The organism is Agrobacterium sp. (assembly GCF_059499945.1).
In genome coordinates this window covers 899,865-956,247 of record NZ_JCABZP010000014.1, presented here as the reverse complement: position 1 = coordinate 956,247, position 56,383 = coordinate 899,865, and the positions used below count along the sequence as shown (strand labels likewise).

The window sequence follows — 56,383 nt, the reverse complement described above, 5'->3', positions numbered from 1 at the left end:
GCTCTTTGCCACCGAACTCAAGACCAGCGATGGGCTCTATCGTCTCGCGCCCAACTCCACCCTCTGGAACGTGCCGATCACCAATTACAGCCGTTTTCCCTCGCGCCGTCACGAACTGAGCCTGACGGTCAAGACTGACGAGGATCTCACGGCCGCGCAGAATATGCTGATGAAAGTCGTGCGCTCGGAGAGCCGGGTTTTGCTGGACCCCGCCCCCGTCACCTTCGTCGATTCGGTCAGCGCCGACAGCGCCACCGTCAAATTGCGCTACTGGGTGCGCAGCGACAGTTATTTCGCGACAACCCGCGACGTGACGAAGGCCATGAAGCTCGCCTTCGACGAACGAAAGGCGGAAGTGAACGCGCAGCCTGCCTGAGACCTCACCTCTCCCCCCTCTTTTCAAGCGCGGTGGCTGCAAGAGCCATCGCGCTTTTTCGTTGCGTTGCGTTGGAGCACACACTTGCATCCCGCTGACGTGGCCTCTATAGGTCGTTACGTAATGTTATTACGTAACTTACTTTTATGGATATGAGAGGGCCGAAACAATGCAGAAGATACTCACCCGCGTCACCGGCGCTGTCGCACTTGGTTCCATGCTGCTGGCGGCGACCACGGCAATGGCTGCCGGTGGCGACAAACCCGCAGCCCATAGCCACGACCATGGACACGATCACGGCCACCAGATGACCGAGGCGGAAAAGCAGATCTACAAGGGTTATTTCGAGGATGCGCAGGTGAAACCACGTGCGCTTTCCGACTGGGAAGGCGACTGGCAGTCGGTCTATCCCTACTTGCTGAACGGCTCGCTGGACCCCGTCATGGCCGAAAAAGCGGCCCATGGCGACAAGACCGCCGCCGAATACCGCGCCTATTACGACATCGGTTACAAGACCGATGTAAACCGCATCGTCATCAAGAGTGACAGCGTGGCGTTTTATAAGGACGGCAAGCCCGCTGAAGGCACCTATGTCAGCGACGGCCATGAAATCCTGACCTACAAGAAGGGCAATCGCGGTGTCCGCTACATCTTCAAGAAAACCGGCGGCGATGAGGCCGCACCGCAATTCATCCAGTTCAGCGATCACTCCATAGCCCCGGTCAAGGCGGGCCATTACCATCTCTACTGGGGAGCTGACCGCAAGGCGCTGCTGGACGAAGTGACCAATTGGCCGACCTATTATCCCTTCCTGATGGACGGCGGCGATATCGTGAAAGAAATGGCGGCGCATTGAGACCGTAACTTAGCGGTCTTCCGCAGCATGCGTGAATGACGCGAGCGGTTGCCGCTTGTCACCTTCTCCCCGAGGGGGAGAAAGTCGCGGCAGCGGGATGAAGGGGCAAGCTCTCGGCTTATCGCTGGCGGTGCCCCTCATCTACTCCTCCGGGGCATCTTCTCCCCGGCGGGGAGAAGAAAGGCTCACTGCCCCATGGTCGAACGATGCGCCCAGCCGGTCATGCGCTTTTCAAGCCAGGCCATAATCGCATACATGACGATGCCTTCCACCGCGAGCATCAGCAGGCCGGCAAAGACGAGCGGCACATTGAACTGGCTCTGGGCCGAACTCATCATGTTGCCGAGGCCATAATTGGAAGCGACGGTCTCCGATACGACCGAGCCGACGAAGGCGAGCGTGATGGCGATTTTCAGCGAGCCGAAGAAATAGGGCATGGAACGCGGAATGCCGACCTTCAGCATGATATCCATCTTCTTTGCGCCGAGCGCCCGCAGCACATCTTCCGTTTCCGGCTCTATGGTGGCAAGCCCGGTCGCGACATTCACGACGATGGGAAAGAAGGAAATCAGGAAGGCGGTCAACACGGCGGGGACCGTGCCGATGCCGAACCAGATGACGAGGATCGGCACAAGCGCCACTTTCGGGATGGCGTTGAAGCCGATCATCAGCGGATAAAGCCCGGCATAGATGGTTTTCGACCAGCCGATGAACAGACCGATGGCAAGACCGGCGGCCACAGCAATGGCAAAACCCAGTGTCGTCGTATAAAGCGTCTGCAGCGAATTCTTCCAGATCGGCGACCAATATTGCATGATGGCCTGTCCAACCCTTACCGGTGACGGCAGAATGGTGGGCGGCATTTTCAGCGCATGGACGAGCAGTTCCCACAACACGAAAAGCGCCAGCGTATAAAGCCATGGAGCGGCTTTCACCCAGTTGACGCGGGCGATCAGCGGCTTGCGCGACTCGGCCGCAACGGTGCTTTCCAGGATCGCGCTCATGCCGCCACCCTCGCCTGGGCGATCTCGCCATGCAGTTCCTGCACCATGTCGTTGAAACCCCTGTCGTACATGATATCGAGCTGGCGCGGGCGGGCAAACGGAACGCGGTGTTCCGCGAGCACGCGGCCCGGCCTTGCGCTCATCACGAAAATCTTGTCGGCCAGAAATGTCGCCTCGCGCAGATCATGGGTCACAAGGATGATGGTGACACGCTGTGCGGCGTGCAGGTCGCGGATGACGCACCACAATTCCTCGCGGGTGAAGGCATCGAGCGCGCCGAAAGGCTCGTCCAGCATCAGTAGTTCCGGTTCGTGGATCAAGGCCCGGCAAAGATTGGCGCGCTGCTGCATGCCGCCGGAAAGCTGCCACGGGTATTTTGAACCGAAACCCTTCAGGCCGACGATTTCCAGCAACCGCTCGGCTTTCGCGACATATTCCGCCTTATGGGCGCGCAGGCGTCGGCGATGTTTCTCGACGATTTCCAGCGGCAGCAGGATATTTTCGAGCGTTGTGCGCCAGGGCAGCATCGTCGGGTTCTGAAACGCCATGCCGACAATGGAAACCGGCTCCGTGACCTGCCGCCCGGCAACGATGACATTGCCCTTCTGCGGAATATGCAGCCCGGTCACCAGCTTCATCAGGGTCGACTTGCCGCAGCCGGAGGGACCGACCACTGCGGCAAATTCACCCTTGTCGACCGTCAGGTTCAAGCCGGATACGGCCAGCGTGCCGGCGGAGCCGCCGTAACGCATGTCGACACTGTCTATTTCCACGAGATGTGACATTGCTGTCCCCGTTTTAAGTTGCTGATCGGGCGGTTGAACCCTGCAGCGTTGCAGCTTGTTTCTTCTCCCCGCCGGGGAGAAGGTGGCCCGAAGGGTCGGATGAGGGGGCAGCGCCAGCGATAGACCGAGAGCTTGCCCCCTCATCCCGCTGCCGCGACCTTCTCCCCGGCGGGGAGAAGAAGCATGCCGCACCCGCTCACTCCGCCCATTACGGAAGCATGCGCTCTTCCTTGGCCGGCAGGTAGGTCGCGTCGAACACCTGCTCCGCCTTGACGTTGCCCTTCAGGCCGAGGGAGACTTTCAACGTTTCGACGGAGGCCGCAAGCCGGGCAGGATCGACGCCGCCCATGCCGTTTTCCACCACATAGGGCGTCTTGATATTCATGCTGTTGGCCATGTTGAGGCGTTCAAGCTCGATGGCGCTGTCGAGCGTCTCGTTGCGCTTGAGCACAGCCGCCACGCCCTCTTCGGGGTTCTTGACTGAATCGGCGAAGCCCTTGGCCAGTGCTTTCAGAAAGCCCTTTACTGCTTCCGGGTTTTTCTCTGCGAAATCAGTGTTTACCAGCACCGCATTGCCATAAAGATTCAAGCCGTGCTCGGCCATCAGGATGGTCGAGATATCGTCATCGGCGATGCCCTGTTTCTTGAGGTTGAGGATCACCGAAAAGGCAAAGCCGAAAACGGCGTCGACATCGCCCTTGGCGAGCATCGGTTCACGCACCGGAAAACCGATCGATTCGATCTTGATCTTGCTGTCGTCGAGACCCGCCACCTGTTTGAAGGCCGGCCATTGCGCGAAAGCGCCATCCGGCGGCGGCGCGCCGAGCTTCTTGCCTTCCAGCGACTTCGGATCACCGGTGACACCCAGCGACTTGCGGCCGACCACGGCGAAAGTCGGGCGCTCATAGACCATATATACGGCCTTGATCTTCTGGCTCGGATCTTCGTCGAGGAACTTCATCACCGAATTGATATCGCCGAAACCCATCTGATAGGCGCCGGTCGCCACGCGCGGAATAGCTTCAACCGAACCGTTACCGCTGTCGATGGTGACATCGAGACCCTCAGCCTTGAAGTAACCCTTGTCGAGCGCCAGCAGGAAACCGGCGGCGGGGCCTTCGAACTTCCAGTCGAGCGTGAATTTCACCGGTGTTTCGGCCCGCGCCTCGATGATCGGCAGCGAAAAGCCGGCGGTTACACCGATGGCGGTAATGGCCAGAGCTCTGGTCAACAACCTGCGCGTTAAAATCATCTGTTCCCCCTGATGGTTTTGTTGGATTGGTTGCATAAGACCCAATTCCAACCCTCAAGGCAAGATAAAATTGCATACAAAATAGCCGTTATTTTGTGTGCTTATTTTATATGCACAAACAATCACAAGACAGGCAAAAAGCCGGCAATCTGCCCATCGCGAATGCAACGAAGCGAAAGCAGTATCGTTCACCCAGAGAACACAGCGTTCTCATTTGCCGGGGTTGCGGATCAGGGGCAGCGTGCGACAAATAGGGCCATGAACAGCAGGCGAAACGGCGGGACGGCAAGATGAATTCTGCACTGGGCATACACCACATCACCATGATCACCCGGAAGGTGCAGGCGAATGTGGATTTTTACGCCGGCTTTCTGGGCTTGAGGCTGGCCAAGCGCACGGCCGGCTTCGAAGACGCCATGCAGCTTCACCTGCTTTATGGCGATGACATCGCCTCGCCCGGCTCGCTTCTGACATTTCTCGTCTGGGAAGATGGCGGCCAGGGCCGTGTCGGGTACGGCCAGACGCTGGAAATTTCCGTGGCGATCGATCCCGCTGCGATCGGCTTCTGGCTGACGCGGGCGCTGAGATTCGGCATCCGCGCGGAAGGCCCGACTGACGAATTCGGCGCTCCGGTTATCCGGCTGAAAGATCCTGACGGCCTGATCGTCAAGCTGGTCGGCACCCGCGCCTTTGCCGATGCCACGCCACATGTGACCGACGATATTTCCGCAGAAGACGCCATTCGCCGAATCTATGGTGCGACGGTGCTGAGTGAAGTGCCGGAAGAAACCGTAGCGTTTCTGGAGAAACATTTCGGCTACCGGCAGGAAAGCCAGGCGGGTGCGATCCGCCGGCTCGTTTCCGACAGCGGCGACATTATCGACGTGCGTGACGCCACCGGCTTCTGGTCCAGCGCGCCGGGCACCGGCACCGTCGATCACATCGCCTTCCGGGCGAAGGACATGGATGAGCTGAACACGGTTCTAACCGGGCTGAAATCGCTGAATTCCAGCACCACCAACGCCCATGACCGGAAATATTTCCACTCGCTCTACGTCCGCGAACCGGGCGGCGTGCTGATCGAAATGGCGACCGATGGGCCGGGCATGACGGTCGACGAACCGCTGGAATCGCTCGGCGAAAAACTGTTCATCCCGCCGCTCTTCATGAAGGACGAGGCGGATGTGCGTGTCGCCCTGCCGCAATTCTCGATGCCGGGCGAAGAACGCATCATCTATCGCGACCTGCCCTTCGTGCACCGTTTCTACACGCCCGAGGAAGCTGATGGCAGCACCATCATCCTGCTGCACGGTTCCGGCGGCAGTGAAACGAGCCTGATGCCGCTGGCGCACCGGGCAGCACCGGGCGCCACCCTTCTGGGCGTGCGCGGCCGCAGCACGGAAGAAGAAATCGCCCGCTGGTTCCGCCGTTTTCCCGATTTCAGCTTCGACCAGCAGGATATTGTCACGGAAACAGAAGCCTTTGCCGCCTTCGTGGAGGGGGCAATCCGCGCCTATGGTCTTGATCGCTCGAAACTGCGGTTTATCGGCCATTCCAATGGCGCGAACTTCTACGCCGCCTTTGCCGCGCTCTATCCCGAACTTGCAGGCGACGCCCTGCTCTATCGCCCGATGCCGGTTCTCGAAACATGGCCGCAAACCGATCTTTCCGGCCACAATTTCCTGCTCGTGGCGGGACAACGCGACAAATATCTCGACAAGGCGAGCGAACTGCAGGGAAAGCTCACGGCGAGCGGTGCAAAGGCCGAGATGGAAACCGTTGAGGACGGGCACGAGCTCGGGCTTACCGATATCGAAGCGGCGCGGCGGTGGCTGGCGGGTGCTTCCTGATTCGAGCGGTACATCGGATCGAGCGGAGGCCACCCATTTCTTCTCCCCGTCGGGGAGAAGAAACAAATGGCATATGCTTACCCCCGCGCCACCCACACCATTCATCAACCGGGCCTTGCATAAATTCACCAAAAGGGCTTTAAAAACAGCTTCGTAATTGGAGAGTCCGTTTGGAAATCCCGCTGTTTATCCTCGCCCTCGTCGCGGCCTTCATCTACACGCTGGTCGCGAGCATCCGCAATTCAAGCCGAATCAAGTCGCTCGAACGGGAGGTGCACAGCCTCAAGCGGCTGATGGCTGCGGGCGTGACGTCGGCTGCGGCAGTGCAAACGGAGAGCACGGAATCCACGGTAAAACCGGATTTCGAGGCGGAAGAGCCAAGCACGCCCCCTGCGGAAGACACAGCCTTCCAGGCTGAATACGCATCCGAGCCCGAAGACGCCGCCGCCATGGCAGCATCGGAAGAGCTGGCGCGCGAGGAGGCCCAACCTGCGCCTGCCGCCGAGGCCGTATCCACCCCGGCAACGAAGGAGAGCTTCGAAAGTCTGCTCGGCGCGCGCTGGGCGGTCTGGGCCGGTGGACTGGCGCTGGCGCTCGGCGGCATTTTCCTCGTTAAATATTCGATCGAATCGGGCCTGCTCAGCCCGGCCGTGCGGCTTTCGCTCGCCGCCATTTTCGGTCTTGTTCTCGGGCTTGCCGGCGAAGCGATCCGCCGCAAGGCGGTGCCGGGCATCGCCACCACCTATTCCAACGCCATGATACCGGGCGTGCTGACGGCGGCGGGCGCATTGACGCTGTTCGGCGTGGTTTATGCAGCCTATGGCATTTACGACTATATCGGTCCCGGCGCGGCTTTTGGCCTGCTTGGCCTCGTCGCTTTCGCCACCATCGGGCTTTCGCTGCTGCACGGGCAGGCGCTGGCCGGTCTCGGCCTTCTCGGTTCGATGCTGACACCCGCGCTGATTTCCACCGAAACGCCGAATATCTGGGCGCTCTTCGTCTTCCTCACCGTCTCCTGGCTGGCAACGGCGGCAGCGGCGCGCAGGCAGGGCTGGACCGTGGTTCCCTCTCTCGCCAATGCCGGGCTTGGCCTCTGGGCGCTCGGCTATATCGGCTTTTCCGAAACGATCAGCGCCGAACCGCCAACACTTGCCCTGCTCGTCATGCTGGCGGGAACAATATTCCTCTGGCCCGGCAAGGCATTCGACACGCCGCCCGCCCAAACTGCCGAAACCGCAGCGCCCGAGCGACGCGCCGTCCGCGCCATGCGGCTTCTGCTACGCCCGTCACTCGCCCTCAATCTCACCGTCTCGATGGCCGTGATCCTGCCGGCAATCGGCTTCCTTTTTGCCGATGGCGGAGTCGATACTCATCCGGCCCTGATCGTTTCAGCGCTCATAGCCGCCCTTGCGGCCCTTGGCGCCGCCCGCCACTATGCGGTATGGCCCGCTATTATCGCAGCACTTGGCGCGCAGGCTGCGGTATCGCTGATGTCACGTCAGGGTCTCGACTTCATCGGCGTCATCAACGATACGGCCGTATCGCTTCCGCCCGTGTCGGTTGGCTACACGGCGGAAATCGCCATGGCGCTCGGCCTCGGGGGCGTCTTCGTGCTGTCCGCCTTCTCCTTCCTGAAGCGCAAGGGTGCTGACGACGCGGATTTCGCCCAGCTCTGGGCTGGTATCGCCGCGCTATTCCCGGTCTGGCTCGCCACCGCAAGCTTTGTCGAATACGGCAATCTTGGCCGCGACTGGCTGCACGCCGCCTATGGCCTCGGCCTCGGCTTCGTGTTGATTGCAGGTGCCGAATGGCTGCATCGGCAGAACAATGAGACCTATCGCAAACCGCTCAACATCCTCGTGCTCGGCTCCTTCGCCGCCTTCGCGCTCAGCCTGCACACGCTGACGGAGGGGCTGGTGACAACCGTTCTCCTTTCGGTCATCGGCTTCATCTATGTGCTGGCCAGCCGTTACCGCAACTGGGAGGTTCTGCCCTGGGTGATGGCCGTGGCAAGCGTTGCCGTTCTCGGCCGCATCGCCTGGGAACCCACCATTGTCGGGCCGCAAAATCTTGGGCTCACGCCGGTCTTCAACGCGCTTCTTCCGGGTTACGGCATTCCCGCACTGCTGGCCGTCGCCTCGGCATGGCTGCTGCGCGACTGGCCGGGGGTCAGGGCGAAGAACTTCCTGCAGGCGATTGCCAGCGTCATGGGTCTTCTCGCCGTCGCCATCCTCGTCCGCCACGCAATGAATGGCGGCACGCTGGATGACAGTGTGCCGACGCTTGGCGAACAGTCGATCTATACGCTGCTGACCATTGGCTTCTCGGGCGTGTTGATGACGCTCGATCTGAAAAGCCCCAGCCCCATCTTCCGCTACGGCTCGATGATTGCCGGCGTGATTGCCGTCATCAACGTGCTGACGATGCATTTCTTCACGCTCAACCCCTATTTCACCGGCGAAAATACCGGCCGCATCCCGTTCCTCAACCTGCTGCTGATCGGTTACCTCCTGCCGGCGCTCGCCTATGGCGGCCTTGCCTATTACGCGCGGGGAAAACGTCCACCGCCCTATGTCAGCATGCTGGCGGTGGCGGGCGCAGCGCTCGGTTTTGCCTGGGCCACGCTTTCAGTGCGCCGCTTCTGGCAGGGCGAAAATATTGCCGACTGGAAGGGTTTCCTGCAGGGCGAGACCTACAGCTATTCGGTGGTCTGGCTGCTGATCGGCGTGTTGCTGCTCGTGCTTGGCTCGCGCTTTAATGCCCGCAGCCTGCGTCTGGCATCGGCCGCCTTCGTGCTGATCTCGGTTGCCAAGGCGTTCCTGATCGACATGAGCAATCTCGAAGGCGTGCTGAGGGCGCTGTCCTTCATCGGGCTCGGCGCGGTGCTCATCGGCATCGGCCTGTTCTACCAGAAGATCCTCACCCGGAAGCCGCAGGCATGATCGCGGCCGAGGCTTTCGCGCCCTATGCGGCGCTTGCGCAGGACCTGATACCGCACGCCGCAGACAGCGGCGACGGTTCGCATGATCTTGCCCATATTCACCGCGTCTTCCGCAACGCCATGCGCATCCATGCGGGCGAAGGCGGCGATGGTAACGTGCTGGCCGCCAGCGTGCTGTTGCATGATTGTGTGGCGGTGGAGAAGAACTCACCGCTGCGCGCGCAGGCCTCGCGGCTTGCGGCGGAAAAGGCATCCGGCATTCTGATGGGGCTCGGCTGGAAACAGGCGGATATTGACGCCGCCGCCCATGCCATCACCACACACAGCTTTTCCGCCAATATCGAACCGCAGACGCTGGAGGCGAAAATCCTTCAGGATGCCGACCGGCTGGACGCCATCGGCATGGTGGGGGCGGCGCGCTGCTTTTATATTGCCGGGCGCATGGGCTCAGCACTTTATGATCCGGTCGACCCGCTGGCGAAGGACCGGCCGCTTGACGACCGCGCCTTTGCCATCGACCATTTCGAAACCAAGCTGTTCAAGCTGGCCGACGGTTTTCGCACCGAGACAGGCCGGCAGATGGCCAGGGCCCGCCATGAGCGGCTGAAACAGGTGCTGGACCTGTTTCTCGACGAGATCTAAGGAGACCCTAGATGCGTGTGACCGAACTCAACATCTATCCGCTGAAAAGCGCGCGCGGTATCCCTCTCTCCGAAAGCGCCGTTTCGGCCGAAGGCCTGCCGGGTGACCGCCGCGCCATGCTCACTGATCCCTCCGGCCATTTCATCACCCAGCGCGAATTGCCCGCCATCGCCACGGTTCTGGCCCGGCATGAGGATGGCGGCATGGTGCTGGCGCGCGACAAGGACGGCGAGATTTTCGCAAGGCCATCCGGGCAGCGCATGGATGTGGCGGTGTGGAAATCGATCGTCAGCGCCAATATCGCCGATGACGAGACCAATGGCACGCTCTCGGCATGGCTGGGGCGCGAGGTGAAGCTCGCCTTTTTTGATGATACCTCGAAACGTATTGCGAGCCTCGAATGGACGGGCAACGAAACGCCCGTCACCTTTGCGGACGGCTACCAGATCCTCGTCACCACCACGGCCTCGCTTGCCGCGCTGAACGACAATATGCGCGCCAATGGCGAAGACGCTGTTGGCATGGAGCGTTTCCGGCCGAATATCGTGCTTGACACGGACGAGGCATGGGCTGAGGACCGCTGGGCGGCCATCGAGATTGGCGGCATTCGCTTCGATCTCGTCAAACCCTGCGCCCGCTGCATCATGACCACGCAGGATCAGACCACCGGCTCGCGTGATGTGCCCTCCCCCATGAAAGCCATGGGCCGCATCCGCATGTCCGGCGACCGGCGCGTGCCCGGCCCGCTCTTCGGCTGGAACGTGACGCCGCGCAGCCAGGGCAAGCTGTCCGTCGGCGATGTGGCAAAGGTGGTCGAGGAACGGCCGGAAGGCTGGACGATCAAACGGCGGTAAGTTGCTGGTTCGGGTCAAACCCAACCCACAGCCCACAGCGCAAAGTTTTCATAGGCTGGCGCGCCCTCTCTCCATCATTCCTGCGCCTGTCACAGGATGAGGAAAGGACGGAGCATCACCGCATCACGGCTTGTGCGCCCCGACGATCAGGAAAATCGGGCGGCGATCTTCGTGCTTCAGTTCAGGCCGCTCGGCCATCAAGGCCGGATCAGGCCTCGGCTCCGCCAGCCGCGTCAAAACAAATCCGGCAGCCAGGAGACCATTGAGAAGGCCTGACACCGTGCGGTGATATTTGACCACATCGTCCGCCATCCAGTTGGAATGGCGCACGCCCTGACTTTGATAATTATCGAGCGGCCAGTGCAGGATTTCGCCATCCTCGCCATAAAACCAGTCCTGTTTTTCCAGCGCCGTGAAAACGGGATGTTCGATGGAAAAGATGAAATCGCCGCCGGATTTCAGCACGGCAAAGACCTTCGCGAATGCCACGTCGAGATCGCGGACGTAATGCAGGGCGAGAGAACTCAGCACCACATCGAAACTTTCCTGCGGAAAATCGATGTCTTCGATGGCGGCGCGGCGGTATTCGATGCCGGGCCCGCCATTTATTTCGGCGGCGCGGTGCAGCATGTTTTCCGAGAGATCAACGCCAACGACATGGCGCGCGCCCTGCTCTGCGGCAAAACGGCAATGCCAGCCGAAACCACAACCGAGATCAAGAAGGCTCCTGTCTTTCAGGGGCGGAAGCATGGCACGCAATTCATGCCACTCGCCGGCCTGACGCAGGCCCTCCACGGAGCGCGGCATGGCGCTGTAACGCTCAAAAAACCCTGGATCGTCGTAGATATTCTGTTTCATCGTCTTCTCTCCGGCCGTATTCCATCAATCGCATGAATAGTGGCCGTCAAGAAAAGTCGCTAGTGGGACTGGCTGACAAAAGATAATATTCATCCCATCATAGCGGAATCTGCGGCAAGCCATGTCCCTCTTTTTTGGGACGAGGCGCCGCGATGGGGGAATATTCATGTTGCAAGCCACACGCCAGACAATGCCCTGGCTGATTATCGCCGCCGGGTCACTGATTGCCGTCATGACCTTCGGGCCGCGTTCGGCCATGGGCTTCTTCCAGCTGCCGATGCTTGCCGATACCGGCTGGGACCGTTCCACCTTCGGTCTCGCCATGGCCCTGCAGAACCTCTTCTGGGGTCTCGGCCAGCCCTTCTTCGGCGCCATCGCCGATAAATACGGCACGGGCCGCGTGCTTGTTCTCTCCGGCCTGCTTTATGCTGCCGGCCTCATCTGCATGTCCTTTGGCACCTCGCCCTTCTGGCTGCATTTCGGCGGCGGCGTGCTCGTCGGGCTCGGCATTGCCGCCGGTTCCTTCAGCGTCATCCTTTCGGCCTTTGCACGCCATGTCACGCCGCAGCAGCGTTCGCTCGCCTTCGGCATCGGCACGGCGGCGGGCTCAGCCGGCATGTTTCTGTTCGCACCGATCAGTCAGGGGCTGATCTCCACCTATGGCTGGTCGGACAGCCTCGTCTGGCTTGCCGCGATGATGATGCTCGTGCCGCTGCTCGCCTTCTTCATGCGCGGCAATTCCTCTTCCGGCAGCCAGTCGCAGGCGCAGTTCCAGCAGACGGCAGGCGAAGCGCTGAAGGAGGCGCTCGGCCATAAAAGCTACCTGCTTTTGACCACCGGCTTTTTTGTCTGCGGTTTTCAGGTGGCCTTTATCACCGCGCATTTCCCGGCCTATCTCGGCGATATCGGCATCGAACCGCGCTACGCCGTCATCGCCATGGCGCTGATCGGCTTCTTCAACATCATCGGGTCGCTTGCCGCCGGTGTCATTGCCCAGCGTTATTCGAAACCCTATCTGCTCGCCTATATCTATATCGCCCGCTCTGTCGCCGTCACAGCCTTCCTGCTTCTGCCGCAATCGCCGCTTTCGGTCATCATCTTCGCCGCCGTCATGGGCATCCTCTGGCTTTCCACCGTGCCGCCCACCAATGCGCTGGTGGCGATCATGTTCGGCACACGCCATCTCGGCATGCTCGGCGGCGTCGTGTTCCTGTCGCACCAGATCGGCTCGTTCCTCGGCGTCTGGCTCGGCGGCTTCCTTTACGACAGGCTGGGTTCCTATGATCTCGTCTGGTGGCTGGGCGTCGGCATGGGGATTTTTGCGGCCATCGTGCATTGGCCCATTCAGGAGCAACCGGCCCCGAGGCCTGCAATGGCCTAGTCAGACAGCCTTATCGAGCGCGGGCGGCATCACCTTCCCCTCAGTCGCCCGGCCTTCCAGCGCCTTCAGCGCCGCCTGCACGAAACCGTCGCGGGCGGCGTTTTCGTTGAGCCCACGCGGATCGTAGACATGTCGGTTGAGGAAATGGGCGGTGAGGCGGAAAGCCGCCGCAAGGCTGTCAGGATCGGCGGCCTTCGACTGGCCTTCGCTCAAGAAAGCCGGAAGCGACAGCATGCGCTCCGCATAGGGCGCGCCTGCCGTGCGGCAAACCGCCCGGCCCGTCTTTGGCGATACATAGATGAGGTCGGTGCGCAGCCCCGTCGCCGCGCATTCGGTCAGATCAAGCCCGAAACCGAGATCGTTCAGCACTGCCAGTTCAAAGCGCACGAACAATTCCCCGGCATCGACGGGGTCGTGGAGATTGTCGAGAATGATATCGAGCGCCTGATAGAGATGCGGGTGCGGATCACGCTCCGGCAGAAGCCTGAGAAGAGCACCCATGGCCTGTACGCCATAAACCGCGGTCGCCGTCTCCATCAGTTGTGCGGCGCGCAATTGCAGCGGCTCGATGCGGAACTCGCCGAGATGATCGTGAAGGCGCGCGCGCCAGATGACATCCACCCGGTTTCCGGCCTGTAGCACCGGCTGCATGCTGCGGGAACGGCCGGAACGGACCAGCCCCAGATGGCGGCCACGCGAAGGGGTCATCACCTCGGCGATGACACTCGTCTCGCCATGGCGTTTTACGCCGAGAATGATTGCCTCTTCCTGCCACTGCATGAAACGCGTCCGAATTTCGATTCAAGGCCGATCATACCCGATCTGGCGGCGAAACGTTATTCTTTTACGGCATTGTCGACCGTGCCGACGAGGTTGAGGACGAAATCGATAATTTCGTTTTCCCCGAAGGGCTTGCCCAGCAATGGCGCATGCATGAGATCATCCGGAAAGCCCGTCGTGTCGCCATAGCCGCTGACGAAACCGAAGGGAATTCCCCCATCGCGCAGCCCGCGCGCAAAATCATAGCTCTTGCCGTCGGTAAGGCTGACATCGAGAAGCACACAATCGGCGCCGTCCTCTTCAACGGCCTGTCTCGCCTGCGCCAGCGTCGTGGCGATGACGACGGTTTCCACCCCCATGGACTGGAGAACCGCTTCGACATCAAGCGCCACCAGATATTCATCCTCAACGATGATAACCCGTTGTGGCACCATATGTTTTCTTCTTCCTAAAAAGATGGCCGCAAGGCTCGAAGCTGCGGTTTCCGACATGATTCTCCAGTGAGATATCACGACAGGAGTCGCAAATTACGGCTCCACCGTCATTTAAAAAAGACATGTCGAAAGAAGATCAGATGAAGGGTCTTTGCCGCTTCTCTTCGCTTTCCCAGCTGGCCACATGGCTCAACCCGGCATCATCAAGCACCAGACAACCCTTGTCGGTCCAGCGAATGAGACCGCGATCGACCAGCTTTCTCAAGGTCTTGTTGGTGTGGACAATGGACAGGCCAAGTGTATCCGCCACATGCTGCTGGGTGACCGGGATCGGCGTTTCCCCCTGTATGAGATGGACCGCCTTTGCCTTGCTGTAGAGGAAAACAATCAGATAGGCGGCGCGCTCCAGCGCCGTGCGCCGGCCGATGCTGAGGAGATGGCTGTCGAGCATGCGTTCCTCACTCGCAGCGATCCAGGTCAGGTCATAGGCAAGCGTCGGATGGTCGGTGAAGAGATTATTGAGGCGCGAGCGCTCGAAGACGCATAGGGTGACTGGCGACAGCGCCTCCACCGAATGCTGCATTTCCCCCATCACCGTGCCCTGCAGGCCGACGAGATCGCCGGGCATGACATAGTTCAGTATCTGCCGCCTGCCGTCTTCCAGCGTCTTGTAACGGAAAGCCCAGCCCTGCAAAACGGTGTAAAGATGGGCGCTATGCGAGCCTTCCATCAGGATGACGGAGCCGCCTTCCACCGCAAGTTCCCCCGTCTTGAAACGCGAGACGAAATCTAGCTCGGAGGAGGAAAAGTCGCGGAAATGCGGCAGGTCGCGCAGGGGACATTGCTGGCACGGGGTGGTGGAAATTCCGTTCGGTTTTTTTGGCGACATGAATATCCGTCATCGAAAAAAGGTTGCGCCCAATTGTTTTGGAACAACCCGCCCGAACGTATTCGGTTCCCGATGGTGGGTGAAGATATTCAGTTCGCTATTTGTACGTCGTTCCATCCCCCAGCGCCCTCATTCCTGTGCTTGCCACAGGAATGAGGGGGTGAAGCGGATGTGCTTCAGTTTCGGGGGAATTCCAGTCCCATTTCGCGGAAACGCTCGGGGTCATCACCCCAGTTCTCGCGCACCTTGACGAACAGGAAGAGATGCACCGGCTGTTCGAGGATTTCCGACAGTTCCTTGCGCGAGGCGGTGGAAATGGCCTTGATCGCGTCGCCGTTCTTGCCGAGCGCAATCTTCTTCTGGCTGTCGCGCTCGACATAGATCACCTGCTCGATGCGTACCGAGCCGTCCTTGCGTTCTTCCCACTTTTCCGTCTCGACATGCGAGGCATAGGGAAGCTCCTGATGCAGGCGCAGGAACAGCTTCTCGCGGGTGATTTCGGCAGCGAGCTGGCGCATCGGCAGATCGGAAATCTGGTCTTCCGGATAATACCACGGACCTTCCGGCAGAGCCTCCACCAGATAATCCATCAGATCTTCGCAACCCGAACCGTTGGTGGCCGAAATCATGAAGGTGCGGTCGAAGGCCACCGTCTCATTGGCGGCGGCGGCAAGCTTAAGCAGGTCTTCGCGCTTCACCTGGTCGATCTTGTTGAGGCAGAGGATCTTCTTCTGCGGAACATCCTTCAGGCCTTCGAGAATGGCCTCGGCGTCGCCTTTAAGACCACGTTCGCTGTCGATCAGCAGCAGGATGAGATCGGCATCCTTCGCGCCGCCCCAGGCGGAGGTGACCATCGCGCGGTCGAGCCGACGGCGCGGCTTGAAGATGCCGGGCGTGTCCATGAAAACGATCTGCGCATTCTTGTGAATGGCGATGCCGCGCATCACGGCGCGCGTCGTCTGAACCTTGTGGCTGACGATCGAGACCTTGGCGCCCACCAGCCTGTTGACCAGCGTCGACTTGCCGGCATTGGTCGGGCCGATAAGGGCCACGAAACCGGAACGGGTCGGAAGGTTGTTGTCTTCGCCTTCAATGGCGGGGTTTTCGTGATCGGTCATGATATCCATCAAGGTCAGAGGTATTCAACATGCGGCCTTATCGGTCCGCCATGCGCTCGATTTAGCACCCTATGGCGGGCGCTCAGTTCTGGGTGGAGCCCTTCTGCCAGACGCCTTCGCGTTCCAGCAATCTGGTTGCCGCCACCTGCTCGGCCGCGCGCTTGGAGCGCTCGACACCGGTTTCCGGCTTTACGCCGGGAATTTCGACAGTCACTGTAAAGCGAGGATCGTGATCCGGTCCGGAGCGATCGTCAATCCTGTAAGAGGGCGTGGTCGCAAATCTGGCATGCGCCCATTCCTGCAATTCGGTCTTGGCGTCTCGCCGTCCGGCATCCACGCTCGTTGCGCGGCCCTGCCAATATTTCAGAATGAACTTGCGCGATGCTTCCAGCCCGCCATCCAGATAGATGGTGGCGATCAGGCTTTCGACCACATCGGCGCGCACATTCAGCATCGCCTTGCCGGTCAGCTTTTTCACGTCGGATCCGGTACGGATGAAATTGTGCAGCCCCATCTCGTCGCCGATCGCGGCGCAGGATTCGGCGCTTACGAGCTGGTTGAGACGGACGGAGAGTTCACCTTCGGTGGCGTTACGGAAAATGGAGAACAACAATTCCGCCACGCAGAGGCCGAGAACGCGGTCCCCTAGAAATTCCAGCCGCTCGTAATTGCCGGCCGCGGCGGAGCGGGCGCTGGCATGGGTCAAGGCCCGGTCGAGCCGGGCCTTTTCCTTGAACTCATATCCGATCAACGCTTCCAGACGGGAAATTTCGTCCGCGGAAAGCGGCTTGGTCTTACTCATCCCACAACCTTGAACAGGCGGTCCCAACGCATGTTGGCCGGCCATTCCCAAATGCGGCTGAACGGCGTGTCGTTGCCCAGCGAGAAGAAGATGACGCTGGCGCGGCCGATCAGGTTTTCTTCAGGCACGAAACCGACATCGAAGCGGCTGTCGAGCGAATTATCTCTGTTGTCGCCCATCATGAAATAATGGCCTTCCGGCACCACGAATTCACGCGTGTTGTCGCCGCGCGAATCGGGCGACTGGTCCAGCGTGTCGTAGGTGACGCCATTATCAAGCGTTTCGCGGAAAACAGGCACATTGGCGCCCGGATCGGCGCGATAATCTGACGTGAAGGTGCCGTCGGGCTGCTTCGGAACCGGCTGACCGTTGATGAACAGCACGCCGTTCGTCACCTGGATGCGATCACCCGGCAGGCCGACGAGACGCTTGATATAATCGACTTCAGGATTGGGCGGCAGGCGGAAGACCACGACGTCGCCGCGCTTCGGCTTGCTGAATTCGAGAATACGGCCCGAAAACAGGTTCGGCGAAAAAGGCAGCGAATATTTCGAATAGCCGTAGGAGAATTTGTTGACGAAAAGATAGTCGCCAACCAGAAGCGTCGGCATCATCGAGCCCGATGGAATCGTGAAGGGCTGAAAAAGCACGGTGCGGATGACCATGGCCAGCAGCAGCGCCTGAATGATGACCTTGACGTTCTCCCAGAGGGCGTTCTGCTTCTTTTCAGCTTTTTCCGACACTTAAAGACCTGCCTGATTGTTTCCCGGCTTCTTCGGCTTCGCGAAGGCTTCCGGGCCGTTGTTTGTAGAGCCTGCGGCGGTGGAGCGGTTTCACACTGCCGGCAAGGCTTTCATATTTCTGCGACTTCTCTAGAACCTTTCCAGCCCGAAGGGAAGCGCTTCTGTCACACGCCCGCAAATAGAGCGCCAATGCGGCAAGGCCGGGGCCTCAATCGATCACGGGAAGCGCTTCTATGATCACAAATGCCTGAGCATAGGGAAAATCGTCCGTGATCGTCAGGTGAATATTGGCGCGGTGGCCGGCGGGCAGCAAGGCCGCCAGCCTCTCCCCCGCCCCATTGGTCAGCCTCATGGTCGGCTTGCCGCCCGGCAGATTGACGACACCCATGTCCTTCCAGAAGACGCCATTCGCAAGGCCGGTTCCCAGCGCCTTGGAACAGGCTTCCTTGGCGGCAAAACGTTTGGCGTAGGAAGCGGCGCGGTTCTTGCGGCCATCGGATTTCGCGCGCTCGATATCGGTGAAACAGCGATGGGTGAAGCGCTCGCCGAAACGTTCGATCGACTTTTCAATGCGGCGGATGTCGATCAGGTCGCTACCCAATCCAATGATCATTTCAGCATCTCCAGAGAAGCATTCTTGTTGGCGGCGCGATGCGCGAGATTTTCCATCTTGCGGCGCTGGAAACCGCTGATGAGGCCATAAACGGCGATATAGGCGATGATTGCGCTGATGCCGGCCGGAAGAAGCGCGCCGATGGTCATGGGCTCCAGCACCGGCGTCCATATCTGCCGGAATTCAAGATGGCTGAACAGCGCCACGAAATCCACATGCGCGGCACTTTCCGTCTTCTGCCGGCCGAGAATGAAGTGTCCCAGCTCCCAGGTGGATGCCCAAATGAACGGAAATGTCAGCGGATTGGCGAAGGTGGTGCCGAGCGCCGCCGCCACGAGATTGACGCGCAAGAGGAAACCGAGCGCCATGGCGATGATGATGTGAACGCCGAGAAACGGCGTCCATGCCACGCCCACACCGATGGCGACACCGGCGGCAACAGAATGCGGAGAGGCGGAAAGCCTGAGCAGCCGCAGCTTCATATAGCGCAGCGAACGGGAAAAACCCGTTCGCGGCCAGAACAGGTCGCGAATCTTCTCTGAAAAACCAACGGGTTCACGGCGGCGAAACGGCATGGGGGCAGTCTATTTCATCGCCCCGGCCGAGCCAAGAGCATGGTAGACAACAAAGGACTTTTGCTGACTTATCCCCACGTCCGTCATTCTGGCCCTTGAGCCGGAAACCAGCCTACGCGTGCTCGTGCAGCGTCGACAGATCAATAACAAGCCTTGCCGGACACTCTGACGTCATCCTCGGGCTTGTCCCGAGGATCAGCAAGCGATTGATTCAATTCGACGTGATTAGATCCTTGGGGCATCCTCGAACTTGTTCCCGGGACCAAGGAGACGTTGAGGAAATACGCTCCCTCTCGCCGTCAACTTCATTGCAAACGCAGCATGTCATATCAGTCAAACCGGACAGCTGTGTGTGGGACACCCGCTAGAAGCGCGTATTCACCTTGGTCTACGAGACGCAGGAATGCACAGGCCGATAGGGCTGCATCTGCTAGCCCCATACGCATGGCGATGGGCTGCCATGCGTTGAGTGCATTACCGGCGGAACAGGCCGCGGTCGATTTCGCGCTGGCGGAATTCGAGATCGACGTTCGATACCGAACCGCTGAGATATTCGAATTCGCGTTCCTGGGTGGTCTTGCCACGGACGGCACGGGCGATCTTGCGAAGCGGAGTAAACATGATTTTCGGTCCTTTCGGTTTGGAACTGGCGTTTCTCATCGGTGTTTATCCACCGGCACGCCGCGTTTCCTTCTCTTCAATTTCTGAGGAGAAAATAGTCGCAAACCACTTCCACGACCAGAGACAGGAAAAGGCCGCTGCCATGCGTTTAGCGCATAACAACGGCCTTTCAGTATCTTCAAAGGATCAAAAATGCCTCAATCGAAGGCACGCGTCACCGTCGAGACGCAGTCGAGATCCTTGAGCTGCGACAGAAGCTGGTTCAGCTGCCTGAGATCCCAGACTTCGACATCCAGCGCCAGCTCGGAGAAATCCGTGCCGATGCGGACCATGTTCAAGCCCCGAATATTGACATCGAGCGTGGCGATGGACTGCGCCACGGAGGCGAGCGTGCCCGGCTCGTTCAGCGCATTGATCATCACCCGCGCCATGAAGCGCGACTTGTTCGCTTCATCGAGGTCCCAGCGGACATCGATCCAGCGCTCCGGCTCATCGTCGAAACGCTGCAGCGCCGGCGCCTGAATGGGATATATGGTAATGCCCTTGCCTTTTTCCATGATGCCGACGATGCGGTCACCCGGAACCGCGCCGGCGGCACCGAAATGCACGTCGACATTGCCGGAAAGGCCGCGGATGGGCAGCGGGTCCGGCCCATCCAGCATTTCGGCCGCGCCATCGTCCTCCAGAGCGGAGCGCGACTTGCCGGGGATCTTGAAGACCATGCCGGAAGCGCTGCGCATGTTGAACCAACCATCGTCACCGGTCATCTTCACCGTGACGCGCTCGTCCTGATAATCCGGATAGACCGCACGCAGCACATCGAGCGAGGAGACCTCACCGCGCCCGACGGCGGCGATCGCGTCTTCCACATCCTTCTGCGCCAGACGATGAAGAACGGGCTTCAGTGCTTCACGCGAGAAGGCCTTGCCGGCGCGCTCGAAGGTGCGCTCCAGAATGCGATAGCCGAGGCCGGAATATTGCTTGCGGATGGCCATGCGCGTGGCGCGACGGATGGCCGAGCGGGCCTTGCCCGTCACCACCACCTCTTCCCATGCGGCAGGCGGCACCTGCACGCCCGAGCGGATGATCTCCACCTCGTCGCCATTGTTAAGCCGGGTCACGAGCGGCATGATCCGCCCGTTGATCTTGGCGCCAACCGTCGTGTCACCGATATTGGTGTGCACCGCATAGGCGAAATCGATGGGGGTCGCGCCGCGCGGCAGCGCAATCAGCTTGCCCTTGGGCGTGAAGCAGAACACCTGGTCCTGGAACAGTTCCAGCTTGGTATGTTCGAGGAATTCTTCCGGGCTGTCGCCTTCGGCGAGCGATTCGATGGTGTGGCGCAGCCAGGAATAGGCGTTGCTTTCCCGAGAGAGCAGATCGCCCTCCCCGTTTTCGCCATCCTTATAGAGCGCATGGGCGGCAATGCCGAATTCGGCGATCTCGTGCATGCGCTTGGTGCGGATCTGCAGCTCGATGCGCTGGCGCGAGGGTCCGACGATGGTGGTGTGGATGGAGCGATAGTCGTTCTGCTTCGGCGTGGAGATGTAATCCTTGAAGCGACCCGGCACCACGCGCCAACGGGTGTGCACGATGCCCAGCGCCCGGTAGCAGGCGGGAATATCGTCCACCAGAATACGGAAACCGTAAACATCCGAAAGCTGCTCGAAGGAAAGCGACTTCGCCTGCATCTTGCGGAAAACCGAATGGGGCTTTTTCTGCCGCCCTTTTACGTTGGCCCCGATCAGGCCGTTCGCCACGAGAAGCTCACGCAACTCGTCCTCGATCTTCTTGATCAGGCCCTCATTGCGCGTTTCCAGTTCCTGCAGGCGGTTCGTCACCGTCTCATAGGCTTCCGGGTTGAGATAACGGAAGGACAGGTCCTCCAGCTCGTCGCGCATGTCCTGCATGCCCATGCGGCCGGCGAGCGGCGCATAGATTTCCATGGTCTCTTCGGAAATGCGGCTGCGCTTGTCGGCCGGCATGTATTCCATGGTGCGCATATTGTGCAGGCGGTCGGCGAGCTTGACCAAGAGAACGCGCACGTCGTCGGAAATGGCGAGCAGCAGCTTGCGAAGGTTTTCGGCCTGTTTCGCCTTGCGGGTAACGAGGTCGAGCTTCTTGAGCTTGGTGAGGCCTTCCACCAGCCGGCCGATATCTTCGCCGAATAGCTCGTCGATTTCCGCGCGGGTGGCGGTGGTGTCCTCGATCGTATCGTGCAGCAGCGCCACCGCGATGGTCGATTCGTCGAGATGCATTTCTGTGAGGATCGCGGCAACTTCCAGCGGATGCGAGATATAGGGGTCGCCATTGGCCCGCTTCTGCTGGCCGTGTTTCTGCATGGCGTAAACATAGGCCTTGTTCAGCAGGGCCTCATTCGCATCCGGTTTGTATTTTTGAACTCGCTCGACGAGTTCGTATTGCCGCATCATGCGATATTCCACAAAAAGAAAGCGCGCCAACCTTGGGGTCGGCGCACAATGCTGCATCAATAGGGATCAGATTATGACGGCAACTATTGACAGACGGTAACCACCGCCTGCCAATGGCGTCATAAAGTCAGATCAATAATCGTCATTTTTTTCCGGCGGCACAAGGCCTTCGATACCGGCCAGCAGTTCTTCTTCCGACATCTGGTCGAAAGTGACGGTTTCCGGCTGGTCGTCGTCTTCGCCATCAGCAATAGCGGAGGCGGCGAGCGTGACCGGATCGGGCTCGGGCTCGTCCACTTCCACATGCTTCTGCAGCGAATGGATGAGGTCTTCCTTGAGATCGTCGGGAGACAGCGTCTCATCAGCGATTTCGCGCAGCGCAACGACAGGGTTCTTGTCGTTATCGCGGTCAACCGTGATGGAAGAGCCCTGCGAAATCTGGCGCGCACGGTGGCTAGCGAGAAGCACCAGCTCGAAACGGTTGTCTACTTTATCAATGCAATCTTCTACTGTGACGCGGGCCATTGCCTGTCCTTTGTGGGTCGTAATGTCGTGGATCAGAGCGCCGTGCGATATTAGCGATGCACCGGCTGTGCCCTAACCTATTGAATCTGCGCCTCGCGCCTTGCGAAAAACACTCAAGATTTCTCGTGACGAAGCTTTCCAGCTTCCGATACAGCCATTGGCCGCGGAATTCAAGTTTTTCCTGTATTTGGCGTCTTTTGGCAACTTATCCGCCATGTTTGGCGTCTGATGAACAAAATGTCTAGAAGAATTGTCTTGGAATACGGGGGAAGGTAGCTTACTTAAAACGCAACGGCGATGCGCAAAATTCGTTGATACGACATGATTTTTTGCGTTAGCGACCGGAAATAAAAGCCAGATAATGGCCTTTCCAAAAAAAAGGAATGGGATGGAATGTTCGATCCACGGGAGAAAATTGCGCTCTTCATAGACGGAGCCAATCTTTATGCAGCATCGAAAAGCCTGGGGTTCGATATTGACTATCGCAAGCTTCTGAAGGCGTTTCAGAAGCGTGGCTATCTGCTGCGCGCCTATTATTACACCGCTCTTATCGAAGATCAGGAATATTCCTCGATCCGCCCGCTGATCGACTGGCTGGATTATAACGGCTACAAGGTCGTCACCAAGCCCGCCAAGGAATTCACCGACGCACTCGGCCGCCGCAAGATCAAGGGCAATATGGACATCGAACTGGCAGTCGACGCCATGGAGCAGTCCGAGACCGTCGATCACCTGGTGCTGTTTTCCGGCGACGGCGATTTCACCACGCTGGTGGATGCGCTGCAGCGCAAGGGCCGCAAGGTTTCCGTGGTTTCCACCATGGCCACCCAGCCCGCCATGATCGCCGACGATCTGCGCCGCCAGGCCGATCACTTCATCGATCTGATGACGCTGAAGGCCGAAATCGGGCGCGACCCGAACGAGCGCCCCGTTCGTCACGCCGAAGGTCCAGAGACCGTCTGATTCGGTTTTTGTACCGCTGATATTGCAAAAACGCGTCCGTCCAAAAGACGGGCGCGTTTTTGTTTCAAGCGTCTCCAGCAGGACAAAATTCCTTTTAGAATTAACAAACATCAAATTCAGCCAGTCGAAATTATATCTTGGTTAATTTTAGACGTGTCTAAATCACGCAACGGCGCCAGAGACGTGAATTGGGCGCCAGATCAGGATGACTAGACATGCATGGCCAAGAAAAAACCGACCGACAACTCGATGAAAGACTGAATTTTCTGGGGCTTGGCCACGGTGAGCGGCAAAATCTTTCAAACATGAAGGGCGTCATCACCGGCTCTCTCGACGCCTCTCTCGATCGTTTTTATGCGAAGGTCCGCTCGGTGCCGGAGACCGCGAAGTTCTTCGCGAACGACGCGCATGTACAGCACGCCAAGGCCATGCAGCTCAAACACTGGGCAAGGATCGCCTCCGGCACATTCAACGCGGATTATACCGATGCCGTGACGGCTATCGGCCGCACCCATGCAAGGCTCGGGCTGGAGCCGCGATGGTACATCGGCGGCTATGCGCTGATGCTCGATGGCATCGTAAAGGCCCTGATCGAGTCCGAGTTGAAGGGCCTCTTCATGGAAAAGAAGGCCCGGAAGGTGAAGGACGCCCTGTCCGCCACCATCAAGGCCGCGCTTCTCGACATGGATTATTCGATCTCCGTCTATCTCGACGTGCTTGCCGCCGAGCGGCACAAGGTGGAGGCCGAACAGGCGCAGATGAAGAAGGAGCAGGAGCATGTTCTCGCACTGCTCAACAGCGCCCTCGACAGGCTGGCCAATGGCGACCTCACCTCCAGCATCGGTGAAAAGACCGCACCGCAATTCCAGGGACTGATCGCCAATTTCAACGCCGCCGTCGGCAATCTCTCCGGCGCATTTGCGCAGATCGTCGAGGAAGCGAACAAGATTTCCGGCAATACGCGCGAACTGACGTCAGCGACCGACGACATGGCCCGCCGGACGGAGCAGCAGGCGGCCGCCCTTGAGGAAACCGCCGCCGCCGTCGAGGAAATCACCACCATTTCCAAATTGTCGGCGCAGCGTTCCGAAGAGGCCAAGGCCATCGTCGAAAGCTCGGCCGTCGAAGCGGCACGCTCGCGCGATGTGGTGACGGAAGCGGTGAAGGCGATGGGGGCCATCGAGGACTCATCGCAGAAGATCACCCAGATCATCTCCGTCATTGACGAGATTTCGTTCCAGACCAATCTTCTGGCGCTGAATGCCGGCGTGGAAGCCGCGCGCGCCGGCGAGGCTGGCAAGGGTTTCGCCGTCGTTGCTCAGGAAGTGCGCGAACTGGCGCAGCGTTCAGCCAACGCCGCAAAGGAAATCAAGACCCTGATCTCCAAATCCTCCGCGGATGTGATGCAGGGCGTCTCGCTGGTCAACAAGACAGGCGAATCCTTGAATACGATCGGCAACAAGGTGGATCATATTCAGGAACACATTGCCTCGCTGACCAAGGCTGCGCAGGAGCAATCCGTCGGCATTCAGGAAATCAGCGCCGCCATCAACAGCATGGATAATCTGACCCAGAAGAATGCGGCGATGGTGGAAGAAACCAATGCGGCCACGCACAATCTGAGCGATGTCAGCGCCAATCTGGCGGCGCTCGTCAGCCGGTTCAGCGTCTCGGCAACGAAAGCTCATGTGGAGCGGACTTACAAGGCGGCGTAACGGGGCCCGGCGCGCAACACACTCCCGTCATCCCGGCCTTGAGCCGGGATCCAGCCAGTCCAAGTCCTTGGGCTGAAAGAACTCTTTCCACGGCGCAGACGCGCCGTGACTGGATGCCGGATCAAGTCCGGCATGACGGAGGAACAAGCGGTGAAAGGCAGCAAGCCCCCTGCCCGGCAAAATTTATTGCCGCTCAGGCGTTACCACCCTTCAGCAAGCGCGACTTCTGCCGGTTCCAGTCGCGTTCCTTCTCGGTCTCGCGCTTGTCGTGCAGCTTCTTGCCCTTGGCGAGCGCCAGTTCCAGCTTCGCGCGGCCCTTTTCGTTGAAATAGACCTTCAAGGGTACCAGCGTCATGCCTTCGCGGTTGATACCGGCGCGCAGGCGGTTGATCTCACGCTTGCTCAAAAGCAGCTTGCGGCGGCGGCGCGGCTCATGGTTGAAGCGGTTGGCCTGCAGATATTCCGGCAGGTGGGAATTGATGAGCCAGATTTCATCGCCCTCGTCCGACGCGTAGGATTCGGCGATATTCGCCTTGCCTTCGCGCAGCGACTTGACCTCGGTGCCGGTCAGCACGAGCCCTGCTTCATAGGTATCGATGATTTCGTAGTTGAAACGGGCCTTGCGGTTTTCCGCAACGATCTTGTTCACCACGCGCTGGCTGCCTTTGGGGGCCATGATATTTCAATCCCTTGTTTTTCTTATTGCGCCTTCGGCTTACCGCCGAGAGCGGTTTTCGAACCTCTATTTAATGTTGTCGTCGCAAAAAGAAAAGGCGCGCCGAACGGCTTCTGTTTCGAAGCGGTCCATGGCGCGCCTTTTAGGTTTTCAGGCGTGTCTCAGTTCATCAGGCCGGCATGCTTCAGCGCCGCATCGATGGCCGCTTCCGTGGCCGGTTCCAGCGTGCTCATCAAGGGCGAACGGACCCGGCGATTGCCGCCGCGGGTCTTCGACAGCGCATATTTGGTGCCGCAGACGCCGGGCTCCATGAAGATGGCCTTGTGCAGCGGCATCAGGCGATCCTGATATTCCAGCGCCTTGGCGTAATCACCCGCGAGCATCGCCGCCTGGAATTCCGAACAGAGGCGCGGCGCGACATTGGCGGAGACAGAAATGCAGCCGACGCCGCCATGGGCGTTGAAACCGAGCGCCGTACCATCCTCACCCGAAAGCTGGATAAAATCCTTGCCGCAGGAAATACGCTGTTCGGAAACGCGATCGATCTTGCCCGTCGCATCCTTCACACCGACGATGTTCTTATGCGCCTTGACCAAGGCGCCCATGGTTTCCGGCGACATATCCACCACCGAGCGCGGCGGGATATTGTAGATGACGATCGGCAGCTTCACCGCTTCTGCCACGGCGGAAAAATGGGCGAACAGGCCCTTCTGGGTCGGTTTGTTGTAATAAGGCGTCACCACCAGCAGCGCATCCGCACCGGCTTCCTGCGCGTGCAGCGCAAGCTCGATCGCCTCATCGGTATTGTTGGAGCCAGCGCCCGCAATGACCGGAACCCGTTTCGCCGCTACCTCGATGCACAGCTCGACGACACGTTTGTGCTCGTCGTGGGAGAGGGTTGGAGATTCCCCCGTCGTGCCCACGGGCACAAGTCCGTTGCTGCCTTCGGCGATCTGCCATTCCACATGGGCGGCAAATGCCTGTTCGTCCACGGCGCCATTGTCCGTGAACGGGGTAATGAGGGCGGGAATTGATCCCTTGAACATGCAAAGCTCCTGGCGCCGAGCCGGTTCATGCTTCGGCCGCATTCGATGGTTAAAACCGGCACACATTAGAGCCAGCCCTTGGCGCCGACAAGCGCAAAGGCAGCGTATTTTGTCCGAAATTGTCGGAAGTGTGACAGTCTCCCGACCGTGATCGGCAAGCGCAAAAGACCGGCGCCGAAAAGAGACGTCGCTCGCGGGCAGGTGAATAAAAGTTGATTGAATTGCGGGGCGGGAATTAAGATTTCATTAAGGCTGAAATCCCAAGATTCCGGTGCGGGACATCAGACCGTTTTCGGCAATCCCGCTGCAATGAAGCGATATTACAAGAAAGTCGACAAATCCGTTACACGATGAAGAGCGGCATGAAAAAGACAGTCTGGGGATTGATGGCGGCGGGCCTTGCCGCAACCGTTTGGAACGCACTGGCCGGGCCGCTGCCGGAAGGTGCGGCGCCGCTTCCCTATGTCAAGCCGAATGCACCTGCTGTTCCGGCCTTCATGCCGGCCTCGCCCGAGATCACCGGCGCCATACCGCGCCTCAACCGCGCCGATGATACAAGCCAGTTGAAGGCGGGTCTCGACGCGCTTTCGAGCCGTGATGCGGCCCGCGCGATTGCGCTGCGCAACACCATGCCGACCGGCAGCCTTGACCGCCATATCCTCACCTGGGCTATTGCCGTTTCCGGCCAGAAGGACGTCGCTTCCGCCGAAATTGCCGCTGCCCAGCGCGAGCTCTCCGGCTGGCCGGGTGCGGCGACGCTGCGCGCCAATTCCGAAAAAGCGCTTTACCGCGAAGATCCGCCCGCACCCCAGGTGCTTGCCGCCTTCGGCAATAGCCGCCCGGAAACCGCCGAAGGCACCGTGGTGTTCGCCAAGGCGCTCGCCTCCTCCGGCAAGGGTGCGGAATCGCAGAGTCTCATTCGCCAGCTCTGGGTCAGCGAAGGCATGGACAAGGACATGGAAGACCGTGTGCTTGCCGAGTTTCCCGCCTATCTGACGCCCGCCGACCATAAAGCGCGCATGGACTATCTGATGTATCGCAGCCGCATCAGCCAGGCGAAGCGTTTTGGTGATCTCGGCAAGGCGCAGTCGCTTTACAACGCCTGGGCGGCCGTGCTGCAGCGATCCGCAACCGCAACCGCGCTCCTCGGCAAGGTCGACGCCTCCTGGCGCAGCGACCCTGCTTATCTCTTCGCGCGGGTGGAAAACCTGCGCAACCAGCAGAAATACCCCGAAGCAGCAGCCCTTCTGCGGCAGGCGCCGAAGGAAGCCGCCAAGCTCGTCAATGCCGGCGAATGGTGGAACGAGCGGCGCATCATCGCCCGAGGCATCGCCGATCTCGGTGATTTCGCCGAGGCCTATCGCATTGTCGCCAATCATTCTGCCACCTCGGCGGTCGATACCGCCGATGCGGAGTTCCATGCCGGCTGGTACGCGCTGAGGGCGCTGCGCGACCCGGCGACGGCTTCGCGTCACTTCAACACGCTGCTTCAGACCTCGAACCGGCCGCTTTCGGCGTCGCGCGCCTATTATTGGCTAGGTCGGGCGGCGGAAGCCGGTGGACCGGGCGACGCCCGCGACTTCTTCACCAAGGCAGCCGCTCACCCCGGCACGTTTTACGGCCAGCTCGCCGCCGCGCGAATCGGCGCAAAAACATTAAACGTCACCTATCCGAGCCCCAGCAGCAGCGACCGCGAACGTTTCGCCGGCCGCGAAGCCGTACGCGCCATCGACCGGCTGGAGGCGGCCGGTTACGGCTGGCGTGCCGACAGCCTTTATCGGTCGCTTGCGGAACAGCTCGACAGTCCCGGCGAGCTTGCCATTCTGGCGGCAAGGGCTGAGGGCAACGGCAATCACCAGGTCTCGCTGCAGATCGGCAAGACGGCCTTCAGCCGCGGCATCGATGCGGCAGCGCTCGCCTATCCGCTCGGCGTCATTCCCGCCAGCGCCAATATTGCCGGCTCCGGCAAGGCGCTCGCCTATGCGATTGCCCGGCAGGAAAGCGCTTTCAATCCCGCCGCCGTCTCCGCCGCCAATGCCCGCGGCCTGCTGCAGCTGCTGCCCGGAACCGCCAAGGGCGTGGCCGGCCGCCACGGCCTGCCCTACACGCAGGCGATGCTGACCAGCGATGCGGGCTACAACGCCACGCTCGGCGCGCATTATCTCGGTGAACAGATCGACAGCTTCGGTGGATCCTACATCCTCACCTTCATCGCCTATAATGCCGGACCGAAACGCGTGCCGGAATGGATCTCGCGATATGGCGACCCGCGCGGCAAGCCGATCGACGAGGTGGTCGACTGGATCGAACGCATCCCCTTCCCCGAAACGCGCAATTACGTGCAGCGGGTGATGGAGAATTATCAGGTCTACAAGACGCGGCTGGGGCAACAGGCCGATATTGTCGATGATCTGCGCCATGGGCGTGCGGGATAAGGCAGCATTCTTCCGCCAATCGCTGATCGTTCTAAAACATTCAAGCATCGGTTCGCCCGGTGCTTTTTTGTTTTCCGTGTTTGAATAACGCCTCTCAGCGCCGGAAGCCATCAAACGAAAAACCCCGGCGTTTCTGCCGGGGTTTCCATCACTGACAATGTCAGATCAGATTAGAACGTGCGCTGAAGGCGAACGAAGCCGGTGACTTCGTCGTCACGACCATCTTCGTCGTAGTAGTTAGCGGTGATCTTGGTGGCCAGACCTTCGGTGATCTTGTAGTCAACCGTCAGACCAGCAGTCCAAGCGTCACGGTCGCCAACGAAGTCGCCGTCAGCAGGGTTGACGTCCAGCGTACCGAGGTATTCGAAGCCGGGGGTAAGCGTCAGGCGATCGGTTGCCTTGATCGCGTACTCAACGGCAACAGCCCATTCAGACTTTGCGTAGTAAGCGTTGTCGCCAGAAGCCCATACACCAGCAAGACCGAAGGTGCCCGGACCAATATCTGCGAACAGCATGCCGCGGATAGCAACGTTTTCTGCGTCGAAGTCGTAGCTGGCGATCAGGTTAGCCGTAACAGCGCCGAACTTGCCGCCGATCATGCCGCCGATACCGACGTTGTTGTCAGCGCCGTACTGGAACTGGCCGTACTGGCCTTCCAGTTCGTCAACCGAGAGCGCAGCCTGGAAAGAACCAGCGTCATAGGTGTACTTGATCGAGTTGAACAGGGTGTTGGTCGACAGAATGTCGGTTTCACCGTTCAGATCGTCATCCCACCAGCTGTAGAACTTACCGACCTTCAGGCCGCCGAGTTCGATGAAGGCCTGGTCAACGAAAACGCTCGAAGAAGAAGCAGAACCGTTGTCAGCATTGCCGCGGAAGCCGATGAAGCCACGCAGAGCGCCGAGCTCGGTGTCGGTGCGGGTGTCAACTTCGAACTGAGCGCGCGTGAACGAATCCCAGTCAGAGGTGCCGGACTTGTCACGACCGAAGTCGGTCTGGAAACGAACGTAGCCCTGGAACTTCAGGCAGGTTTCGGTGCCGGGGATGTAGAAGAAGCCGGTGCCGAAAGCGTCGCAGACGCGAACGTATTCCAGGGGCTCGGGCTCGGCAGCGACGATAGCGTCAGCGGCCTGTGCGCCGGATACTGCTGCGAGAGCTGCAGCGGAGCCGATGAGAAGGCTCTTGATGTTCATGGTTGACCTCCAGTCAAACGCTTAATCTTCTAAGCAGCGGGTGGGAAAGCACTCAGAAATGCGTGCCGCTTATGAAGCTGATTAGAGCCAAAACCGGACGGATCGGCAATCGTAATCATGACGAAAGGAAGACAGTAAGGTGTCCTTAGTTTTTCATTGTTGCGAAATAGCTACAATTCTAACCTGCCTCACCAGATTCATTACCGAATAGTTAATTTCCAATCTATTTCAGATGCTTAGCTGATGAATCCAACATTCATCCAAAAGCAAGTGAAATGCCTTTAGAGAGCCTGGCCATAATCAGGACGCAGGAAATTGTCCAAAAGTTGATCTGCCACGTCGCAGAATCGTTCATCTTGCAATCTGGCCGCCCGCAATTCCGATTGATCTGGCGTTGCTATCTGTGACGAGCACAAGGTGATTCGGCGAATCTGGATCACGATGAACCCTATTCGGCAACGCGCATAAGTGTGGTCGAAACGATATCATCAATTGATCATCCACACTCTAAGATCGCCATAACGCAAAAAAGCCCGGCTCGAGAGCCGGGCTTCCATCACTGACAATGTCAGATCAGATTAGAACGAACGCTGAAGGCGAACGAAACCGGTAACCTGGTCGTCACGGTTGTCGATGTCGACGTAGTTAACAGCGATCTTCGTGGAGAGGCCCTGAGTGATCTTGTAGTCGAGCGTCAGACCAGCCTTCCAGCCGTCGTCGTTCGAGAAGTCGTCCCAGGAAACCAGGCCGTAGTTGCCGTAGTACTGAACGCCGGGGGTGATCGTCAGCTTGTCGGTTGCCTTGATTGCGTATTCAGCAGCAACTGCCCACTCGGAGACGTTGTAGTAAGCGTTTGCGCCAGAAGCCCAAACACCAGCCAGGCCGAGCGTACCCGGACCAACGTCAGCCGTTGCGATCAGACGTACAGAGCCGTTTTCACGGTCAACGTCGTAGCCGCCGATGAGCTGGAGCGAAGCTGCACCGAGCTTGGCGCCAACGCCGAGAGCGATACCAACGTTGTTGTCAGATTCATTGAAGCCCTGAACGTTGATGCCTTCGAGTTCGTCAACCGAAGCGCCTGCCCAGAAGGAGCCAGCGTCGTAGGTGTAACGAATGGAGTTGAACAGAGCGTTGGAAGACAGCTCGTCCGTTTCGCCAGAAAGGCCATCGTCCCACCAGCTGTAGAACTTACCGACCTTCAGGCCGCCGAGTTCGATGAAGGCCTGGTCAACGAAAACGCTCGAAGAAGAAGCAGAACCGTTGTCAGCATTGCCGCGGAAGCCGATGAAGCCACGCAGAGCGCCGAGCTCGGTGTCGGTGCGGGTGTCAACTTCGAACTGAGCGCGCGTGAACGAATCCCAGTCAGAGGTGCCGGACTTGTCACGACCGAAGTCGGTCTGGAAACGAACGTAGCCCTGGAACTTCAGGCAGGTTTCGGTGCCGGGGATGTAGAAGAAGCCGGTGCCGAAAGCGTCGCAAACGCGAACGTATTCCAGGGGCTCAGGCTCAGCAGCGACGATAGCGTCGGCAGCGTGAGCGCCGGATACTGCTGCGAGAGCCGCAGCGGAGCCGATGAGAAGGCTCTTGATGTTCATGGTTGACCTCCAGTCAAAGTTTTTAAGTGGGTCTGGGTACTTTCGCTGAAGGACAGCATTCCCTGCCCCATTCCCGTGTTCTTAGAAGCCAAACGATCCACCGCCTCGCTTCTGGTGGTGAAAATACAAAAGGTTTCGCCGCTTGCAATCGCCAACATCCGATAAATAGCATTTACGTATATGCTTCATTTCGGTTTGTTGCGGAAACAACACACAGTGCGCACCCGGCCGGCAGACAGCTTTACCATGCGTTAAGAAATTGCTTGAAAATCCGTTAGTTAGCGAGGTTAACAAGGTCTTTCTAAACTACCGGCCTTTTCGGCGAAGCCTTGCCTTGCTGGGCAAGGATGATGGAAATTTTTGCTTCCTCATACCCCTTAACCTGACATGCCGCCACGGCGCTCATGGAGAAAGGATAGAAAACCATGCCGTTTGCCACCGATTCCTCGCGCAACGATTCGACGCGCTTGCTCAGCGCTGGTTACGATACTGCCGGTACGATATTGAAGTCGACACCGCCAAGTCTCTTGATTCGCTCGTTTCTTCCATAATCGAAACCTGAAGAGCGCGGACGTCTGCGGCTTCATGGTGCGAGGTCGACATGGCTGTCGCGCACCGAAGCACGAAGCGCGGGTCGGCTATGATTTGGAGCTGAGGGATATGTAGGGCTGAAGTTTCCGGTCTGTGCCAAAGTGGCGGAGAGGATGGGATTCGAACCCACGATACGCTTTTGACGTATACTCCCTTAGCAGGGGAGCGCCTTCGACCACTCGGCCACCTCTCCGGTGCGGCCTGATTATTGCTTAAAAAAAATGATTGCAAGGCTTTTTCGCCAAGAAGCACAAAAACCTGTTGGCTGAACATCGCCCCCGCGAAACTTTGCGGGCAATTCGGGAACTTCTTGACCGACCGTACGTTCTGCCTTCGGTAACAAAAGAGGTGTTCTAATGGCTCAGACCAAACTGAATGTTGTCGAAGACACGATCGAAAACCAGATTGCGGAGTTGCGTTCGCAGATCGCATCCCTCTCCAAATCCGTATCCGCCCGCGCGGAAGGGGTGAGCGAGGATGCATCCGAATTTCTGGATGAGGCGCGCGGACGCGTCCGCAAGGCCGCGCATAATGTACGCGCTCAGGGCCAGAATGTCGTGGAAGCCGTAAAGGAAAATCCCGGTACGGCAACCTCCCTGCTGACGATCGTTGGCGCACTCGGTTTTGCCATCGGTTATGCCGTCGGCACAAGCACACAGCAGAACTCGTCGAACAGCAGCCTTTATCGCTGGCGCTGATCGCTGCATGGAATTAAAATTCAGGCAAGGCGGGTCAACCCTGCCTTGCCTTTTCGTATGGGTTTGAAATGTAATGAATGGGGGCGGATATGCGGTTCAGCGACGATCTTGAAACGGCTTTGTCGGATTTTGCGAGGGATCACGGCATAGACAGGGATGAGGCCATCCAGCGCATCATTCGCGCCGCCCTTATCAATAGCGGTTATCTCGCCTCCGGCGAAGAAGGTATTCCGCCGGAAAAGCTGAACGCCAGCAACGACGACTGAATTAATATCCCGACCGCGATGGCGCAGGCGCTGCTCCGCCCTTGTAACGGGCCGACAGCGCACGCAGGGTGTTGGCGAATTCCGTGACATCCGCCCCGACGGCGACGAAGGACGCGCCGAGTTCGAGATAACGGCGATTATAGGTTTCGTTAAAGGTGAGAATGCCGGCAGCCTTGCCCGCCTTGACGATCTTGACGATGGCCGCCTCAATCACCGCCTGCACTTCCGGCTCGTCTATGCGGCCGAGATAACCCATATCCGCGGCCAGATCCGCCGGGCCGATGAAGACGCCGTCCACGCCCTCCACCGCGAGAATATTATCGAGATCGTTGATCGCCGCGCGCGTTTCGGCCTGCACCAGCAGGCAGACGCTATCGGAGGCGCTGTCGGCATAGTCGGTTATTGTGTTGAAGGCGGAAGCGCGGGCAACGGCCGCGCCCATGCCGCGAATACCGCGCGGCGGATAATGCATGGCGCTGACCAGATCCGTGGCCTGGGTGGCCGAATCAACCATCGGCACCAGAAGCGTGCGCGCACCCGCATCCAGAAGCTGCTTGATCATCCAGCTTTCGCCGACCGGCACGCGCACCACGGGTTCCGCGGACGACGTGGCAAGGGCACGCAGCTGGTCGATGATGCTGCGCAGATCGTTCGGCCCATGCTCGCCGTCGATCACCAGCCAGTCGAACCCCGCCGTACCGGCGATTTCCGCCGTGATGGCCTCGCCCATATCGAGCCAGAGGCCGATCTGCGGCTTGCCGGCATGGATGGCGGTTTTGAAACGGTTTTCGGGAGCAGGCATGATATCCTCAGGAAAGCAGTAATTTCAGATCGGCGGAGAAGTCCGCCAGGATGGCGCGATCCGGCTCCGCGCCGGTATCGAGCAGTTTCTTGCCGGCAACATAGGCCTTGGCGTCATTGACGGCATCGACGGCGACGAATCGTCCATCGCGGAAATACCAGACGGACCAGCTGCCTTCGCGCGCACCGGGCCGGAGCACCGTCTCGTCGTAACCCAGGTTGAAGCCGGCAATCTGCAGCTTGGCGTCATATTGATCCGACCAGAACCACGGTTTCGGATCATAGGCGGTTTCAGCCCCGGTGAGCACGGCAGCGGTCGCCTCCGCCTGATCGACCGCATTCTGTACCGATTCGAGACGCACGTGCTGGCCTCGCCACGGCAGCAGCGCGCAATCGCCCACCGCATGAATGGCGCTGTCGGATGTGCGGGTATGGTCGTCCACCACGATGCCATTGCCGACATCGAGGCCCGATTCGCGGGCAAGGCGGTCATTCGGCGTCACGCCGATGCCGACGATGACGAAATCGACATCAAGCATAGAGCCGTCGGAGAGTTCGGCAGCGGCCACCCGGCCTTCCATGCCGACAAGGCGCACAAGGCCGGTCTTTTCGCGGATGGAAACGCCATGGGCCTGATGGATGCCGCGCATGATATCGGCGGTTTCTTTCGCCGCCACGCGCTGCAGAATGCGGTCGGCCATCTCGATCAAGGTCACCTCGAGGCCGAGCTTGCGGGCGACGGCGGCCGCTTCAAGGCCGATATAACCGCCGCCGATCACCAGCAGCCTGCGGCCGGGCTTCATCTCCTCCATCAGCCGGTTGGCGTCGCGCTTGTCGCGAACCGTCAGGACGCCTTCGAGATCACCGCCGATGCTGGCGGGCAGCAGGCGAGGTGCGGCCCCGGTTGCCAGGACCAGCCTGTCATAAGAAAGCGTGCTGCCATCCTGCATGCGCACGGTTTTTTCAGCGCGGTCTATCTCCTCCACCCAGGTGGAAAGCCGAATATCGACATTGTTTTCGGCGTACCATTCCTCCGGGCGGAACATCAGCCGGTCGAAACTCATCTCACCGAGAAGGTATTTTTTGGATAGCGGCGGACGCTGGTAAGGATAGGCATCCTCGGAACCGATGATGGTGATGGGGCGCTCGTCCTTCAGCGCCCGAAGCTTCGACGCCAGCGCGAAAGCGGCCTGCCCCGCCCCGACGATTACCAGCCTTCCCGTCACAGTTCACTCCCAGAACAACCACGAAGCGCCGATCCTGCCGACCCTCGCGAAGCCATATTACCGGATCAGGCGTAACGCCAAGTACGGCCCCAGTCAACCGCGCAGCAACGCCAGCCCGGTGCAAGCATGACGCATTATCAGCACAGGCTGCGGCACGACTGCAACCTGATGGGACCGAACGCATTTCCATAGTGGAAACATCGGCTTCCCCGACGGAAGATTGGTCGAGATCGACACACACTAGAGATAATTGCGCGCATTTCCTTCATGCCCTGGCAAGGAAGCGGCGTTAAAATCGGCACGAAAGAGGCAATCCGGGAGGTTGTCATGGCTTTACATATGGATATCAGTCAGAACGTCCCACAGGACGAGATGTACGAGAAATTTCAGATCGACCGGCCCGGCAAGATCACCTTCATCGGGCATCATCTCAGCGCCAAGGACACCATGCGCTGCCTGGTGCGGACCATTTCCCTCTACGGCGCCGAGCTGGATGTCAGCCCCGATCTGGAAATGCCGGCCAATTTCTATCTGGAAATTCTGGGCATCCGCGACGAGATCGGCTGCACGCTGATCCGCCGCGAGGAAGAAAAGGCCACGATCGGCTTCAACATGCTGATCGATGCGGAATTCCTGCACCATGTGCGGCGCCTGAGCTTCGAGACCAGCGTCTGACCTTGTCACGACAGGCCGATGGTTTTTTCCATCCCTTCTTCGCGACGAAAAATTCTGTTCCAAAACAGCCATGCCGCAACCGGCCGCGCCTTGCGTCCGGTTTTTTTGCACCTATTGTGAGCCGGGTTTTAAACACAGGTACCGGAACTTTCAGCCAATGTCCGCTTTTTCACGCCTTACACCACTTGCCGTCTCACTTCCTTCCACCGTTCCCTTCGTCGGCCCCGAGGCCATCGAGCGGAACCGCGGTTTGAAGGTGGAGGCGCGAATCGGCGCAAACGAAAGCGGCTTCGGCCCCGCCCCTTCCGTGCTGCTGGCCATGCGCGATGCGGCAGCGGAAACCTGGATGTATAGCGATCCGGAAAATTTCGAGTTGAAGGAAGCGCTTGCCATTCACCACGGCGTTGCACGCGGCAATATTGCCATCGGCAGCGGGGTTGATGGCTTGCTGGGCGAGATCGCCAGGCTGATCGTCGAGCCGGGCACGCCCGTCGTCACCTCGTTTGGCGGCTATCCCACTTTCAATTACCATGTAAACGGTTTTGGCGGGAGGCTCGTCACCACGCCCTATGTCGACGATCACGAAGACCTCGACGGTCTTCTCGACCTCGTTAACAGGGAAAATGCGCCGCTGGTCTATTTCGCCAACCCTGATAATCCGATGGGAAGCTGGTGGGAAGCGAGCGAGGTGGTTGCCTTTGCCCGCGCATTGCCGGAAACCTGCCTGCTCATTCTGGACGAAGCCTATTGCGAGACCGCGCCCGCGAGCGCCGTTCCGGCCATCGATGCGCTGATCGGCCAGCCGAACATCCTGCGCATGCGCACCTTCTCGAAAGCCTATGGACTCGCCGGCGCGCGCGTGGGTTACGCCATCGGCACGCTCGGCAATGTCGAAGCCTTCGACAAGATCCGCAACCATTTCGGCATGGCGCGCATTTCGGTCGCCGGCGCCTTGGCGGCGCTGAAGGACCAGGCCTATCTGCATGAAGTCGTTGGCAAAATCTCCGCGGCCCGCGAGCGGATTTCGGTAATCGCCCGCGAGAACGGCCTTTCACCGCTCCCCTCCGCCACCAATTTCGTCACCATCGATTGCCACCGCGATGGTGCTTACGCCCGCGCCATCGTCGATGGGTTGATGGAGCATGGTGTGTTCATCCGCATGCCGGGTGTTGCGCCGCTCAACCGCTGCATCCGCGTGAGCGTGGGGCCGGATGACAAGCTTGATCTTTTCGAACAGGCGCTGCCGAAGGTTCTCAAGGCGATCGGGTAAGTTCCCAACCAACCCTCATTCCTGTGCTCGTCACAGGAATGAGGGTTGGAAAGTCCGCACATTGCGCGCATCGATTCAACATCCTCCCGCAACCCCCTGCCCAGGAATCATTTTCCGGCAACGAGAGCTCATCAGACATAAGAAAACCGCGCCGGCCTTGTTCCTGCCGGTCGCGGTTTGATGTGTCAGCGCAAAAGCCCTTTTCAAAGCCCTCGCCGCGTTCCCCTTCGGGTTTACTTTCGTTTTGACCGGTCGTCGGGACTGGAGGGAACCGGACCGGAAATCTCAATAATGGCTTGGGTAAATCAGTGCATCGTCATCCAGTCGCGGGCGGCGCGCAGCGCTTCGGCGAGTTCCGATTTCGTCATGTTGCGGGCGAGATCAGCGCGCAGTGAAGCGGCTCTTTCCGATCCGCGGATCGCGGCGATGTTGAGCCATTTATGCGCTGCGATCAGATCCACCTTGCAGCCCCGGCCGGTCGCATAGACCAGGCCGAGATTGCAAAGAGTGTCGGCGCGGGTTTCGCCACCGGCAGCCATTTCGATATCGCTGATGTCAAAGCGTGCCATTGTTTTAATCCCTGTCTTTCTACCTGTTTCACCATTCGCCTTCTTGTCGAGGCTACCGTCCGGACCCGCCGTCTTTTGCGGCTTTTTTGTCCTTTCGTCCGGCAGGTTTTCCCTGCGCTTTTGATGAGTTCACTATGCCACGGGGCTTTCAACGGTCGCTTAAAAGGCATGATTAATGGGCCGCAAACAAACTGCAAACGATTGGTAAAATTGGGTTTTTGTTAAATATCACGAGCCGCGGAAATTAAGGACTTTGCGGCGAATTTTACGAAAACTTTAGAAATGGATTTAAACCCTTCCTTCACCACGATCAAAACAGCGGTTTTCGAATTCTCCCTTTTTCGCTCCTCCCGCTGCTGCAAATGCCGCGCCGCGGCCACAAATTTCTGTTTCCTTTTACGTGAACGTCAAATACTATCCGCGCTGCCCGTCATGAGGATGAAACGGGCAAAGGATATTGCGGTGTGAGGAGCAATCGTTGCGCCGCAGGGCGGCTTTGGGCCAGAAATGGTGCATTCGCATGCCAAATGGGTTTGATCTGCGCATCGCCTCTTCGGGCCTGTCCGGCCCAGGAAAGCCTGCGCGAATTTCGGGAGGAATTTTATGAAGCGTATGATGACGATTGCCGCCGCCCTCATGCTGAGCGGCAACCTTGCCTTTGCCGGCGAGGCGATCGAAGGCAATTGGAAGACGGCCAGCGGCGAAACCGCCGTGATCGGCCCCTGCGGCGGCGCCTTCTGCGTAACGCTGAAGACCGGCAAACACGCCGGAAAACAGATCGGCAAGCTTGCCGGCAAGGGAAACAGCTATTCCGGCGAAATCACCGATCCCGCCAATGACAAGACCTATAGCGGCTCCGGCACCGTTTCCGGCAACTCGCTGAGCATGAAGGGCTGCGTGCTGAAGGTTCTGTGCAAATCACAGACCTGGACACGGCTGTAATCGACAAGGCGGCGGGTGGGCTTTCTGTCCTCCCGCCTGCGGTCCCGCGCCTGACGGTGCGGTGCGCTGCCCAAGGATCGCGCCCGAAATTGCGGACAGACGCCGCATGGAAGCCATATATCCCTTGATGTATCGTTGCGCCCAACCCCAACGAGAGCAACGCATGCGCCCCACCCTTTCGACAATCCTGATCGCGGGCACCTCCCATGTCGGCAAAAGCACCCTTGCCGGCCTGCTGAGCGAAAGACTGCGCTGCGAGGCAATATCGACCGACAGTCTCGCCCGCCATCCGGGAAGGCCCTGGCCGGGCATTCCGGCACCGGTGGAGGAATATTACTCACAGCTCTCGCCGGAAACGATCCACTGGTTTCTGAAGATACATCATCAGAACATCTGGCCGCTGATCCGCACGATGATCGACAGCAGGTCGGGCACCGGCGCTCCCGCAATCTTCGAGGGCGCGGCCCTGCGGCCGGAATTGATATCGCCGCTGCTCGGCAGCACGGTCGCCGGTGTCTTTCTCCATGCCGGCAATGATTTTCTTCTCGAGAGAATGCGTTCTCACGCGCAATATGAAGATGCGACAGCCGACAGGCGGCGGATCATGGACGCTTTCATCGAGCGTTCGTTGCGGGAAAACACCGACATGCTGGCATCCGCGCAGGAACACCATGTACCGGTTGTCGATGTGACCCAGCCTCAGGCATTCGAGACCCTGCTGACCGATCTTGCGGCACGCGCGGAGGCCCCTCTGTCCTGATCGAAAAGCGGGTGGTCCGCGAGATGCCCAGCGCCATTGCCGCGCCGATCCACCATGTCACCACCCGTTAACATCCCTGAACACCATATGAACCGGGGTCTCAGGGTCCGTTCAGTCCGAGTGTGGCAAAACTCTGTCCATCAACTCCAATAAAGGGGAATGGACATGGCAAAGCTGATCAGCCGACTGGCAATCTTCGCGTTTCTCATGGCGATCTTCGCCATGTCCTTCGCCTCGCTCGTCGTTAATCCGAACCGCAGTTTCCAGCGTGTGAATGCCGGTGCGGCAATTGCCTGCCAGCACAGCCCCTCGCCCGCCGCCAATTGCCCCGTCGTACTTTGAGGACCGGCCGATGACGACTAGTTTTTCCAACGGCCTGTTTTCCGCACTGAGACTGGTGCTCATGGCCTCGATCTTTCTTGGTCCGGTGGCCGGACTTGCGGTTTACAAGGCCGATCCCCGCCCCGCCTCCAAGGGCGCCGGTTTCGTGCTCCTGATGAGCCTTCAGCGCGGCGCGCTCGGCTGAGTTTCCGCCGCCCCAATATTGCTCCAGCCGCTTTTTCCGTTTCTTTTCAGTTTCTTCGTATTTCTGTCGCTTGCCTGTCGAATTTGGCCTCTTATAATGAGCCATGACAATAGCAAAACGAACGATTCCGCCCTTCACCTTCATCAGCCCCGAGCCTTTCGCGCCGCAGACATTCACGGACCCGAAAGAAGCTGTGGCGGCTTTGACCGCGCTTTACGAACGCAATACGGCGTTCCTCATCAACTCCTTCACCGACCTTGCCAAGGGCGCGCCGATCACCGGCCGTTACCGCGCCTGCTACCCGCAGGTCAGCCTGGAGACCGCCACCTTCGGCCATGTCGATTCGCGTCTCTCCTACGGCCATGTCACCGCCCCCGGCGTCTATACGACGACGATCACCCGGCCGGAGCTTTTCCGCCATTACCTGAAAGAGCAGCTGGGGCTTCTGATGAAGAACCACGGCGTTCCGGTGACGGTTGCTGAATCGGCCACGCCCATTCCGCTGCATTTCGCCTTCGGCGAAGGCGCTTATGTCGAAGCGGCGGCGGCATCCTCGCTCTCCGACGTGCCGTTGCGCGATCTTTTCGATACGCCCGATCTCAACAATACCGACGATCTCATCGCCAATGGCGAATATGATCAGGTGCCCGGCGAACCCGCGCCGCTCGCACCCTTTACCGCACAGCGCATCGATTATTCGCTGGCCCGCCTCAGCCATTATACGGCAACCAGCGCCAGCCACTTCCAGAACTTCGTGCTGTTCACCAACTACCAGTTCTATATCGATGAATTCGCCGCATGGGCGCGGCAGATGATGAAGAATGGCGGCGAAGGCTACACAGCCTTCGTGGAGCCGGGCAACATCATCACCCCTGCCGGCTCCGACAAGCCGGAAACGGACGCCGTTCTCGGCCGCCTGCCGCAGATGCCCGCCTATCACCTGAAGAAGAAGGGCCATGCCGGCATCACGCTCGTCAATATCGGCGTCGGTCCCTCCAATGCCAAGACGATCACTGACCATATCGCCGTGCTGCGCCCGCATGCCTGGCTGATGGTCGGCCATTGCGCCGGCCTGCGCAACAGCCAGCGGCTTGGCGATTATGTTCTGGCGCATGCCTATGTGCGCGAGGACCATGTGCTTGACGACGACCTGCCGGTCTGGGTGCCGATCCCCGCGCTTGCCGAAGTGCAGCTGGCGCTGGAAGGGGCAGTCGCGGAAGTCACCGGTTACGAGGGCTTCGAGCTGAAGCGCATCATGCGCACCGGCACCGTCGCCACGATCGACAACCGCAACTGGGAGCTTCGCGATCAGGCCGGCCCCGTCAAGCGCCTGTCGCAATCGCGCGCCATCGCGCTCGACATGGAATCGGCCACCATCGCGGCGAACGGTTTCCGCTTCCGCGTGCCCTACGGCACCCTGCTCTGCGTCTCCGACAAGCCGCTGCATGGGGAATTGAAACTACCGGGCATGGCGACGGAGTTTTACCGCACACAGGTCGCCCAGCATCTGCAGATCGGCATTCGCGCTGTGCAGAAGCTTGCGGCAATGCCGACGGAAACGCTGCATTCGCGCAAGCTTCGAAGCTTTTACGAGACGGCGTTTCAGTAAGATCGCACATCTTCGCCCTCAAGGTGGTGATGTCTGTTCATACACCTTGAGGCCGTGCGATGCGTGTGACTATCGACCTTGATGACGACTTGATGGCCGAGGCCATGGAAATCACCGGATTGTCCACCGTCGAGGCGACGGTTGGACGGGCTCTGAGAGAATTCGTCCGGGTACACTGGCAGAGACGTGCGCTTGAGGAACTGCGGGGGATTGGCTGGGAAGGCAATCTTGATGAAATCCGAGATGGCTCGGGCAAGGACGACGTCTAGCGGGCAGTGACGAAGGCCTGGAAACCTCTCCGTCGTCATCCTCGGGCTTGACCCGAAGATCCACCATCACACGCGGCAATGGATCCTCGGGGCAAGCCCGAGGATGACGTCGAGTGTGAGGGATGCTTTAACAGTCTGCCCACACAGACTGAATGAAGGCGACGTGTGCCTTTAAACCACCTTCACCGTCCCCTCCACACGCACGGGGAAATTCACCGATCTGGCGATAAAACATTTCTCATGCGCGTCATGGTGCAATTCGTCGGCTCTCGTGGGATCCCCCTTCGAAATGGTGATCACCGGCTTCAGCACCACCTCGCTGAATTGTCCGGCGCCGTCCTTTTCCATCAACAGCGTGCCTTCGGCATTGTCGACATAGTCTTCGACGATGATGCCGTTGACGGAGCAGAAATGCAGGTACCAGAGCTTGTGGCAGGCCGAGAGTGAGGCGACGAGCAGGTCTTCCGGGTTCCAACGGGAGGCATCGCCGCGGAAGGCAGGGTCGGAGGAGCCGGCGATATCGGCTTTTCCCGAGGTGGAAATCGTATAGTCGCGTTCATAGTCGCGGTAGCCGGACGTCCCCTTGCCGCGATTGCCCGTCCATTTCACCTGAACGGCGTAATGATGTTCCTGTCCTGCCATGTAATTACTCCTCCCTTATCGTATCACGCAGGTGGTCGAGCCCCTTGCGCAGCGTCTCGATGATCTCATCCACTTCCGAACGGCTGATTGTCAGCGCCGGCGAGGCCAGCATGCGGTCTCCCGTGGCGCGCATGACGAGGCCGTTTGCCAGGCAATGGTTGCGCACCGCGGTTCCGATATCGTCGGGCTTCGCAAAACGTTTGCGTGTCGCCTTGTCGGCCGTTATCTGCAGGCCGCCCATCAGGCCGACATTGACAGCCTCGCCCACCAGTTCGTGGTCCTCAAGGCTTTTCCAGCCTTGCGAAAAATACGGGCCGATATCGTCGCGCACCCGCTCCACCAGCCCTTCGGTCTCGATGATGCGGAGATTTTCAAGCGCTGCGGCGGCGCAGACGGGGTGGCCGGAATAGGTGAAACCATGATTGAAGTCACCGACCTCAGACAACATCACGTCCGCCACCCGATCCGAGACGATGACGCCGCCTATCGGCAGATAACCTGATGACAGGCCCTTGGCGACGGGCGCGAAATCCGGCTCCACACCGAAATGCTGATAGCCGAACCAGGAGCCGAGACGGCCGAAACCGCAGATCACCTCATCGGATACGAGCAGGATGTTGCGCGCCTTGCAGATGCGGGCGATTTCCGGCCAATAGGTTTCCGGCGGCACGATGACGCCGCCGGCGCCCTGAATGGGTTCGGCCACAAAAGCGGCAACGTTTTCCTCACCGAGCTCGTCGATCTTCGCTTCGAGTTCCCGGGCGACCTTCAGGCCGAATTCGGCAGGTGAAAGATCGCCACCCTCGGCGTACCAATAGGGCTGGCCGATATGGGCGATACCCTCGATCGGCAGGTTACCCTGCTCGTGCATCCATTTCATGCCGCCGAGCGAGGCTCCGGCCACCGTCGAGCCGTGATAGCCATTGCGCCTCGCAATCACCTTCGTCTTCGTCGGATGGCCGAGCGCCTTCCAGTAGACCCGCGCCATGCGGAACCAGGTATCGGTCGCTTCCGATCCGGAATTGGTGAAGAACACATGGTTCATGTCAGGCCCGGCGCGGGAGGCGATTTTCTGCGCCAGAAGTGTCGCCGGCGGCGTGGTGGTGCCGAAAAACGCGTTGTAATAGGGCAGCTCGTTCATCTGGCGCTGCACGACATCGGCGATCTCGCGGCGGCCATATCCAATATTCACGCACCAGAGGCCGGCAAAGGCGTCGAGATATTTCTTGCCGGTGCTGTCATAGATGAACACCCCTTCCGCGCGCTCGATGATGCGGGTGCCGGCGGCATTCAGCTTGCCCATATCGGAAAAGGGATGAAGGTGATGGGCGGCATCGATGGCGGCGAGGTTGGACAGCGGCTTGGAGATTTCATTCATGACAGATCGCACTCCCATAAAGGCAACGGCGCTCACGCCACCGCGCCCGCCGAACATGGCCGGGCGGATTCGATTTGGCAAGGCTGGCGTTTTTTAGGGGGAGCGAATGGAACGAGCGGTTGCCGCTAGTTTCTTCTTCCCGCCGCGGAGAAGGTGGCCCGAAGGGTCGGATGAGGGGGTATCGTTGCCGGACTTCGGAGACCTCGCCCCCTCATCCCGCTGCCGCGGACTTCTCCCCCTCGGGGAGAAGAAACAAGGGTAATCGCCCAATTCACAGGCGGTTGCACTATGCGAAAAACGCCCGCCCCACCAGCACCTTCAATTCGCCCGCATGAACTTTCAGCGCCACATCCCGCTCCATCGGCAGCAACTCGCCATCGATGACACATCGCAGGTCATGGCGCTTCTTGGGGAAATGCAGTTCCACATCCGTCACGGTCATGGCGGTGACGGCGGCGTTTTCCTTCAGCCTGCCGCGCAGAATGTCGAAAGCGAGTTTCGCAACGCCGGAGGGACGCAGCGGATCGGCAAGATAAAAGCCGAGATGGCCGCCCGAGACATTATCCGCCACCATCAGCGAGCTCTGGCCGAACTCGTTGTTGGAGACGGAAATGGCCGAAACCTTGCGATGCTGCGTCCTGCCATTGACAGTATATTGCACCTCGAACACCGGCGGATTGAGGATGACGTTGATGGCGGCGCGGATGCTCGCCTTGATCTTGCCAAGACGGGAGGCGAAAGCGAGATTGTTGCGGTAGCGCACCATGCGCGAATGCAGACCTGCGGAAAACTGGTGGACGAAGAGGCGGCCATTGGCGCTGGCGATGTCGACACTGGCAATCTCGCCACTCGCCAGCGTTTCCAGCGCCTGGCGAATATCGAGCGGCAGCTTCAGCGAGCGGGCGAAGAGGTTCATGGTGCCGGCCGGAACGATGCCGAGCGCGATGCCGTGCTTCCAGGCGATGGCCGCTGCTGCGGAAATCGTGCCGTCGCCGCCGCCGGCAATGATGGCTTCAATGCCCGGTTCATCGGCGGCGCGTTCCATTTCCTCGACGATATCTTTTCCGGAGACCAGACGGCAATCGATCGTGTGGCCGGCACGGGTGAAAACGTCGCGGGCGTGTTCGCAATAGGCTTCCATGTCAGTGGTACGAAAAGTGCCGCCGTCGCGATTGAAAATTGCAATGAGCTTCATGTTTCCAACCCGATCCAGTAACGCAGCCGCGCGTAAATGCCTGTCGTCATATAGAGTTCCGAACACCATCGCGTGAAGATGCTCTTTTGCCGAGAATCGCTCTACCGCAACGCATCATTTCATGTTAGGGATCACTTAAGGTCATTTTCATGACCGCGCATCTCCAGTCAGGGCAGACCGCTCCCATACGGTCTTGCCCTTTTTTCTGTGGGCCCTTCCCGTTTTTCAGGTCACGATGAGCCAGTCGAATATTTCCGAAGCCCGCCCTGGCGCGGAGAATGAAACCGTTTACACGGCAGCGCCAGCCGTGGCCCTCTCCCCGCTTGCCATCGCACTTATCGAACTGGCGCTTGCCGCCGGCGGCTTCGGCATCGGCACCGGTGAATTCGCCATCATGGGCCTTTTGCCTGACGTTGCCACCACCTATGGCGTCACCGTTCCGCAGGCGGGTTACGTCATCACCGCCTATGCGCTCGGCGTCGTCATCGGCGCGCCGATCATTGCGGTGCTTGCCGCGCGCATAACGCGTCGTACCCTGCTTCTCGGCCTGATGGGGCTTTTTGCGGTCGGCAATATCCTGAGCGCCCTTGCACCTGATTTCCTGAGCTTCACCGTCCTGCGCTTCATCACCGGCCTGCCGCATGGCGCCTATTTCGGCGTTGCGGCGCTGGTGGCGGCCTCCATGGCGCCCATCCACAAGCGCGCCCGCGCCGTTGGCCGCGTGATGCTCGGCCTCACCATCGCCACCCTGCTCGGCACCCCGCTTGCCACCTTCTTCGGCCAGCTTCTGTCCTGGCGCGCGGCCTTCATGCTGGTCGGCGGCATCGGGCTGTTGACGGTCGCCCTTCTCTGGCTGTTCCAGCCGCGTGACAGGGTGGAGGAAGGCGCCAGCGTGTGGCGCGAACTTGGCGCTTTCCGGCGCGTGCAGGTGTGGCTGACGCTTGCCATCGCCGCCGTCGGTTTCGGCGGCATGTTCTCTGTGTTCAGCTATATCGCCAAGACCACCACCGATGTGGCGATGATGCCGGTTTCCACCGTTTCCATGGTGCTGGCGCTGTTCGGCATCGGCATGAATGTCGGCAATGTCGTCGGCTCGCGGCTGGCGGATATCTCGCTCAACGGCACGATTGGCGGCATGCTGGCCTTCAACGTGCTTGTCATGACCGTGTTTGGCATGACGGCGGACAATCCATTCATGCTCTGCCTCTGCGTCTTCCTGATCGGCTGCGGTTTCGCAGCCTGCCCGGCCGTGCAGACCCGGCTGATGGATGTGGCGCAGGATGCGCAGACGCTGGCTGCCGCCTCCAACCATTCCGCCTTCAACATCGCCAACGCGCTTGGCGCCTGGCTTGGCGGCCTCGTCATCGCCATGGGTTTCGGTTACGCCTCGACGGGTTATGTCGGTGCGGTTCTTTCCCTTCTCGGGCTTGGCGTTTTCCTCGTTTCCGTCACCGTCGAGCGGCGCGCAAAAGCCGGCTGAATGCCGGTTTTTTAACCGCTTGAATGCCCTTTCCGGGACCCGCCCGGAACCTTACGGAAATTTCACAATAGGCCCGCTTGACTCTTTTTCGTTTCAGGCGCAACACGGCGTTACGCACGGGCCGTGACCCGGAACTGTGCGGATTTCAACGGAGCATCATTAGATGTCTAGCGACAGTAGTAGTCGATTGCCTTTGCCGAAAGCGGCGAACGGGAACTGATCCGACCTCTGTCGGCTCACCACCGCGTTCGCCGTAATCGGCGAATCGACGGAAAGGTGAGCAATCATGAACTTCCACACTCTCTCCCAGAGAGCCAGCAAGGCCGCACGTCTTCTCCGCAGCGGAAATGCCGGTTCCACCACCATCGCAGAACGTGTCGAGCACCTCAACACGCTTGATACCGACGCAGCCGTAGCTGCCCTGCTTGCCATGCCGCAGGCAAAGGCCGTTGCCATTCTCGACCGGCCGGAACTGCATGACGCAGCCGCCATCATTGCCGGCATTCCGCTCGAACAGGCCGCCCGTTTCGTCAACCTCATGTCCGACGACCGCGTCGCCGACGTCATGGCGGAAATGGAAGAAGAGCCCCGCGCCAAGCTGTTTGCCCGGCTGGACCGCACCACGGCGCTCTCCATCCAGCATCTGATGGGCTATCCGCCGCGCACCGCCGGCTCCATCATGACCACGGAATTCGTCAGCGTGCCCGACAGCTGGACGGTGGAACAGACCCTTTCGCACATCCGCGTCGTCGAGCGGTCGCGTGAAACGGTCTATGCCATCTATGTGCTGGCGCAGGACGGGACACTCTCCACGGTGGTGACGCTGCGTCGCCTGCTGACCGGCGAACCGGGCGCTTCCATCCTCTCCGTCGCTTCGAAGGAGGGCATTGCCTATGCGAGCCCCCTGATGTCGCAGGAGGATGTCGCCCGGCTGATCCGCAAGCACGACCTTCTGGCCCTTCCCGTTGTCGATGACCATTCGCATATCCTCGGCATCGTCACCGTTGACGACGTGATCGACACCATGATCGCCGACACCACGGAAGACGCCCACAAATTCGGTGGTATGGAGGCGCTCGGCAAGCCCTATATGACGATCGGTTTTCCGGACATGATCCGCAAGCGCGCCGGCTGGCTCGCAGCCCTGTTCCTCGGTGAAATGCTGACGGCCAGCGCCATGCAGCATTTCGAGGGCGAACTGGAAAAGGCCGTGGTGCTGACGCTGTTCATTCCGCTCATCATGTCGTCAGGCGGCAACTCCGGTTCGCAGGCCACCTCGCTCATCATCCGGGCGCTGGCGCTCGGCGAACTGAAGCTTTCGGACTGGTGGCGCGTGCTGCTGCGCGAAATCCCGACGGGCCTGACGCTCGGCTGCATTCTGGGTGCCATCGGCTTCCTGCGTCTGACGGTCTGGCAGCAGGCAGGTTTCTACGATTACGGCGAACACTGGCTGCTGGTCGGTGCAACCGTTTTCGCGGCGCTTGTCGGCATCGTCACCTTCGGTTCGCTGGCCGGTTCCATGCTGCCCTTCATCCTGCAGCGCCTGCGGCTCGACCCCGCCAGCGCCTCTGCCCCCTTTGTCGCCACGCTGGTGGATGTCACCGGCCTTATCATCTACTTCTCGGTGGCGCTGGCGATCCTCAGCGGCACATTGCTCTAAAGACAAAAGGCCCGTTCGAAAGAGCGGGCCTTTTCATTTGCGATGGGAAAAAGCGAGAAGCCCTGCCCTCAGCCGCCGGCATTGATGACGCCCGTTCCCAGTAGGGCGAGCAGGATGAAACCGATGACCACGCGGTACCAGACAAAGGGCATGTAGCTCTTGGTCGAGACCAGCTTGAGGAAAACCACGATCACGGCGTAACCGACCACGAAGGCGATGAGGGTCGCAAGCCCGGTCTGCCCCCAGCCGACCGGATTGTCCTCACCGATGCTCTTGAAGAGCTGGTAGAAGCCGGAGCCGAAGACGGCGGGAACGGCGAGCAGGAAGGAATAACGCGCCGCCGCCTCGCGGGTGTAGCCCAGAAGCAGGCCGGCGCTGATGGTGCCGCCCGAACGCGAAACACCGGGGATGAGCGCCATGGCCTGCGCGAAACCGAACAGGATGCCATCGCGCCAGATCAGCTGGTTGAGCTTGTAACGCTTCTCCCCGATCCTGTCGGCAAGACCGAGAACGATGCCAAAGACGATCAACATCACAGCGGTGATATAGAGGTTGCGCAGCGAATGTTCGATGGCATCCTTGAAGAACAGGCCCAGAAACACGATCGGCACCGAACCGACGATGATCAGCCAGCCCAGCCGGGCATCAGCCTTGTTATATTCGCCAAGGCGCAGGTTCTGCCGCAGCCAGGCGGCTGCAATCCGCATGATATCGGACCAGAAATAGACCAGCACCGCCATTTCCGTGCCGATCTGGGTAATTGCGGTGAAGGCGGCCCCGGGATCCGCGCCGGAGGGCAGGAACTCCCCGGCAATCCTCAGATGCGCGCTTGAAGAAATCGGAAGAAACTCCGTAAGTCCTTGCAAAAGGCCGAGAAATCCGGCCTCCATCCAACCCATGCTCATGTGCTTTGATGTCCCTGCTGCGAATCGAGTTTGCAGCATTATGCATCAATCGGGGCAAATCCGTGTTGCATCGCACCATGAAAAATGGCCCTCACGGGACGTGCTTTTACCTGTGATTTCTCTCAGGCCGCCTTCTCCGCAGCCTGCGGAAGCTGGGTGTATTTCGCGCCGTTCTTGCAGACGACATGGGCGTCCCCCCAGCTTTTCAGCGCCGAGATGACCGGCCGCATCGTCTCGCCAAGCGGCGTCAGCGCATAATCCACCCGCGGCGGCACCACCGGGAAGACGGTGCGCGAAATCAGGCCCGCTTCCTCCAGTTCCCGCAGCTGCTTGGTCAGCATGCGCTGGGTGACGCTGGGAATATGGCGGCGCAGCTCGTTGAAGCGCAGCGTGCCTTCATTGATGAGGTGATAAAGGATCACGCCCTTCCATTTGCCGTCGAGAAAACTCAAGGCCGATTCCACCGGGCAGCCGGGAAAGTTGCCGGTGAGCTTGGCGCGCGGTCGCGACATCACAGTATCCTTTTTGTATGTATCATCACAAAATGTGCATTCTTGCGATCAGCGTTCATATGTATCAAGTAAGAGGCACGCAAACAAGCAAAGGAGACTGTTCATGCGCGCCATCGGTTACAGGACCAGCCAGCCCATCACGGCGAAAGACGCCCTCGTCGATATCGACCTGCCCCAGCCGGAAGCGAAAGGGCACGACATTCTGGTGGAAGTGAAGGCCGTTTCGGTAAACCCCGTCGACACCAAGGTGCGCCGCAACCAGACGCCGGAAAACGGCGAACCGCGCGTGCTCGGCTTCGATGCTGCCGGCGTGGTGAAGACCGTCGGCGACAAGGTCTCGCTGTTCAAGCCCGGCGACGAGGTATTCTACGCCGGTGTCATCAACCGCCCCGGCTCCAACAGCGAATTCCATCTCGTCGATGAGCGCATTGTCGGAACAAAGCCCAAATCATTGAATTTCGAGGAAGCGGCCGCCCTGCCGCTGACCGCGATCACCGCTTATGAGACGCTGTTCGACCGGATGCGGGTGAAGGAACCGGTTCCGGGCGCAGCCAACGCCGTTCTGGTCATCGGCGGCGCTGGTGGCGTCGGCTCCATCGCCGTCCAGCTTCTGCGGGCGCTAACCGACCTCACCGTCATCGCCACCGCTTCGCGGCCGGAAACGATTGCCTGGGTGAAAGAACTCGGCGCGCATCACGTCATCGATCACAGCAAGCCGATCGCGCCGCAGGTGGAAGCGCTCGGGCTCGGTGCGCCGGGCTTCGTCTTTTCCACCACCCATAGCGACATTCATGCCGCCGACAGTGTGGCGACCATCGCGCCGCAGGGCCGTTTCGCGCTGATCGACGATCCGGCCGGCGGTTTCGACGTCATGGCCTTCAAGCGCAAATGCGTATCGATCCATTGGGAAATGATGTTCGCCCGCGCCGTCTTCCAGACGCCTGACATGATCGAGCAGCACCGGCTGCTCAACCACGTGGCCGAGCTTGTCGATGCCGGCAAGATCAAGACGACGCTGACCGAGGTTTTCGGCACCATCACTGCCGCAAATCTCATCAAGGCGCACGCGCTGATCGAAAGCAACAAGGCCAAGGGCAAGATCGTGCTTTCGGGCTTCTGATCAGCAACGAGGCGTCCGCATCGCGGGCGCTTCTCTCCGCTTACGGATGTATTTGGGCCGTGCGCAAAACCGCGCGGCCATTCCTGTCAATCGTCGTCCGGGTCTTCCGGGCACGGCCAGGAGGCCGGCGCGGTGAGGCCGTTCGGTAATTTGGTCTTGGCGTCACCGCAGGCAATATCGATCTGTTTCTGGTCGAGCCCGGTGGCGGTGGAAAGATCGACCCCTTCAATCCGGGTCAGGAGCAGGAAGGCGCTGGTGAAATCGACAGGACCGCCAAGCTTCGCACCGCCGAAGCGGGCGCGTGACAGGTTGGTGAGCGAGAATTTCGAGCCGTTCAGCGTCGCACCCTCAAAATCAGCACGGCCGAGTTCAGCCTTGGTGAAATCCGTGCCGTCCAGCTTGGTGTTTTCGAATTTGGTCCGCTGCATTTCGGCATTGACGAATTTGGCATTGGTGGCGTCGGCGGCGGAAAAATCGCTGCGATAAGCTTCCACCTTGGTCAGGTTGGCGCCCTGAAGGTTCGCCTCGCCAAGGGCGGTACGGATGAGCTTGGCCTTTTCGAGATTGGCGCCCTTCAGCGAAGAACCGCGCAGATCCGTATAGGTGAAATCCGTGCCGTAGAGCATCGCCGAATCGAGATTGCTGCCGCCCAGCATCAGCAGACGCTTGTTGCATTCGCGCCAGTCGATGCCGGCCATGGCATCGGTACGGCAGCTTGCGGCCACCAGCGGGCCGCCGCTGAAAGAAACGGCAATCATCGCAAGCGCCGCCACACCGGCAACGCACCCTGTCTTCCGCACGATATTCAGCCTTTGAAAGCCGGACATTCTTTCACTCCCTGTCGTCTTGCGACGGCACCTAGGACCATATGCACGTTCAAGGCGTTACCGCATCGCTTAACCACAATCCACGGGCCACGCGACCATGCAACACCCCAACATCCTATATGTAAGAAATCGAAGAGCAATCCACAAATACTGACGGGGGACGGGCCATCAACGCTGCTCTTTCGTCATGCCGGACTAGATTCGGCATCCAGTCACGGCGCGTCTGCGCCGTGAGGAGAGTCTTTTACGATCAAAGACTTGATCGCGCCGGCCCCCGAATCAAATCCGGGGTGACGGCGTTCAAACGCCACGGCGTCGCTAAACGACGTCAACGATCCAGACGGTTCGGACCCACCATCACATATTGGCGTAAACCGGCCCTTCGCCACCCTGCGGCGGCACCCAGTTGATGTTCTGGTTGGGGTCCTTGATGTCGCAGGTCTTGCAGTGCACGCAGTTCTGCGCGTTGATGACGTAGACCTCCTGGCCGTCCTTCTCCACCCACTCATAAACACCGGCCGGACAATAACGCGTGGAGGGGCCGGCAAAGACGTCGTGTTCGGAGCGCTTCTGCAGCTCCATGTCCTTCACCTGAAGGTGGACCGGCTGGTCTTCCTCATGGTTGGTGGAGGACAGGAACACCGAGGACAGGCGGTCGAAGGTCAGGACGCCATCCGGCTTCGGATAGGCGATCGGCTTGTGCTTCGAAGCCGGTTCCAGGCTTTGCGCATCCGTCTTGCCGTGCTTCAGCGTGCCGAAGAAGGAGAAGCCGAACAGCTGGTTCGTCCACATGTCGAGACCGCCAAGGCCGACACCGACGAGCGTGCCGAATTTCGACCACAGCGGCTTGACGTTGCGGACCCGCTTCAGGTCCTTGCCGATATCGCCTTCGCGCCATTCGGCCTCGATCTCGGCCACCTCGTCATGGGCGCGGCCGGCGGCAATCGCCACGGCGATCTTCTCCGCCGCCAGCATGCCCGACAGCACCGCATTGTGGCTGCCCTTGATGCGCGGCACGTTGACGAAACCGGCCGAACAGCCGATCAGCGCGCCGCCCGGGAAGGTGAGCTTCGGCACCGACTGGTAGCCACCTTCGGTGATGGCGCGTGCGCCATAGGAAATGCGCTTGCCGCCCTCGAAGGTATCGCGGATGGCCGGATGTGTCTTGAAGCGCTGGAATTCCTCGAAAGGATAAAGATAGGGGTTCTTGTAATTGAGGTGCACCACGAAGCCGACGGCGACGAGGTTGTCCTCCAGATGATACAGGAACGAGCCGCCACCGGTCTTGAAACCGAGCGGCCAGCCGAAGGAATGCTGCACGAGGCCCTGTTTGTGGTGTTCCGGCTTGACCTGCCAGAGCTCCTTGATGCCGATGCCGAATTTCTGCGGCTCGCGATCTTTCGAGAGGTCGAATTTGGAAATCAGCTGCTTGGCGAGCGATCCACGCACGCCCTCTCCAACAAGCACATATTTGCCGTGCAGTTCCATGCCGCGGGTGAAGTTCGGACCCGGCTCGCCGTTCTTCTCGATGCCCATGTCGCCGGTGGCGACACCGATGACGGCGCCTTCGTCATTATAAAGCACTTCCGTTGCGGCAAAGCCCGGATAGATCTCGACACCGAGAGCCTCCGCCTTTTCCGCCAGCCACCGACAGACCAGCCCAAGCGAGACGATATAATTGCCGTGATTGTTCATGAGCGGCGGCATCATGAAATTCGGCAGGCGGATGGAGCCGGCCGGGCCCAGGAACATGAACTGGTCGTCCTTGACCTCGGTCTTGAAGGGATGCCCCTCCTCTTCGCGCCAGCCGGGCAGAAGACGGTCGATGCCGATGGGATCGACCACCGCGCCCGAGAGGATGTGCGCACCGACTTCCGCGCCTTTTTCCAGAACGACGACCGAGAGCTCGGGCTCCACCTGCTTCAGGCGGATCGCGGCGGCAAGACCCGCAGGACCCGCGCCAACGATCACAACGTCGAATTCCATCGCTTCGCGTTCGGGCAGTTCCATCGCTTCCGTCATCTCGTCCTCTCAGATCGCCGGTCCCATCCGGCTGTTGTTATATATCCGCTTACCGGCATCGTCGGCGCATCGCCTGCGCCGGACAAAAAGCCATCCGCGACACCGCATTTACCAGCGTCTGTCTTCGCAAAGCAGGACGCCTTTGTCGAGCTTCTATAGCGGCAAAACATGTCGCACGCCAGTCAATTGTCAGACAACCTGATGATTGAATTATTACTTTTACGTTCACGTAAGATTTAAAATAGAAGCTGGGAGTGTAGGCGTCAAGGGTAGTCGGCATTTGTGCCACTCTCGCGTTTACCGCGGCTGAAACGCCCATTCGGCTCGCTTCATCAATGGCGGCGTTTCCGTTTGCGCCAATACCGGACATCAACGACACTCTTTTCACGAGATGGGATAGCCAAAACCGCCTCGTGCCATATCTCAGCCATAACGTCAGCTATTCTGTCGCTGGCGGAGACGGTAAGCCTTTAATTGGCTTCGGTCCACTAAGCATCGCTCCCTGGATCCGCACCAGTTGTTCGTCTCGCTGAGAGCTATACGAAAGGTTGGACGTAGCGAGAATAGCCAGTGGAAAGTCGGAGTTGGCAATCGCATGGTCGATGATCCGCACTAGCGCCGCATCTCGCTCACCAGAATACGTAAGCATCTCAGCGCTGCGTACTAAGTTCCAATCCGCGTCGCTCACCCCCTTGATTTCGGCGATCTCTTTCTCGGGTCGACTCATCATGTATCGCGGCAACGCGGTCATTCCGAACATGTAGAGAAAATAGATGCCCAGCATGCCGCCGATAACAACGATCGGAGTCAACGCCTTAACAAAACCGGAGACAGACTCATCTGACTGTCCTCCCGCTTGAGCTTTCGAAAGCAGAGGGGGTATCAACCCGAAAAGTGCCGCAACCACGGTGAGAATAGCGGCTATGAAACCCAGAAAATCCAAAGCAAAATCCTCGAAAACTGCGAAATTTATCGGCGGAAAGCGGACAGCTCCCTAGTGGCTAGTTTGGGGGCGAGGAGAGGATGTATTCGATGATGGTGTCGGTTCCTCATTCTTTTTTTCTGCCTCGATCTCCGGGTGCTTTAGCATCTCCAAAAAAGCAGCACTCTCTGGTGCAGCCCCGGGGCCGATGCAACCATTATAAAAGTCCGCGACTTTGATAGCTGAGCATCGATCGGAATTCGCTCTCATAAGCTCAAACAACTTGTCTGCGTCTAAGGACAATCGCGCGACTATTGGATAGCCGTCCGAGTCGCTGAACTGAAAGAAGATGTCGGTCGGTGGAGCCTCCTTGTTTTGTAGTACAACCTCGATCATTTCGACTGAGTTTCGATAGGATTCCTCCTGCGTGAGCAGGGGAATAATGTCGAACATCAGGAGGTTTGTGCCAGGGCTGATAACCGCGCGTTGATCGTCACGAAGTCGAACCTTTGTTGCGGCCGCGAGATATTCGCTATGAACGTCCGCTCGTACGAAAACGCCAGCCGCATCCCCACGATTGGTGACAAGCAAACGCACCGTTGTTCCCTCCATCGATATCATCGGGGCAGACATATCGGACTTCGGCCTATGCAACAGACCATATAGGTTTGGTAGGGCAATGCTCAGGACAGACACGAGTGCAGTGAGCAAGGCAAGAACGGTGTTCGAGATCGAGAACAATCCTCGCCAGTCCTGATACGATTGGCAATGAGTACAGATCTTTGCCTGCGGCGGAATGGACAGGTGGCATTGCTTGCAATTCTTGATATCGGCAACCAATTGGTCCATAAGATCGTAACCAAAGACATTGAAAATTGGGCGGTCGGTGGTTGCACCATTTTTCGCGCGTTTGAGTTAGCCGTAAATCAAACGCAACCCATAGTCTATGTGTTTTTAGCGTTATCCAGCGCGGAGTTGCAACCTAACGACGGCAAACCAATGTCCGCTTCGGGCCACAAGCCGATTAGCTAAGATCACTCTCCAACATCAAACCGCCCACTCCTCATCCGTCGTAAACACGATCGTCAACCAGCGGTCACTGCCCTCGCCGCCCAGCGCTTCGCCGATCTCGTCGCGGATCGCATCCCATTCCTCCAGACGCCGGGCCGGCCAGTTCTTCGGCACGATGAAGAAGAGTTCGATCTGACGGCCGCGGCCGACGCGGGCGACATAGGAATAGTGCGAAGCGAAGCCGAATTTTTCCACCGTCTCGGCGGCCACCCTGTCCACATGCTGCTTGAATTCCAGCGGGGTCACCAGAAGGATGTCGGCCAGCGCCTGCTTCACATTGCCGAGCGGCATGGGGATGATCACAAGGCAGACCAGCGCCAGCACGGCCGGGTCGATATAGGGCGAAAGCCATGCCTGCGATGTTCCCGTCAGCCCATAACCCACGGCGAAGGCGATAAAGAGCGCGATGCTCAAAAGCGCGCTCATCAACCAGCTTTTGGCATCCAGCGCCACGAAGGCGGATTTCAGTCGGCGGTTCTGCCTTTTGACGAAC

The 56,383-nt window shown here is 59.5% G+C and carries 55 protein-coding genes and 1 tRNA gene (2 of these 56 only partly in view); 23 read left to right on the top strand and 33 right to left on the bottom strand.

The window, feature by feature from the left end; all coding sequences use genetic code 11:
* A protein-coding gene (locus AC5I5B_RS16435; protein WP_003501978.1) for a mechanosensitive ion channel family protein crosses the window boundary here: on the top strand, window positions 1-376 show its 3' end. Its footprint begins 446 nt before the window's first position; only the last 376 of its 822 coding nucleotides appear in the window; its start codon lies off the left edge, out of view; it ends in the stop codon at window positions 374-376.
* Between the two features lie 169 nt (window positions 377-545).
* Window positions 546-1,232 carry a metal-binding protein ZinT gene (locus AC5I5B_RS16430; RefSeq protein ID WP_111834267.1) on the top strand — a complete coding sequence of 229 codons (687 nt, stop codon included), beginning with the start codon at window positions 546-548 and terminating at the stop codon, window positions 1,230-1,232.
* 185 nt (window positions 1,233-1,417) lie between these two features.
* Here AC5I5B_RS16430 and AC5I5B_RS16425 read toward each other — a convergent pair whose 3' ends face one another.
* From AC5I5B_RS16425 to AC5I5B_RS16415, 3 genes are all read right to left on the bottom strand, one after another.
* Complete coding sequence (locus AC5I5B_RS16425; protein WP_099085520.1) at window positions 1,418-2,236, bottom strand: ABC transporter permease; 819 nt, start codon at window positions 2,234-2,236, stop codon at window positions 1,418-1,420.
* Window positions 2,233-3,021 carry an ABC transporter ATP-binding protein gene (locus AC5I5B_RS16420; RefSeq protein ID WP_162690383.1) on the bottom strand — a complete coding sequence of 263 codons (789 nt, stop codon included), beginning with the start codon at window positions 3,019-3,021 and terminating at the stop codon, window positions 2,233-2,235. Before AC5I5B_RS16420 ends, AC5I5B_RS16425 begins: the two co-directional genes overlap by 4 nt.
* A gap of 208 nt (window positions 3,022-3,229) precedes the next feature.
* The gene (locus AC5I5B_RS16415) at window positions 3,230-4,273 is read right to left on the bottom strand and encodes an ABC transporter substrate-binding protein (RefSeq protein ID WP_111780929.1); all 1,044 of its coding nucleotides are present in this window, start codon (window positions 4,271-4,273) and stop codon (window positions 3,230-3,232) included.
* Between the two features lie 290 nt (window positions 4,274-4,563).
* Between AC5I5B_RS16415 and AC5I5B_RS16410 the strand changes: the two genes are divergently transcribed.
* The 4 genes from AC5I5B_RS16410 (at window position 4,564) to AC5I5B_RS16395 (ending at window position 10,560) form a co-directional block, all read left to right on the top strand.
* Entirely contained in the window at window positions 4,564-6,123 is a 1,560-nt protein-coding gene (locus AC5I5B_RS16410) for a VOC family protein (protein ID WP_080866040.1), read from the top strand.
* Between the two features lie 170 nt (window positions 6,124-6,293).
* Window positions 6,294-9,065 (top strand): DUF2339 domain-containing protein, encoded by a 2,772-nt coding sequence (locus tag AC5I5B_RS16405; protein ID WP_162686141.1) that lies wholly within the window; start codon window positions 6,294-6,296, stop codon window positions 9,063-9,065.
* Window positions 9,062-9,706: an HD domain-containing protein gene (locus AC5I5B_RS16400; RefSeq protein ID WP_111784527.1), complete on the top strand. Its 645-nt coding sequence runs from the start codon at window positions 9,062-9,064 to the stop codon at window positions 9,704-9,706. Before AC5I5B_RS16405 ends, AC5I5B_RS16400 begins: the two co-directional genes overlap by 4 nt.
* An 11-nt stretch (window positions 9,707-9,717) precedes the next feature.
* Window positions 9,718-10,560: an MOSC domain-containing protein gene (locus AC5I5B_RS16395; protein WP_111834265.1), complete on the top strand. Its 843-nt coding sequence runs from the start codon at window positions 9,718-9,720 to the stop codon at window positions 10,558-10,560.
* Window positions 10,561-10,683: 123 nt separating this feature from the next.
* On the opposite strand, the gene AC5I5B_RS16390 is transcribed toward AC5I5B_RS16395, so the two are convergent.
* A complete protein-coding gene (locus AC5I5B_RS16390; RefSeq protein WP_060724000.1) occupies window positions 10,684-11,418 on the bottom strand; it encodes a class I SAM-dependent methyltransferase in 735 nt (244 codons plus the stop codon).
* Between the two features lie 166 nt (window positions 11,419-11,584).
* Between AC5I5B_RS16390 and AC5I5B_RS16385 the strand changes: the two genes are divergently transcribed.
* Window positions 11,585-12,799 carry an MFS transporter gene (locus AC5I5B_RS16385; protein WP_162691508.1) on the top strand — a complete coding sequence of 405 codons (1,215 nt, stop codon included), beginning with the start codon at window positions 11,585-11,587 and terminating at the stop codon, window positions 12,797-12,799.
* On the opposite strand, the gene recO is transcribed toward AC5I5B_RS16385, so the two are convergent.
* From recO to rpoZ, 11 genes are all read right to left on the bottom strand, one after another.
* Window positions 12,800-13,579: a DNA repair protein RecO gene (gene recO / locus AC5I5B_RS16380; RefSeq protein ID WP_060723998.1), complete on the bottom strand. Its 780-nt coding sequence runs from the start codon at window positions 13,577-13,579 to the stop codon at window positions 12,800-12,802.
* 56 nt (window positions 13,580-13,635) lie between these two features.
* The gene (locus AC5I5B_RS16375) at window positions 13,636-14,013 is read right to left on the bottom strand and encodes a response regulator (protein ID WP_031234546.1); all 378 of its coding nucleotides are present in this window, start codon (window positions 14,011-14,013) and stop codon (window positions 13,636-13,638) included.
* Window positions 14,014-14,149: 136 nt separating this feature from the next.
* Window positions 14,150-14,902 carry a Crp/Fnr family transcriptional regulator gene (locus AC5I5B_RS16370; RefSeq protein ID WP_020813373.1) on the bottom strand — a complete coding sequence of 251 codons (753 nt, stop codon included), beginning with the start codon at window positions 14,900-14,902 and terminating at the stop codon, window positions 14,150-14,152.
* Window positions 14,903-15,078: 176 nt separating this feature from the next.
* Window positions 15,079-16,029 carry a GTPase Era gene (era, locus tag AC5I5B_RS16365; RefSeq protein ID WP_161974047.1) on the bottom strand — a complete coding sequence of 317 codons (951 nt, stop codon included), beginning with the start codon at window positions 16,027-16,029 and terminating at the stop codon, window positions 15,079-15,081.
* 73 nt (window positions 16,030-16,102) lie between these two features.
* Entirely contained in the window at window positions 16,103-16,822 is a 720-nt protein-coding gene (gene rnc, locus AC5I5B_RS16360) for a ribonuclease III (protein WP_003509950.1), read from the bottom strand.
* Window positions 16,819-17,565, bottom strand: a complete 747-nt coding sequence (gene lepB, locus AC5I5B_RS16355; RefSeq protein ID WP_003509951.1) for a signal peptidase I — start codon at window positions 17,563-17,565, stop codon at window positions 16,819-16,821. The genes rnc and lepB overlap by 4 nt, the downstream gene beginning before the upstream one ends.
* Window positions 17,566-17,773: 208 nt before the next feature.
* Window positions 17,774-18,178 carry a holo-ACP synthase gene (gene acpS / locus AC5I5B_RS16350; protein WP_111834264.1) on the bottom strand — a complete coding sequence of 135 codons (405 nt, stop codon included), beginning with the start codon at window positions 18,176-18,178 and terminating at the stop codon, window positions 17,774-17,776.
* Window positions 18,175-18,753 (bottom strand): DUF2062 domain-containing protein, encoded by a 579-nt coding sequence (locus AC5I5B_RS16345; protein ID WP_099085525.1) that lies wholly within the window; start codon window positions 18,751-18,753, stop codon window positions 18,175-18,177. Before AC5I5B_RS16345 ends, acpS begins: the two co-directional genes overlap by 4 nt.
* A gap of 474 nt (window positions 18,754-19,227) precedes the next feature.
* Window positions 19,228-19,374, bottom strand: a complete 147-nt coding sequence (locus AC5I5B_RS16340) for a hypothetical protein (RefSeq protein WP_003496944.1) — start codon at window positions 19,372-19,374, stop codon at window positions 19,228-19,230.
* A gap of 197 nt (window positions 19,375-19,571) precedes the next feature.
* Window positions 19,572-21,806, bottom strand: coding sequence for a RelA/SpoT family protein (locus tag AC5I5B_RS16335; protein ID WP_003509955.1), 2,235 nt, complete (start codon window positions 21,804-21,806; stop codon window positions 19,572-19,574).
* 132 nt (window positions 21,807-21,938) lie between these two features.
* Window positions 21,939-22,331, bottom strand: coding sequence for a DNA-directed RNA polymerase subunit omega (rpoZ, locus tag AC5I5B_RS16330; RefSeq protein ID WP_020009554.1), 393 nt, complete (start codon window positions 22,329-22,331; stop codon window positions 21,939-21,941).
* 393 nt (window positions 22,332-22,724) lie between these two features.
* Between rpoZ and AC5I5B_RS16325 the strand changes: the two genes are divergently transcribed.
* Both AC5I5B_RS16325 and AC5I5B_RS16320 read left to right on the top strand, forming a co-directional pair.
* Window positions 22,725-23,294 carry a LabA-like NYN domain-containing protein gene (locus tag AC5I5B_RS16325; RefSeq protein WP_003509957.1) on the top strand — a complete coding sequence of 190 codons (570 nt, stop codon included), beginning with the start codon at window positions 22,725-22,727 and terminating at the stop codon, window positions 23,292-23,294.
* A gap of 215 nt (window positions 23,295-23,509) precedes the next feature.
* Window positions 23,510-25,009: a methyl-accepting chemotaxis protein gene (locus AC5I5B_RS16320; RefSeq protein WP_111834263.1), complete on the top strand. Its 1,500-nt coding sequence runs from the start codon at window positions 23,510-23,512 to the stop codon at window positions 25,007-25,009.
* A 193-nt stretch (window positions 25,010-25,202) separates the two neighbouring features.
* On the opposite strand, the gene smpB is transcribed toward AC5I5B_RS16320, so the two are convergent.
* Both smpB and dapA read right to left on the bottom strand, forming a co-directional pair.
* On the bottom strand, window positions 25,203-25,685 hold the full coding sequence (gene smpB / locus AC5I5B_RS16315) for an SsrA-binding protein SmpB (RefSeq protein ID WP_003509959.1): 483 nt from the start codon (window positions 25,683-25,685) through the stop codon (window positions 25,203-25,205).
* 161 nt (window positions 25,686-25,846) lie between these two features.
* Window positions 25,847-26,731 (bottom strand): 4-hydroxy-tetrahydrodipicolinate synthase, encoded by an 885-nt coding sequence (gene dapA / locus AC5I5B_RS16310; RefSeq protein WP_003509960.1) that lies wholly within the window; start codon window positions 26,729-26,731, stop codon window positions 25,847-25,849.
* A 362-nt stretch (window positions 26,732-27,093) separates the two neighbouring features.
* Here dapA and AC5I5B_RS16305 point away from each other — a divergent pair, with 362 nt between their 5' ends.
* A complete protein-coding gene (locus AC5I5B_RS16305; RefSeq protein WP_162694563.1) occupies window positions 27,094-29,166 on the top strand; it encodes a lytic transglycosylase domain-containing protein in 2,073 nt (690 codons plus the stop codon).
* Between the two features lie 170 nt (window positions 29,167-29,336).
* Here AC5I5B_RS16305 and AC5I5B_RS16300 read toward each other — a convergent pair whose 3' ends face one another.
* The 3 genes from AC5I5B_RS16300 to AC5I5B_RS16290 all read right to left on the bottom strand — a co-directional run bounded on the left by AC5I5B_RS16300 (window position 29,337) and on the right by AC5I5B_RS16290 (window position 32,738).
* Window positions 29,337-30,359 carry a porin gene (locus AC5I5B_RS16300; protein ID WP_495752752.1) on the bottom strand — a complete coding sequence of 341 codons (1,023 nt, stop codon included), beginning with the start codon at window positions 30,357-30,359 and terminating at the stop codon, window positions 29,337-29,339.
* Window positions 30,360-30,937: 578 nt separating this feature from the next.
* The gene (locus AC5I5B_RS16295; RefSeq protein WP_111834262.1) at window positions 30,938-31,954 is read right to left on the bottom strand and encodes a porin; all 1,017 of its coding nucleotides are present in this window, start codon (window positions 31,952-31,954) and stop codon (window positions 30,938-30,940) included.
* A 693-nt stretch (window positions 31,955-32,647) separates the two neighbouring features.
* A tRNA-Ser gene (locus AC5I5B_RS16290) sits at window positions 32,648-32,738 on the bottom strand.
* Between the two features lie 163 nt (window positions 32,739-32,901).
* Between AC5I5B_RS16290 and AC5I5B_RS16285 the strand changes: the two genes are divergently transcribed.
* Both AC5I5B_RS16285 and AC5I5B_RS16280 read left to right on the top strand, forming a co-directional pair.
* On the top strand, window positions 32,902-33,243 hold the full coding sequence (locus AC5I5B_RS16285) for a hypothetical protein (RefSeq protein WP_003509967.1): 342 nt from the start codon (window positions 32,902-32,904) through the stop codon (window positions 33,241-33,243).
* A gap of 89 nt (window positions 33,244-33,332) precedes the next feature.
* Window positions 33,333-33,509 carry a hypothetical protein gene (locus AC5I5B_RS16280; RefSeq protein ID WP_162993007.1) on the top strand — a complete coding sequence of 59 codons (177 nt, stop codon included), beginning with the start codon at window positions 33,333-33,335 and terminating at the stop codon, window positions 33,507-33,509.
* A gap of 1 nt (window position 33,510) precedes the next feature.
* Here the strand turns inward: AC5I5B_RS16280 and AC5I5B_RS16275 are convergent, their stop codons facing one another.
* On the bottom strand, window positions 33,511-34,311 hold the full coding sequence (locus AC5I5B_RS16275) for an aldolase/citrate lyase family protein (RefSeq protein ID WP_111834261.1): 801 nt from the start codon (window positions 34,309-34,311) through the stop codon (window positions 33,511-33,513).
* Between the two features lie 7 nt (window positions 34,312-34,318).
* Entirely contained in the window at window positions 34,319-35,536 is a 1,218-nt protein-coding gene (locus AC5I5B_RS16270; RefSeq protein ID WP_065694919.1) for an NAD(P)/FAD-dependent oxidoreductase, read from the bottom strand.
* Window positions 35,537-35,863: 327 nt separating this feature from the next.
* Between AC5I5B_RS16270 and AC5I5B_RS16265 the strand changes: the two genes are divergently transcribed.
* Window positions 35,864-36,211: a hypothetical protein gene (locus AC5I5B_RS16265; RefSeq protein WP_020809747.1), complete on the top strand. Its 348-nt coding sequence runs from the start codon at window positions 35,864-35,866 to the stop codon at window positions 36,209-36,211.
* A gap of 157 nt (window positions 36,212-36,368) precedes the next feature.
* Window positions 36,369-37,481, top strand: a complete 1,113-nt coding sequence (locus tag AC5I5B_RS16260; RefSeq protein WP_060723988.1) for a pyridoxal phosphate-dependent aminotransferase — start codon at window positions 36,369-36,371, stop codon at window positions 37,479-37,481.
* A gap of 305 nt (window positions 37,482-37,786) precedes the next feature.
* Here the strand turns inward: AC5I5B_RS16260 and AC5I5B_RS16255 are convergent, their stop codons facing one another.
* Window positions 37,787-38,050, bottom strand: a complete 264-nt coding sequence (locus AC5I5B_RS16255) for an SEL1-like repeat protein (protein ID WP_003509974.1) — start codon at window positions 38,048-38,050, stop codon at window positions 37,787-37,789.
* Window positions 38,051-38,653: 603 nt separating this feature from the next.
* On the opposite strand from AC5I5B_RS16255, the gene AC5I5B_RS16250 reads away from it, so the two are divergent.
* The 6 genes from AC5I5B_RS16250 (at window position 38,654) to AC5I5B_RS16225 (ending at window position 42,156) form a co-directional block, all read left to right on the top strand.
* Entirely contained in the window at window positions 38,654-38,992 is a 339-nt protein-coding gene (locus tag AC5I5B_RS16250; protein WP_003509976.1) for a DUF2147 domain-containing protein, read from the top strand.
* A gap of 163 nt (window positions 38,993-39,155) precedes the next feature.
* On the top strand, window positions 39,156-39,752 hold the full coding sequence (locus AC5I5B_RS16245) for a P-loop NTPase family protein (protein ID WP_099085527.1): 597 nt from the start codon (window positions 39,156-39,158) through the stop codon (window positions 39,750-39,752).
* Between the two features lie 159 nt (window positions 39,753-39,911).
* Window positions 39,912-40,094 (top strand): hypothetical protein, encoded by a 183-nt coding sequence (locus tag AC5I5B_RS16240; protein WP_020809511.1) that lies wholly within the window; start codon window positions 39,912-39,914, stop codon window positions 40,092-40,094.
* A 10-nt stretch (window positions 40,095-40,104) separates the two neighbouring features.
* Window positions 40,105-40,278, top strand: a complete 174-nt coding sequence (locus AC5I5B_RS16235) for a hypothetical protein (protein WP_003509979.1) — start codon at window positions 40,105-40,107, stop codon at window positions 40,276-40,278.
* A gap of 103 nt (window positions 40,279-40,381) precedes the next feature.
* Window positions 40,382-41,887: an AMP nucleosidase gene (gene amn / locus AC5I5B_RS16230; RefSeq protein WP_003509981.1), complete on the top strand. Its 1,506-nt coding sequence runs from the start codon at window positions 40,382-40,384 to the stop codon at window positions 41,885-41,887.
* 59 nt (window positions 41,888-41,946) lie between these two features.
* Entirely contained in the window at window positions 41,947-42,156 is a 210-nt protein-coding gene (locus AC5I5B_RS16225) for a type II toxin-antitoxin system VapB family antitoxin (protein ID WP_003509983.1), read from the top strand.
* A 171-nt stretch (window positions 42,157-42,327) separates the two neighbouring features.
* Here the strand turns inward: AC5I5B_RS16225 and AC5I5B_RS16220 are convergent, their stop codons facing one another.
* The 3 genes from AC5I5B_RS16220 to AC5I5B_RS16210 form a co-directional block, all read right to left on the bottom strand.
* Window positions 42,328-42,798: an OsmC family protein gene (locus AC5I5B_RS16220; protein ID WP_003509984.1), complete on the bottom strand. Its 471-nt coding sequence runs from the start codon at window positions 42,796-42,798 to the stop codon at window positions 42,328-42,330.
* A gap of 4 nt (window positions 42,799-42,802) precedes the next feature.
* Window positions 42,803-44,176, bottom strand: a complete 1,374-nt coding sequence (locus AC5I5B_RS16215; RefSeq protein ID WP_162686144.1) for an aspartate aminotransferase family protein — start codon at window positions 44,174-44,176, stop codon at window positions 42,803-42,805.
* Between the two features lie 286 nt (window positions 44,177-44,462).
* Window positions 44,463-45,371: a diacylglycerol/lipid kinase family protein gene (locus AC5I5B_RS16210; RefSeq protein ID WP_003509989.1), complete on the bottom strand. Its 909-nt coding sequence runs from the start codon at window positions 45,369-45,371 to the stop codon at window positions 44,463-44,465.
* 235 nt (window positions 45,372-45,606) lie between these two features.
* Here AC5I5B_RS16210 and AC5I5B_RS16205 point away from each other — a divergent pair, with 235 nt between their 5' ends.
* Both AC5I5B_RS16205 and mgtE read left to right on the top strand, forming a co-directional pair.
* Entirely contained in the window at window positions 45,607-46,851 is a 1,245-nt protein-coding gene (locus tag AC5I5B_RS16205) for an MFS transporter (RefSeq protein WP_080866556.1), read from the top strand.
* A 286-nt stretch (window positions 46,852-47,137) separates the two neighbouring features.
* The gene (gene mgtE / locus AC5I5B_RS16200) at window positions 47,138-48,511 is read left to right on the top strand and encodes a magnesium transporter (RefSeq protein WP_020809600.1); all 1,374 of its coding nucleotides are present in this window, start codon (window positions 47,138-47,140) and stop codon (window positions 48,509-48,511) included.
* 68 nt (window positions 48,512-48,579) lie between these two features.
* Here mgtE and AC5I5B_RS16195 read toward each other — a convergent pair whose 3' ends face one another.
* Together AC5I5B_RS16195 and AC5I5B_RS16190 are read right to left on the bottom strand one after the other, a co-directional pair.
* The gene (locus AC5I5B_RS16195; protein WP_003509996.1) at window positions 48,580-49,416 is read right to left on the bottom strand and encodes an undecaprenyl-diphosphate phosphatase; all 837 of its coding nucleotides are present in this window, start codon (window positions 49,414-49,416) and stop codon (window positions 48,580-48,582) included.
* Between the two features lie 122 nt (window positions 49,417-49,538).
* Entirely contained in the window at window positions 49,539-49,928 is a 390-nt protein-coding gene (locus tag AC5I5B_RS16190; RefSeq protein ID WP_111792160.1) for a winged helix-turn-helix transcriptional regulator, read from the bottom strand.
* A gap of 103 nt (window positions 49,929-50,031) precedes the next feature.
* On the opposite strand from AC5I5B_RS16190, the gene AC5I5B_RS16185 reads away from it, so the two are divergent.
* Window positions 50,032-51,048 (top strand): zinc-binding alcohol dehydrogenase family protein, encoded by a 1,017-nt coding sequence (locus tag AC5I5B_RS16185; RefSeq protein ID WP_495752751.1) that lies wholly within the window; start codon window positions 50,032-50,034, stop codon window positions 51,046-51,048.
* Window positions 51,049-51,134: 86 nt separating this feature from the next.
* Here the strand turns inward: AC5I5B_RS16185 and AC5I5B_RS16180 are convergent, their stop codons facing one another.
* The 5 genes from AC5I5B_RS16180 to AC5I5B_RS16160 all read right to left on the bottom strand — a co-directional run.
* Window positions 51,135-51,875 (bottom strand): pentapeptide repeat-containing protein, encoded by a 741-nt coding sequence (locus tag AC5I5B_RS16180; RefSeq protein WP_020809597.1) that lies wholly within the window; start codon window positions 51,873-51,875, stop codon window positions 51,135-51,137.
* A 357-nt stretch (window positions 51,876-52,232) separates the two neighbouring features.
* Entirely contained in the window at window positions 52,233-53,897 is a 1,665-nt protein-coding gene (locus AC5I5B_RS16175) for an electron transfer flavoprotein-ubiquinone oxidoreductase (protein ID WP_111834258.1), read from the bottom strand.
* Window positions 53,898-54,336: 439 nt separating this feature from the next.
* Window positions 54,337-54,840 carry a hypothetical protein gene (locus AC5I5B_RS16170; protein WP_111834257.1) on the bottom strand — a complete coding sequence of 168 codons (504 nt, stop codon included), beginning with the start codon at window positions 54,838-54,840 and terminating at the stop codon, window positions 54,337-54,339.
* A gap of 51 nt (window positions 54,841-54,891) precedes the next feature.
* Entirely contained in the window at window positions 54,892-55,668 is a 777-nt protein-coding gene (locus AC5I5B_RS16165) for a hypothetical protein (RefSeq protein WP_174054533.1), read from the bottom strand.
* 198 nt (window positions 55,669-55,866) lie between these two features.
* Window positions 55,867-56,383: the 3' portion of a cation diffusion facilitator family transporter gene (locus tag AC5I5B_RS16160; RefSeq protein WP_111834256.1), read on the bottom strand. It continues 404 nt past the right edge of the window; the window shows 517 of its 921 coding nt (coding positions 405-921); its start codon lies off the right edge, out of view — the gene reads right to left on this strand; it ends in the stop codon at window positions 55,867-55,869.

Coding starts and splice junctions, on each gene's coding strand:
- AC5I5B_RS16195 (WP_003509996.1), bottom strand. CDS start 49,416: ATGAGCATGGGTTGGATGGAGGCCGGATTTCTCGGCCTTTTGCAAGGA.
- AC5I5B_RS16275 (WP_111834261.1), bottom strand. CDS start 34,311: ATGCCTGCTCCCGAAAACCGTTTCAAAACCGCCATCCATGCCGGCAAG.
- AC5I5B_RS16430 (WP_111834267.1), top strand. CDS start 546: ATGCAGAAGATACTCACCCGCGTCACCGGCGCTGTCGCACTTGGTTCC.
- AC5I5B_RS16190 (WP_111792160.1), bottom strand. CDS start 49,928: ATGTCGCGACCGCGCGCCAAGCTCACCGGCAACTTTCCCGGCTGCCCG.
- rnc (WP_003509950.1), bottom strand. CDS start 16,822: ATGAGTAAGACCAAGCCGCTTTCCGCGGACGAAATTTCCCGTCTGGAA.
- AC5I5B_RS16300 (WP_495752752.1), bottom strand. CDS start 30,359: ATGAACATCAAGAGCCTTCTCATCGGCTCCGCTGCAGCTCTCGCAGCA.
- era (WP_161974047.1), bottom strand. CDS start 16,029: ATGGATATCATGACCGATCACGAAAACCCCGCCATTGAAGGCGAAGAC.
- AC5I5B_RS16385 (WP_162691508.1), top strand. CDS start 11,585: ATGTTGCAAGCCACACGCCAGACAATGCCCTGGCTGATTATCGCCGCC.
- amn (WP_003509981.1), top strand. CDS start 40,382: ATGACAATAGCAAAACGAACGATTCCGCCCTTCACCTTCATCAGCCCC.
- AC5I5B_RS16410 (WP_080866040.1), top strand. CDS start 4,564: ATGAATTCTGCACTGGGCATACACCACATCACCATGATCACCCGGAAG.
- recO (WP_060723998.1), bottom strand. CDS start 13,579: ATGCAGTGGCAGGAAGAGGCAATCATTCTCGGCGTAAAACGCCATGGC.
- AC5I5B_RS16185 (WP_495752751.1), top strand. CDS start 50,032: ATGCGCGCCATCGGTTACAGGACCAGCCAGCCCATCACGGCGAAAGAC.
- AC5I5B_RS16335 (WP_003509955.1), bottom strand. CDS start 21,806: ATGATGCGGCAATACGAACTCGTCGAGCGAGTTCAAAAATACAAACCG.
- rpoZ (WP_020009554.1), bottom strand. CDS start 22,331: ATGGCCCGCGTCACAGTAGAAGATTGCATTGATAAAGTAGACAACCGT.
- AC5I5B_RS16415 (WP_111780929.1), bottom strand. CDS start 4,273: ATGATTTTAACGCGCAGGTTGTTGACCAGAGCTCTGGCCATTACCGCC.
- dapA (WP_003509960.1), bottom strand. CDS start 26,731: ATGTTCAAGGGATCAATTCCCGCCCTCATTACCCCGTTCACGGACAAT.
- AC5I5B_RS16225 (WP_003509983.1), top strand. CDS start 41,947: ATGCGTGTGACTATCGACCTTGATGACGACTTGATGGCCGAGGCCATG.
- mgtE (WP_020809600.1), top strand. CDS start 47,138: ATGAACTTCCACACTCTCTCCCAGAGAGCCAGCAAGGCCGCACGTCTT.
- AC5I5B_RS16425 (WP_099085520.1), bottom strand. CDS start 2,236: ATGAGCGCGATCCTGGAAAGCACCGTTGCGGCCGAGTCGCGCAAGCCG.
- AC5I5B_RS16370 (WP_020813373.1), bottom strand. CDS start 14,902: ATGTCGCCAAAAAAACCGAACGGAATTTCCACCACCCCGTGCCAGCAA.
- AC5I5B_RS16240 (WP_020809511.1), top strand. CDS start 39,912: ATGGACATGGCAAAGCTGATCAGCCGACTGGCAATCTTCGCGTTTCTC.
- AC5I5B_RS16395 (WP_111834265.1), top strand. CDS start 9,718: ATGCGTGTGACCGAACTCAACATCTATCCGCTGAAAAGCGCGCGCGGT.
- AC5I5B_RS16295 (WP_111834262.1), bottom strand. CDS start 31,954: ATGAACATCAAGAGCCTTCTCATCGGCTCCGCTGCGGCTCTCGCAGCA.
- AC5I5B_RS16245 (WP_099085527.1), top strand. CDS start 39,156: ATGCGCCCCACCCTTTCGACAATCCTGATCGCGGGCACCTCCCATGTC.
- AC5I5B_RS16265 (WP_020809747.1), top strand. CDS start 35,864: ATGGCTTTACATATGGATATCAGTCAGAACGTCCCACAGGACGAGATG.
- AC5I5B_RS16375 (WP_031234546.1), bottom strand. CDS start 14,013: ATGGTGCCACAACGGGTTATCATCGTTGAGGATGAATATCTGGTGGCG.
- AC5I5B_RS16285 (WP_003509967.1), top strand. CDS start 32,902: ATGGCTCAGACCAAACTGAATGTTGTCGAAGACACGATCGAAAACCAG.
- AC5I5B_RS16320 (WP_111834263.1), top strand. CDS start 23,510: ATGCATGGCCAAGAAAAAACCGACCGACAACTCGATGAAAGACTGAAT.
- AC5I5B_RS16325 (WP_003509957.1), top strand. CDS start 22,725: ATGTTCGATCCACGGGAGAAAATTGCGCTCTTCATAGACGGAGCCAAT.
- AC5I5B_RS16340 (WP_003496944.1), bottom strand. CDS start 19,374: ATGTTTACTCCGCTTCGCAAGATCGCCCGTGCCGTCCGTGGCAAGACC.
- AC5I5B_RS16260 (WP_060723988.1), top strand. CDS start 36,369: ATGTCCGCTTTTTCACGCCTTACACCACTTGCCGTCTCACTTCCTTCC.
- AC5I5B_RS16180 (WP_020809597.1), bottom strand. CDS start 51,875: ATGTCCGGCTTTCAAAGGCTGAATATCGTGCGGAAGACAGGGTGCGTT.
- AC5I5B_RS16250 (WP_003509976.1), top strand. CDS start 38,654: ATGAAGCGTATGATGACGATTGCCGCCGCCCTCATGCTGAGCGGCAAC.
- AC5I5B_RS16215 (WP_162686144.1), bottom strand. CDS start 44,176: ATGAATGAAATCTCCAAGCCGCTGTCCAACCTCGCCGCCATCGATGCC.
- AC5I5B_RS16420 (WP_162690383.1), bottom strand. CDS start 3,021: ATGTCACATCTCGTGGAAATAGACAGTGTCGACATGCGTTACGGCGGC.
- AC5I5B_RS16165 (WP_174054533.1), bottom strand. CDS start 55,668: ATGGACCAATTGGTTGCCGATATCAAGAATTGCAAGCAATGCCACCTG.
- AC5I5B_RS16235 (WP_003509979.1), top strand. CDS start 40,105: ATGACGACTAGTTTTTCCAACGGCCTGTTTTCCGCACTGAGACTGGTG.
- AC5I5B_RS16400 (WP_111784527.1), top strand. CDS start 9,062: ATGATCGCGGCCGAGGCTTTCGCGCCCTATGCGGCGCTTGCGCAGGAC.
- AC5I5B_RS16390 (WP_060724000.1), bottom strand. CDS start 11,418: ATGAAACAGAATATCTACGACGATCCAGGGTTTTTTGAGCGTTACAGC.
- AC5I5B_RS16305 (WP_162694563.1), top strand. CDS start 27,094: ATGAAAAAGACAGTCTGGGGATTGATGGCGGCGGGCCTTGCCGCAACC.
- AC5I5B_RS16255 (WP_003509974.1), bottom strand. CDS start 38,050: ATGGCACGCTTTGACATCAGCGATATCGAAATGGCTGCCGGTGGCGAA.
- AC5I5B_RS16205 (WP_080866556.1), top strand. CDS start 45,607: ATGAGCCAGTCGAATATTTCCGAAGCCCGCCCTGGCGCGGAGAATGAA.
- AC5I5B_RS16210 (WP_003509989.1), bottom strand. CDS start 45,371: ATGAAGCTCATTGCAATTTTCAATCGCGACGGCGGCACTTTTCGTACC.
- AC5I5B_RS16345 (WP_099085525.1), bottom strand. CDS start 18,753: ATGCCGTTTCGCCGCCGTGAACCCGTTGGTTTTTCAGAGAAGATTCGC.
- AC5I5B_RS16175 (WP_111834258.1), bottom strand. CDS start 53,897: ATGACGGAAGCGATGGAACTGCCCGAACGCGAAGCGATGGAATTCGAC.
- AC5I5B_RS16280 (WP_162993007.1), top strand. CDS start 33,333: ATGCGGTTCAGCGACGATCTTGAAACGGCTTTGTCGGATTTTGCGAGG.
- AC5I5B_RS16220 (WP_003509984.1), bottom strand. CDS start 42,798: ATGGCAGGACAGGAACATCATTACGCCGTTCAGGTGAAATGGACGGGC.
- smpB (WP_003509959.1), bottom strand. CDS start 25,685: ATGGCCCCCAAAGGCAGCCAGCGCGTGGTGAACAAGATCGTTGCGGAA.
- acpS (WP_111834264.1), bottom strand. CDS start 18,178: ATGATCATTGGATTGGGTAGCGACCTGATCGACATCCGCCGCATTGAA.